Origin of the sequence: Desulfovibrio sp. (assembly GCF_019424165.1) — a bacterium.
In the GTDB taxonomy this organism is placed as follows: Bacteria; Desulfobacterota; Desulfovibrionia; order Desulfovibrionales; family Desulfovibrionaceae; genus Desulfovibrio.
Window position 1 is genome coordinate 50,041 of the sequence record NZ_JAHZAA010000002.1, and the last position, 57,671, is coordinate 107,711.

At 59.6% G+C, this 57,671-nt stretch carries 46 protein-coding genes, 1 tRNA gene and 1 pseudogene (1 of these 48 running past the window's edge); 28 read left to right on the plus strand and 20 right to left on the minus strand.

The features are described 5' to 3' along the window. Window positions 1-157: 157 nt before the first annotated feature. The gene (gene rfaD / locus QZ377_RS01345; protein WP_291438837.1) at window positions 158-1,129 is read right to left on the minus strand and encodes an ADP-glyceromanno-heptose 6-epimerase; all 972 of its coding nucleotides are present in this window, start codon (window positions 1,127-1,129) and stop codon (window positions 158-160) included. 151 nt (window positions 1,130-1,280) lie between these two features. Here rfaD and QZ377_RS01350 point away from each other — a divergent pair, with 151 nt between their 5' ends. The 8 genes from QZ377_RS01350 to QZ377_RS01385 all read left to right on the plus strand — a co-directional run bounded on the left by QZ377_RS01350 (window position 1,281) and on the right by QZ377_RS01385 (window position 6,865). Then, window positions 1,281-1,607, plus strand: a complete 327-nt coding sequence (locus tag QZ377_RS01350) for a hypothetical protein (protein ID WP_291438839.1) — start codon at window positions 1,281-1,283, stop codon at window positions 1,605-1,607. Further along, window positions 1,600-2,394, plus strand: coding sequence for an ABC transporter ATP-binding protein (locus QZ377_RS01355; RefSeq protein ID WP_291438841.1), 795 nt, complete (start codon window positions 1,600-1,602; stop codon window positions 2,392-2,394). The genes QZ377_RS01350 and QZ377_RS01355 overlap by 8 nt, the downstream gene beginning before the upstream one ends. Continuing rightward, window positions 2,391-3,554, plus strand: a complete 1,164-nt coding sequence (locus tag QZ377_RS01360; RefSeq protein ID WP_291438842.1) for a SufD family Fe-S cluster assembly protein — start codon at window positions 2,391-2,393, stop codon at window positions 3,552-3,554. The genes QZ377_RS01355 and QZ377_RS01360 overlap by 4 nt, the downstream gene beginning before the upstream one ends. A 126-nt stretch (window positions 3,555-3,680) precedes the next feature. Continuing rightward, a tRNA-Ile gene (locus QZ377_RS01365) sits at window positions 3,681-3,756 on the plus strand. A 282-nt stretch (window positions 3,757-4,038) separates the two neighbouring features. Next, window positions 4,039-4,596 (plus strand): phosphatase PAP2 family protein, encoded by a 558-nt coding sequence (locus QZ377_RS01370; RefSeq protein WP_291438844.1) that lies wholly within the window; start codon window positions 4,039-4,041, stop codon window positions 4,594-4,596. 100 nt (window positions 4,597-4,696) lie between these two features. Then, on the plus strand, window positions 4,697-5,053 hold the full coding sequence (locus tag QZ377_RS01375) for a helix-turn-helix domain-containing protein (RefSeq protein WP_291438846.1): 357 nt from the start codon (window positions 4,697-4,699) through the stop codon (window positions 5,051-5,053). A gap of 109 nt (window positions 5,054-5,162) precedes the next feature. After that, complete coding sequence (arsM, locus tag QZ377_RS01380; protein WP_291438848.1) at window positions 5,163-6,008, plus strand: arsenite methyltransferase; 846 nt, start codon at window positions 5,163-5,165, stop codon at window positions 6,006-6,008. Window positions 6,009-6,598: 590 nt separating this feature from the next. Continuing rightward, window positions 6,599-6,865 (plus strand): RNA-binding protein, encoded by a 267-nt coding sequence (locus tag QZ377_RS01385; RefSeq protein ID WP_291438850.1) that lies wholly within the window; start codon window positions 6,599-6,601, stop codon window positions 6,863-6,865. A 225-nt stretch (window positions 6,866-7,090) separates the two neighbouring features. Here the strand turns inward: QZ377_RS01385 and secF are convergent, their stop codons facing one another. The 3 genes from secF to yajC form a co-directional block, all read right to left on the minus strand. Then, window positions 7,091-8,194: a protein translocase subunit SecF gene (secF, locus tag QZ377_RS01390; protein WP_291438852.1), complete on the minus strand. Its 1,104-nt coding sequence runs from the start codon at window positions 8,192-8,194 to the stop codon at window positions 7,091-7,093. A gap of 17 nt (window positions 8,195-8,211) precedes the next feature. Next, window positions 8,212-9,792 (minus strand): protein translocase subunit SecD, encoded by a 1,581-nt coding sequence (gene secD / locus QZ377_RS01395; protein WP_291438854.1) that lies wholly within the window; start codon window positions 9,790-9,792, stop codon window positions 8,212-8,214. 269 nt (window positions 9,793-10,061) lie between these two features. After that, window positions 10,062-10,397: a preprotein translocase subunit YajC gene (gene yajC / locus QZ377_RS01400; protein ID WP_291438856.1), complete on the minus strand. Its 336-nt coding sequence runs from the start codon at window positions 10,395-10,397 to the stop codon at window positions 10,062-10,064. Window positions 10,398-10,755: 358 nt separating this feature from the next. Between yajC and QZ377_RS01405 the strand changes: the two genes are divergently transcribed. Both QZ377_RS01405 and QZ377_RS01410 read left to right on the plus strand, forming a co-directional pair. Beyond that, window positions 10,756-12,078, plus strand: coding sequence for an amidohydrolase (locus tag QZ377_RS01405; protein WP_291438857.1), 1,323 nt, complete (start codon window positions 10,756-10,758; stop codon window positions 12,076-12,078). Between the two features lie 199 nt (window positions 12,079-12,277). Further along, the gene (locus QZ377_RS01410; protein WP_291438860.1) at window positions 12,278-12,541 is read left to right on the plus strand and encodes a PxxKW family cysteine-rich protein; all 264 of its coding nucleotides are present in this window, start codon (window positions 12,278-12,280) and stop codon (window positions 12,539-12,541) included. 38 nt (window positions 12,542-12,579) lie between these two features. On the opposite strand, the gene QZ377_RS01415 is transcribed toward QZ377_RS01410, so the two are convergent. Further along, on the minus strand, window positions 12,580-12,723 hold the full coding sequence (locus tag QZ377_RS01415) for a hypothetical protein (protein WP_291438862.1): 144 nt from the start codon (window positions 12,721-12,723) through the stop codon (window positions 12,580-12,582). Between the two features lie 425 nt (window positions 12,724-13,148). Between QZ377_RS01415 and QZ377_RS01420 the strand changes: the two genes are divergently transcribed. From QZ377_RS01420 to dapA, 10 genes and pseudogenes are all read left to right on the plus strand, one after another. Then, window positions 13,149-14,390 carry a M20 family metallo-hydrolase gene (locus QZ377_RS01420; RefSeq protein ID WP_291438864.1) on the plus strand — a complete coding sequence of 414 codons (1,242 nt, stop codon included), beginning with the start codon at window positions 13,149-13,151 and terminating at the stop codon, window positions 14,388-14,390. Beyond that, window positions 14,383-16,371, plus strand: coding sequence for a tRNA uridine-5-carboxymethylaminomethyl(34) synthesis enzyme MnmG (mnmG, locus tag QZ377_RS01425; RefSeq protein ID WP_291438865.1), 1,989 nt, complete (start codon window positions 14,383-14,385; stop codon window positions 16,369-16,371). The genes QZ377_RS01420 and mnmG overlap by 8 nt, the downstream gene beginning before the upstream one ends. Window positions 16,372-16,491: 120 nt before the next feature. Continuing rightward, on the plus strand, window positions 16,492-17,424 hold the full coding sequence (locus QZ377_RS01430) for a hypothetical protein (RefSeq protein WP_291438866.1): 933 nt from the start codon (window positions 16,492-16,494) through the stop codon (window positions 17,422-17,424). Window positions 17,425-17,622: 198 nt separating this feature from the next. Beyond that, window positions 17,623-18,447: pseudogene (locus QZ377_RS01435) on the plus strand (hemolysin family protein); the annotation flags it as partial. Between the two features lie 302 nt (window positions 18,448-18,749). Continuing rightward, entirely contained in the window at window positions 18,750-20,408 is a 1,659-nt protein-coding gene (gene lnt, locus QZ377_RS01440) for an apolipoprotein N-acyltransferase (protein ID WP_291438867.1), read from the plus strand. Between the two features lie 99 nt (window positions 20,409-20,507). After that, window positions 20,508-21,621, plus strand: a protein-coding gene (gene prfB / locus QZ377_RS01445; RefSeq protein ID WP_291438869.1) for a peptide chain release factor 2 whose coding sequence is annotated in 2 segments (ribosomal slippage) — window positions 20,508-20,582 and window positions 20,584-21,621 — 1,113 coding nt in all. Because the reading frame shifts where the segments join, the coding sequence is not laid out codon by codon here. Beyond that, window positions 21,605-22,456 carry a GGDEF domain-containing protein gene (locus QZ377_RS01450; protein WP_291438871.1) on the plus strand — a complete coding sequence of 284 codons (852 nt, stop codon included), beginning with the start codon at window positions 21,605-21,607 and terminating at the stop codon, window positions 22,454-22,456. The genes prfB and QZ377_RS01450 overlap by 17 nt, the downstream gene beginning before the upstream one ends. Continuing rightward, window positions 22,456-23,268 carry a MinD/ParA family protein gene (locus QZ377_RS01455; RefSeq protein ID WP_291438873.1) on the plus strand — a complete coding sequence of 271 codons (813 nt, stop codon included), beginning with the start codon at window positions 22,456-22,458 and terminating at the stop codon, window positions 23,266-23,268. The genes QZ377_RS01450 and QZ377_RS01455 overlap by 1 nt, the downstream gene beginning before the upstream one ends. A gap of 230 nt (window positions 23,269-23,498) precedes the next feature. Then, window positions 23,499-23,774: an HU family DNA-binding protein gene (locus QZ377_RS01460; RefSeq protein ID WP_012625561.1), complete on the plus strand. Its 276-nt coding sequence runs from the start codon at window positions 23,499-23,501 to the stop codon at window positions 23,772-23,774. Window positions 23,775-23,889: 115 nt separating this feature from the next. Beyond that, window positions 23,890-24,768, plus strand: a complete 879-nt coding sequence (gene dapA, locus QZ377_RS01465; RefSeq protein ID WP_291438875.1) for a 4-hydroxy-tetrahydrodipicolinate synthase — start codon at window positions 23,890-23,892, stop codon at window positions 24,766-24,768. Window positions 24,769-25,099: 331 nt separating this feature from the next. Here the strand turns inward: dapA and QZ377_RS01470 are convergent, their stop codons facing one another. From QZ377_RS01470 to QZ377_RS01480, 3 genes are all read right to left on the minus strand, one after another. Further along, window positions 25,100-26,299, minus strand: a complete 1,200-nt coding sequence (locus QZ377_RS01470) for an iron-containing alcohol dehydrogenase (protein ID WP_291438876.1) — start codon at window positions 26,297-26,299, stop codon at window positions 25,100-25,102. Window positions 26,300-27,489: 1,190 nt separating this feature from the next. After that, complete coding sequence (locus QZ377_RS01475; protein WP_291438878.1) at window positions 27,490-30,534, minus strand: hypothetical protein; 3,045 nt, start codon at window positions 30,532-30,534, stop codon at window positions 27,490-27,492. Between the two features lie 303 nt (window positions 30,535-30,837). Continuing rightward, entirely contained in the window at window positions 30,838-32,229 is a 1,392-nt protein-coding gene (locus QZ377_RS01480) for a radical SAM protein (protein WP_291438880.1), read from the minus strand. Window positions 32,230-32,674: 445 nt separating this feature from the next. On the opposite strand from QZ377_RS01480, the gene QZ377_RS01485 reads away from it, so the two are divergent. Together QZ377_RS01485 and QZ377_RS01490 are read left to right on the plus strand one after the other, a co-directional pair. Further along, window positions 32,675-33,790 carry a BMP family ABC transporter substrate-binding protein gene (locus tag QZ377_RS01485; protein WP_291438882.1) on the plus strand — a complete coding sequence of 372 codons (1,116 nt, stop codon included), beginning with the start codon at window positions 32,675-32,677 and terminating at the stop codon, window positions 33,788-33,790. Between the two features lie 272 nt (window positions 33,791-34,062). Next, the gene (locus tag QZ377_RS01490; protein WP_291438884.1) at window positions 34,063-35,148 is read left to right on the plus strand and encodes an ABC transporter substrate-binding protein; all 1,086 of its coding nucleotides are present in this window, start codon (window positions 34,063-34,065) and stop codon (window positions 35,146-35,148) included. A 209-nt stretch (window positions 35,149-35,357) separates the two neighbouring features. Here QZ377_RS01490 and QZ377_RS01495 read toward each other — a convergent pair whose 3' ends face one another. The 4 genes from QZ377_RS01495 to QZ377_RS01510 form a co-directional block, all read right to left on the minus strand. Next, a complete protein-coding gene (locus tag QZ377_RS01495; protein ID WP_291438886.1) occupies window positions 35,358-36,293 on the minus strand; it encodes a bifunctional methionine sulfoxide reductase B/A protein in 936 nt (311 codons plus the stop codon). Between the two features lie 561 nt (window positions 36,294-36,854). Then, window positions 36,855-37,841, minus strand: coding sequence for a UDP-glucose 4-epimerase GalE (gene galE / locus QZ377_RS01500; RefSeq protein WP_291438888.1), 987 nt, complete (start codon window positions 37,839-37,841; stop codon window positions 36,855-36,857). Window positions 37,842-38,335: 494 nt separating this feature from the next. Then, the gene (locus QZ377_RS01505) at window positions 38,336-38,782 is read right to left on the minus strand and encodes a flavodoxin (protein WP_291438890.1); all 447 of its coding nucleotides are present in this window, start codon (window positions 38,780-38,782) and stop codon (window positions 38,336-38,338) included. Window positions 38,783-39,055: 273 nt separating this feature from the next. After that, complete coding sequence (locus QZ377_RS01510; RefSeq protein WP_291438892.1) at window positions 39,056-40,501, minus strand: radical SAM protein; 1,446 nt, start codon at window positions 40,499-40,501, stop codon at window positions 39,056-39,058. A gap of 86 nt (window positions 40,502-40,587) precedes the next feature. Here QZ377_RS01510 and QZ377_RS01515 point away from each other — a divergent pair, with 86 nt between their 5' ends. Beyond that, the gene (locus QZ377_RS01515; RefSeq protein ID WP_291438894.1) at window positions 40,588-41,067 is read left to right on the plus strand and encodes a hypothetical protein; all 480 of its coding nucleotides are present in this window, start codon (window positions 40,588-40,590) and stop codon (window positions 41,065-41,067) included. A 248-nt stretch (window positions 41,068-41,315) separates the two neighbouring features. Here QZ377_RS01515 and QZ377_RS01520 read toward each other — a convergent pair whose 3' ends face one another. Continuing rightward, window positions 41,316-42,326, minus strand: coding sequence for a glycosyltransferase (locus QZ377_RS01520; RefSeq protein ID WP_291438895.1), 1,011 nt, complete (start codon window positions 42,324-42,326; stop codon window positions 41,316-41,318). A 120-nt stretch (window positions 42,327-42,446) separates the two neighbouring features. Between QZ377_RS01520 and QZ377_RS01525 the strand changes: the two genes are divergently transcribed. The 5 genes from QZ377_RS01525 (at window position 42,447) to QZ377_RS01545 (ending at window position 48,905) form a co-directional block, all read left to right on the plus strand. Continuing rightward, the gene (locus QZ377_RS01525; protein ID WP_291438897.1) at window positions 42,447-45,644 is read left to right on the plus strand and encodes an AsmA-like C-terminal region-containing protein; all 3,198 of its coding nucleotides are present in this window, start codon (window positions 42,447-42,449) and stop codon (window positions 45,642-45,644) included. 148 nt (window positions 45,645-45,792) lie between these two features. Next, entirely contained in the window at window positions 45,793-46,464 is a 672-nt protein-coding gene (locus QZ377_RS01530) for an adenylate kinase (RefSeq protein WP_291438899.1), read from the plus strand. Window positions 46,465-46,797: 333 nt separating this feature from the next. After that, window positions 46,798-47,289 carry a dUTP diphosphatase gene (dut, locus tag QZ377_RS01535; protein ID WP_291439061.1) on the plus strand — a complete coding sequence of 164 codons (492 nt, stop codon included), beginning with the start codon at window positions 46,798-46,800 and terminating at the stop codon, window positions 47,287-47,289. Between the two features lie 64 nt (window positions 47,290-47,353). Continuing rightward, on the plus strand, window positions 47,354-48,559 hold the full coding sequence (locus tag QZ377_RS01540) for an aspartate aminotransferase family protein (protein ID WP_291438900.1): 1,206 nt from the start codon (window positions 47,354-47,356) through the stop codon (window positions 48,557-48,559). Between the two features lie 127 nt (window positions 48,560-48,686). Then, complete coding sequence (locus QZ377_RS01545; protein WP_291438902.1) at window positions 48,687-48,905, plus strand: TraR/DksA family transcriptional regulator; 219 nt, start codon at window positions 48,687-48,689, stop codon at window positions 48,903-48,905. 356 nt (window positions 48,906-49,261) lie between these two features. Here the strand turns inward: QZ377_RS01545 and QZ377_RS01550 are convergent, their stop codons facing one another. The 7 genes from QZ377_RS01550 to QZ377_RS01580 form a co-directional block, all read right to left on the minus strand. Next, entirely contained in the window at window positions 49,262-50,266 is a 1,005-nt protein-coding gene (locus tag QZ377_RS01550; protein ID WP_291438904.1) for an inorganic phosphate transporter, read from the minus strand. Continuing rightward, window positions 50,259-50,888, minus strand: coding sequence for a DUF47 family protein (locus QZ377_RS01555; RefSeq protein WP_291438906.1), 630 nt, complete (start codon window positions 50,886-50,888; stop codon window positions 50,259-50,261). Before QZ377_RS01555 ends, QZ377_RS01550 begins: the two co-directional genes overlap by 8 nt. Window positions 50,889-51,136: 248 nt before the next feature. Continuing rightward, window positions 51,137-52,453 carry a pseudouridine synthase gene (locus QZ377_RS01560; protein WP_291438908.1) on the minus strand — a complete coding sequence of 439 codons (1,317 nt, stop codon included), beginning with the start codon at window positions 52,451-52,453 and terminating at the stop codon, window positions 51,137-51,139. Beyond that, window positions 52,454-53,683: a GAK system CofD-like protein gene (locus QZ377_RS01565; protein ID WP_291438910.1), complete on the minus strand. Its 1,230-nt coding sequence runs from the start codon at window positions 53,681-53,683 to the stop codon at window positions 52,454-52,456. Then, entirely contained in the window at window positions 53,680-54,324 is a 645-nt protein-coding gene (locus tag QZ377_RS01570; protein ID WP_291438911.1) for a 3'-5' exonuclease, read from the minus strand. Before QZ377_RS01570 ends, QZ377_RS01565 begins: the two co-directional genes overlap by 4 nt. Window positions 54,325-54,339: 15 nt before the next feature. Next, on the minus strand, window positions 54,340-55,746 hold the full coding sequence (mnmE, locus tag QZ377_RS01575; protein WP_291438913.1) for a tRNA uridine-5-carboxymethylaminomethyl(34) synthesis GTPase MnmE: 1,407 nt from the start codon (window positions 55,744-55,746) through the stop codon (window positions 54,340-54,342). Between the two features lie 828 nt (window positions 55,747-56,574). Then, window positions 56,575-57,671, minus strand: partial view of a protein jag gene (locus tag QZ377_RS01580; protein WP_291438914.1) — the 3' portion only. It continues 271 nt past the right edge of the window; the window shows 1,097 of its 1,368 coding nt (coding positions 272-1,368); its start codon lies off the right edge, out of view; the stop codon is at window positions 56,575-56,577.

Sequence of the window (57,671 nt, forward strand, 5' to 3'; positions counted from 1 at the left end):
GAAACATCTCAGCGCATGCAGCGCACGCTCTTTACAGAAAGGCCGGCTCCCGGCAAGGGCATTCTTTATCGGCTGGGCCGGTAGCGCGCTCCTGGCCGCAAAGCACTGATGCTGACAGCCCGCAGCCCGAAAAAATCCGCACCTGACGATCACGGCCCTACAGATAGGGATCTTCTTTTTCCAGATACCCATTCACATAATCGGCCACGCCCTCTTCAAGCGGCGTAAAGGCAAGCGGACAATCCACTTGCCCGAGCCATGCCATATCTGCCTGTGTATAGTGCTGGTAGCGCCCCCGCAGGCTGTCGGGCATATCCACATATTCTATGTGGCAGGGCCGGTTCAGGGCCGCAAACACGGCTTGTGCCAGATCGTTGAAGCTGCGCGCGGTTCCTGTACCCACGTTGTGGATGCCACAGACATCGTCGCGCTCCAGCAGCCAGGCCATCAGGGCCGTGCAGTCCTTGACGTAAACAAAATCACGCTTCTGCTCCCCGTCCGCCACATCCGGGCGGTCGGACCTGAAGAGCCGCAGGCGCTCTTTTTCGCGTATCTGCCGGTGGGCCTTGGCCGCCACGCTCTGCATGTCGCCCTTGTGATATTCGTTGGGACCATAAACATTAAAAAATTTCAGGCTGGCTACTTCGGCCTGCAAGCCCTCGCGCAGCAGCCAGAGATCAAAAAGCTGCTTGGAGTAGCCGTACATGTTCAGAGGCCGCAGTCGCGGCACAAGCTGCTCGTCATCGCTGAAACCCAACGAACCGTCGCCATAGGTTGCGGCGGAACTGGCATTGATAAAACGAACGCCCTTGTCCAGCGCGTAACGGCACAGGTCGCGGCTGTAATGGAAGTTGTTTTCCATCAGAAAGTCCGCATCCTTTTCCGTGGTGGACGAACAGGCCCCAAGGTGTACCACGCCGCTGATTTTCCAGGGCAGGGCATCGCGCTGCACGAAATCGTAAAACTGGTCCCTGTGCATATAGTCCACGTAGCGCCGTTTGACGAGATTACGCCATTTGTCGCTCCGTGCCAGGTTGTCCACAATTATGACATCGTCAATGTTCATGCAGTTAAGCTGCCATAAAAGAGCGCTGCCCAAAAAGCCCGCGCCACCGGTAATCACGTACATGGACACCTCCATTACATCTTTGCGCATGGTAGCCAGTGCCGGCCGCAACCGCAAGAGCCGCCATGTATTTATCCTGTTCGCGCGCCCTGCCTCTGGACACGGGCAGCCAAGTTTGCCACTATGCGGCATCTGTAAAACCAAGGGGACTACCATGAAAGTGTGCATCGCCTACATGCACGGCAAACCGGTCATGCTTGAACTGCGCGATGGCATCGCCTATATCGATGACGAAGCCCAGCCCATCAAGAACCTTGACCCGGAAATGCTGCAAGACTTCAGCGAAAGCATCAGCGCCATACCCTACAGTGCGGATCAGGGATATGATGCCCTGGTCAATGCCAAAAGAGCGGCCTTTATCGTTGACCTTCTGGGCAGAGCCGTGGGGGACGAGTGCGTCTCCAGGCTGACCCATATTCTGGACCATGTACATTACGATGTGATGGAATATCTTGGTGAAACCGGAGACAATAATGCTTGAAATCCGTAACCTGCATGTGGAGGTCAAAGGCACTCCCGTGCTTAAAGGTATTGATCTGCACGTCAAGCCCGGCGAAACATTCATACTCTTCGGTCCCAACGGTTCCGGCAAAACAACCCTGCTCATGACCCTTATGGGTGTTTCGGGATATACCGTCACCCAGGGGCAGATCATCTTCAAGGGCAACGATATCACCCATGCGCCCATGTATGAGCGGGCGCGTCTCGGCATAGGCATGTCTTTTCAGCGGCCGCCCACCATCCACGGCCTGCCCACGGGCAAGCTGGTGGAGCTGTGCGGGCGCGGGCGCCCGATGGATGTGGAAGACATGGCCCGCAGGGTGCACTTTGACCAGTTTTTGAACCGCGATGTCAACGCGGGGTTTTCCGGCGGTGAGATAAAACGTTCAGAACTGCTGCAACTCATGGCCCAGCAGCCCGACCTTCTGCTTTTTGACGAGCCGGAATCCGGCGTGGACCTTGAAAACATGACGCTTGTGGGCAAAACCGTGCGCAGCCTGCTGGACGGCCTGCCCGACCGATGTTGCGCCACCCTGCGCCAACGCGAAAAAGCGCGCTCCACCAGCGGCCTTATCATCACCCATACCGGGCATATTCTTGAATACGTCAACGCCCACCGGGGTCAGGTCATGTATAACGGCAAACTCTGCTGTGAGGCCGGGCCGCGCGAAATTCTCGACCATATCGCCAATCACGGTTATCAGGAATGCCTGCGCTGCCTGGCCGGCGACATGTTTGGCAAAATTGCGGAGGCCCCCCTCAAATGAGCACAGTCAATCTTTCCCGGTACAGCTTCAGCGGCAGCGAAAGCGCCGCCCCCATAGAAAATCTCGCCAGCCTGCCCGCTGCGGACAAGGAGCGCCTTGTACACGCGGGTATTGACGTGAACGATCACGCGGTGAGCGGCGCATTCATGCAGCTCAACCATGCGGGGGTTCACTGCCATACAAGCCATGAAGGCCTTGACCTCATGGACATCCGCGAGGCCCTTAAAAAATTTGACGGCCTGCCCCAGTATTACTGGAAACTGCTTGATCCCGAAAAAGACGAATTCACCCGCCTCACGCGCGAGCATTGCAACGGCGGCTATTTTGTGCGCGCCCGCAAGGGAGCCAAAATCACCCAGCCCGTGCAGTCATGCATGTTCATCAAGGGCCACGGCGCGGGCCAGAGCATCCACAATATTGTGGTGGTGGAAGAAGGGGCTGAGCTGCACATTCTGGGCGGCTGCGCCACGGCTCACGATGCCAATGACACGGCCCATCTGGGCATTACCGAATATTATGTGGAAAAAGGCGGCAAGCTCACCTTTACAATGATCCATAACTGGGGAACAAGCACCACGGTTCGCCCCCGCTCTGCGGGTATTGTGGAAGCCGGGGGAGAGTTTCAGAACAACTACATTCTGCTCAAGCCCGTGGCTGACCTGCAGATGTACCCGACCATGAAACTTCAGGGCAACGGCGCCGTTGCGCGCTTCAATTCCGTCATTGTCACGCCCGAAGGCTCCCATGTGGACTGCGGCAACCGCATTGAACTCAATGCGCCCGATACGCGCGGTGAAATAGTTTCGCGCACCCTCACCACAGGCGGAACCGTAATCAACCGCGGCTTCATAGGCGCATCCGCCGCTCCCGCCAGGGGGCATCTGGAATGCAAGGGCCTTATCCTTGGCGGCGGGCGCATACACGCCATTCCTGAGCTGGACAGCAACCAGGACGGCGTGGAACTCTCGCACGAGGCTGCCGTGGGCAAAATAGCCCAGGAAGAAATAGAATACCTCATGGCCCGCGGCCTTGATGAAGATGAAGCCGCATCCACCATTGTGCGCGGCTTTCTTAATGTGGATATTATGGGTCTGCCCGACCAGTTGCAAAAAGCCATGGATGAACAGATCGCATTGCTGGAAACCGGCAACGCCATGTAAGACCACTGCGGCGCAAGCGGTTTCCGGGCCGCATGTGCCGTCATGCAAAAACAGCGGTCGAAAATGCCTGTACGGGCATCTCTGGCTTGACCACCAAACAACTTGCGGCTATAGTCCTCCTCCTTGGGGCCTATAGCTCAGTTGGTAGAGCCTCCGGCTCATAACCGGCCTGTCCCAGGTTCGAATCCTGGTGGGCCCACCAAGAAGATCAGTAAAGCCCGTCAAGCTACCCCCTTGACGGGCTTTGCCTTTGCAGGAACTTCGGGCTGCTGCGGCACGCGCAGCAATGCCCGCTCAAAACCCGGCTGCGCTTTCTGCCTGAAATGCCGCCAACGGCCTTCGCCCTTCCAGGCTGTCACAAGGCTGCTCTACAGGTCGGGTACTTCCCCTGGCAAACGGTCTCGCCGTGGGGCGTTCATATACCTTGGCGGTGCAATCTGCTCGGTTCAAACCCGCCACGCCCGGATCCAACCCGCAACAAAATATGCACAACACCCTTATGGAATCCTTAAATCATCAGCTTTTTCTGGCCCTCAACGCCGGGGACGCGGCATCGCCTTTCTGCCTATGGGCCGCGCGCATCCTGGCGGAATGGCCCATAGGCATTGCCGTTGTTCTTGCGCTCATAGCCCTGTTCACGCAAAAAACGCGCGGCGTGCTTGCAGGCCGCCTGCTGCTGACAATGGCACTGGCCATGGGTACAGCGTATTGCATCCGCAAGTTTCATTACAACCCCCGGCCTTTTGTCATGGGCCTTGGACGCATGCTTATCGAACATGCGCCGACATCTTCTTTTCCCAGTTTTCACGCCACGTTTGTGTTTTCACTGGCCCTACCGCTGCTTTTACAGCAGGGTACACGTCTTTTTTCTCTGGCAATCATACTGCTGGGGCTCATGACCGCCTGGGCAAGAATCTTTGCAGGCGTGCATTACCCGCTGGATATGGCGGGCGCTTTTGTGACGGCGTTCATGGCTGCCGTCGTGGCAGGCATGATTGTGCGCCCACGGCAGGCATTCCGGTCAGGGCGGCGGCTTCGCTGAGATATCGCAAAAGACAGCCTTGCAACATGCTCGCCCCATTAAAAAGCCGCGCTGATAAAAAAACATTGACACATTTCAATATAAGTTGAAATATCAATCCATGGAAACACCACAAGCCAGCAGCATTTTTGAAGCCCTCTCGTCAGAAGTTCGTCTGGACCTGTTCAGACTTCTCGTCAAATCCGCGCCCGATGGGCTTGTGGCCGGAGAAATTGCAAAAACCCTGCACGTGCCGGGAACCAACCTCTCCTTTCACCTCAAAGGGCTGCTGCATTCCGGCCTGATCAGCGTGGAAAAAGAGGGGCGTTTTTTGCGCTACCGGGCCAATATTCCCCTCATGCTCGACACTATCGCCTACCTGACTTCAGAGTGCTGCGCAAACCAGCCGGAACAATGCCGGCGCTACCGGGCGCAAAGCGCTGTTTCGCCTGCCGTGCTCCCGGGCTGGAACGACTAGGATTTTGCGCTGACGGCCGCGTGGTGGAAACGCCGTTTGTATCTGGAAGTGTATTTTTCATACAAACAATACAATAGTAATTGAATAATTGAAATGTCAGAGGTGCGGCATGAAGCCTGCAAACAAAGAAACAAACAGGCAAAGCATTACAGAAACCGTCCGTTCTGGCTATGCGGCCATCGCCTCCGGAACGCAGCGCTCCTGCTGTTCCGGCCGTCGAAGCGGACAGGCCGATCCCGCCCGGCTGGCAGAATCGCTCGGCTATGATGCAAAAACCCTTGCCCGCCTCCCCGAGGGGGCCAATATGGGACTTTCGTGCGGTAACCCTGTAGCCCTGGCAGCTCTGCGGGAAGGGCAAACCGTTCTTGACCTGGGCAGTGGCGGCGGTTTTGACGTTTTCCAAGCCGGGGAGCGCGTAAAAGCTTCCGGCCGGGCCATCGGCGTGGACATGACCCCAGAGATGCTCGCCAAAGCCCGAAAAAACATCGTGTCATACCGGCAAGTCACCGGGCTGGACAACGTGGAATTCCGGCTGGGAGAAATCGAACATCTACCGGTGGCAGACAATAGCGTGGACGTGGTTTTATCCAACTGTGTCATCAATCTTTCGCCGGACAAAGAGCAGGTCTGGCGAGAAATTTTTCGCGTACTGAAGCCGGGCGGCAAGGTGGCTGTTTCTGATCTGGCGTTGCTCAAGCCGCTGCCCGACAATATCCGCCACATGGCGTCCGCGCTGGTTGGCTGCGTTGCCGGGGCGGCACTGGTGGATACAAGCGCGGCCCTGCTGGAAAAAACCGGTTTTTCCGGGGCGACACTGACGCCCAGACCAAGCTATGTGCAAAGCATGCAGGACTGGAACGACCCCCTTTACGCCGAAATCGCCGCCAACCTCCCCAAGGGAGAAGACCTGGCGGACTATGTGGTGAGCCTTTCCATTGAAGCCGTCAAACCCTAACCTTCAGATTCCCGCCTGCACCGGCGGCAGGCGTACACCAATAGAGTCATGAGAGCCTGGCATGCTCCTGCCCGAACAGCCATGCTGCCCGGGCCGTGCGGCTACCAAGGTATTTTGCGCTGACGGCCTTTTATTTTTCACATGTTCTTGCGCGTCCCGCTACGCAACTATACTGTATATTACCCCACTGCACACAGCCAATGCCCCGCCGCTGCCGCGACGGGCGAGATAACACCGCAGGCACTCTTTGCCTGCGCCTTTTTTCATAGTAATAAACTAGGATATAACCACAGTATGCTGCACTGCCCACTGCCATGCCCGAGCAAAGAGAACTATGGGCATCGCCTGCCCACCATAAAGCGATCGGATACGGGGATGCAATAAAGCAGACTGTGCCATTTTTTTGCTATCACAAGGTATTATCCTTATGCTTTCGCCCGTTTTCCTACGTGTTTCACTTGACATGCTCAAATACCCTTCGTAGAGTCTGTCCACTTATTGGGTTCAGTATTTTTTTTGCCAGAGACTTTACACGGGTGTAAGGCTTCAAGCGGAAAGTCTGCACCCAGAACACAATACGGAGTCTCTAAATGGCTACTTCCATCTATGTCGGCAATCTGCCCTGGTCCGCTACCGAAGACACTGTGCGTGACCTTTTCTCCGCTCACGGTGATCCTATCTCCGTCAAACTGATCTCTGACCGCGAAACCGGCCGCGCCCGCGGCTTCGGCTTTGTGGAAATGGAAGACGACGAAGCCCAGAACGCCATCTCCGCCCTCAACGGCACGGACTTTGGCGGCCGCGCGCTTCGCGTCAACAAGGCCGAAGAACGCCGTCCCGCCCCCCGCCGCTGGTAGTCCGGCAGCAGGGCAGGACGTCTGCCTGATAGTAAAGGCCGCAAGCGATTGCGGCCTTTTTTATTGTGCACTGCTTTCCAGCGTGGATCCATTCCGGATGTTTTCAGGATGCGCAAAACGTATCGCGTTCTTTTCCCTGCCCCCGTTGAAATATGTTTATGCAAAAGGCCCCCGCATCAATGATGCGGGGGCCTGATATTATACGACTGCACTGTATGGCAACGGCTACACCACGCCGTGCTCTCCCGGCCGCTCGTATCTGTCTTTCTTCTGCACCAGGTTCACGTAAAAATCCGTATCGCCCAGAGCCAGCAACATGGCGGAAGACACATAGATGGACGAAGCCGTACCCACCACCACGCCAATGAGCATGGTCAGCGCAAAGTCATGAATGACGCCGCCGCCAAGCAGGTAAAGCGCAAGGGTGGACAAAAAGGTCGTGCCACTGGTCAGGATGGTGCGTGAAAGCGTCTGGTTGACGCTCTTGTTGATAAGATGGGCCATATCCAGATCCGGTGTGGCGCGCAGGTTTTCGCGCAGGCGGTCATAGATGATGATGGTGTCGTTGAGTGAAAAACCCACCAGGGTCATCAGGGCCGCCATGACGTTAAGGTCAATCTCCACATCCAGCAAAGACAATAGTCCCACGGTGATGGCCACGTCATGTATCAGCCCTACCACTGCCCCCAGGGCAAAGTTGAGCCGCAGCACAAAGCAGACAAGCACGGTTATGCACAGGGCCACCAGCACAAGCCAGCCCATGCCCAGCCCGGTAAGCCCCGCCAGATAGATGCCGCCCCACAAGGCTCCGGCCATGATTGCACCCGCCATCCAGCGCTGTTCGAACCGGCCGGAAATATAGACCGCAATCAGCAGAATGGCGTAATAAAGCGCGCTCAGGGCTTTGTTTGTCAGATCTGCGCCCACCTTGGGGCCGACAATTTCAAGACGCACGATTTCGGCGGCATTGCCGGGAAAAGTCGCTGCCAGCGCATCCACGACCGAGGTGCGTAGCTGCGTTGCATCGGCGTTTTCCGCACTGCTGAAGCGCAGCAGGTAGTCCCGCCCCCCCTCGCCAAAGCGCTGGGTACTGATGCCGGGCAGTGCCGGAATATCCAGGCCCTTTTTCAGGGCCTCGTCGGCAACGGGCTCCTGAAACTGCACCTGGACGATAACACCACCCGCAAAGTCGATGCCCATCTTGAGGCCGTTGCCCCAGATGGCCGAAACGATGCCTATAAGAATAAGGGCCACGGAAATGCCGTACACCCAGTAGCGCTTGCCAATGAAGTCGATATTGGTGTCGTGCTTGATAAAGGTAAAACTCATGACAGCCTCCCGGCGCGCTATATGCTCAGGCCCTTGGGACCGCAATGGCGCGCCCATTCTTCAAAAATGGCCCGCGAAACGAAGATGGCCGTAAACATGGAGGCAACAATGCCCAGCCCCAGGGTTACCGCAAAGCCTCGGATGGGGCCTGTGCCGAACTGGTACAGGATGACCGTAACAATAATGGAGGTCAGGTTGGCGTCCGTAATGGAGACCATGGCCCGGTCAAAACCCGCGCGCACTGCCGCCAGCGGCGTTAGCCCCAGCCGCAGCTCTTCGCGTATTCGTTCGTAGATGAGCACGTTGGCGTCCACCGCCATGCCGATGGTCAGCACAATGCCCGCAATGCCCGGCAGGGTCAGGGTCGCGCCGAACGCGCCCATGCCGGCCATAACGATAAGCATGGTGAAGCACAGCATGAGGTCGGCTATAAGACCGCTGACGCCGTAATAGAAGCCAATAAAAATGATCACGGCTGCTGCGCCCACCAGGGCCGCGCTGATGCCGCTGTCAATGGCTTCCTGCCCAAGGGAGGGGCCGACGCTGCGTTCTTCAAGCACTGAAACAGGCGCAGGCAGCGAACCGGCCCGCAGCACAATGGCCAGGTCCTGGGCCTCGGCGGTGGTGAAGTTGCCCGAGATGCTGGCCTTGCCCCCGCCGATACGCTCACGGATGACAGGGGCGGAATACACCTTGCCGTCCAGCACAATGGCCATGCGGCGCCCCACGCTTTCACCGGTGACGCGCTCAAAAATGCGCGCGCCGCGGGCGTTGAAGCTCATGGTCACATACGACTGGTTCATGTTGTCAAAGGCGGGGCGGGCATCGGCCACGTCCTCGCCGGTGAGCATGGCGTCCTTTTCAAGGGCAATACGGCCTTCGGCCGCCTGCTGCCCGGGATTTTTCTCAAGCATGGGCAGAACGATAACCCCGGGAGGCAACACGGCCTTGCCGGGGTCCACATCCTCGCGAACCAGATGAAATTCCAGGTGGGCCGTCTGGCCGATAATCTGCACAGCGCGGCGCGGGTCGGAAATGCCGGGCAACTGCACCTGAATGCGGTTACCGGCCTGCTTGCGTATGTCGGGCTCGGCCACGCCGAACTGGTCAATACGGTTGCGGATGGTGCGCAACGCCTGGTCAAGGGCCATGTCTTCAAGCCTCTTCACCTCGCCCGGGGTGAAGTGGGCCACATAGCGCAACTGGCCGCCTTCGCCCGTCTGGGGCTGCGCCACATTCAACTGGGGAAAATGACGGGCCAGAATCTCGCGCAGCTTGCTCTCGTTCTCAGCGCGGGGCAGAATGAATTCAAGGGTTGTGCCACCCACAAGGCGGGGGCGCAGCACAATGATTTTTTCATCCTGGGCCATACGGCGCAGGTCCTGCCCGGCCAGAGCCAGGGAGTTGCTCACGGCCTTGGCCACGTCCACGCCCAAAGTCAGGTGTATGCCCCCCTTAAGGTCAAGACCGAGATTGATCTTGCTGGACGGCAAAACGCGCTCCAGGGCAGGCCCGATAACGGGCACGCTCGGCAGCGCGTACACAAGAGAAACAAGAAATACCAACGAAGCCAAGATCAGGCGCCAGCGCAGACCCATCGTTCACCTTCCAGACAACAGATTTAAAGCACAGCATGCCCTGAGGGGGGCACTGCACGCCCGGAGCCTTGCAGGCCGTGGGCAGGGCGGACGCCCACAGCGGCGGAATGGTACACGGAACACGGCGACCGCGTTCAGTCAGAAAGGAAGGGCCGATGCCGCTTCCCGGTAAAAAACTGGTTCAGGCATGCCGGTTCAAGGGCAAAAGCCCCTGAGCCGGCCCGTATAAGGCCAGCTCACGGGCCGGACATGCCAAAAAACCTGGGCTGCTACTTGCTGTCGCCCCTGCCGGGCATCAAGCCGCCAATGGCGCCGCGCGTAACGCGCAGCTTGGCTTCGCCGCATTCAAGCAGCACCTGCTCGTCGTCAATTTCAAGGATGCGCCCGATAAGCCCGCTCGAAGTGAGAACGTGATCGCCCCGCTTCAGTTCGGAAAGCATGAGCTTGTGAGCTTTGGCCCTCTTCTGCTGCGGACGGATAAGCAGAAACCAGAAGATGACGAACATCACGATGAGGGGAAGAAACTGCATCAGCATGTCGGCGCCGCCGGCGGGAGCGCCGCCGGCCTGGGGCGTACCCATGGCGTAGGCTACGGATTCAAACAAAACGCACCTCCAAAGGTGTGGCTGAGTCATATGCCAGAGAACTTCACGCACACCGGAGGCGGCCCCCAAAGCCGTCCTTGTGCCGGTTTGCGCACAATACCAGCGCATTTCTATATACGCTGGCGTTCAATCTTGCAAGTCTTTCCGCCGCGTCCGGCGCGGTAAAACGCCCCGCAGCCGCAAGATGTTTTTTTCGCATGGGCCAGGCGCGCGCCATACAATGCCAAAAGCACCGCGTGCAGCGCCGTTCCGGCATATGCCGAGCCCGGGATAACACAACATGTCCACACAGGAACTTGCATCCCGCGGCTGACGGGGCTACAGGATATTTTTTCGCAAACGCCGCACAGGAGTTGCCATGCGCCCCTGCCAGACACTTGTTCACACCGCCCTTATTGTCACCCAGGATAAAGAACGCCGCATTCTTGAAAACGCCAGCATGGCCGTTACAGACGGCATTGTGGTCGACCTTGGCCCGCGGCATGAGATGACCGCCCGCTGGCAGCCGCGCCACGAGGCCGATTTCGGCCGGTGCCTGCTGTTGCCGGGTCTTGTCAATGCCCATACGCATTCTGCCATGACCTTTCTGCGCGGCATGGCCGACGACATGCCCCTTATGGACTGGCTCAACAAGCGCATCTTTCCGGTAGAGCAAAAGCTCACGCCCGAAATTGTGCGCCTGGGCAGCCTTATGGGGTATGCGGAAATGCTGCGCACCGGCACAACGGCCTGCGTGGATATGTATATTTTTGAAAAAGAGGCCATGGCCGCCGCGGATCAGGCCGGGCTGCGCTGCCTTGGGGGCGAGGTGATCTTCGCCTTTCCTTCCGCCGCCTTTTCCGGCCCGGAGGCTGCCCTTGAGGAAACCCGCGCCCTGGCGCAAAAATACGCGGAGCATCCCAGGCTGGGAATAGCCGTCAACCCGCACAGCGTTTACACCACCACGCCGGAAATACTCGCTGCCTGCCGCGACCTTGCCCGCGAACTGGCCTTGCCGCTTCACATGCATCTGGCCGAAACAACCGAAGAAACACAGCTATGCCTGCATGCGCACGGCAAAAGGCCCGTGGCTTACTGCCGCAGCCTTGATCTGCTGGGTGGCCCCTGCACGCTGGCCCATGTGGTGGACGTCACCCCGGACGAACTGGACTTTCTGGCCCAAAGCGGCACGGTGGCGGCCCATAATGTTTCCTCAAACATGAAGCTTGCCTCCGGCGCATGCCCTGTACCCGCCATGCTTGAACGGGGCATGGCCGTGGCCATGGGAACAGACGGGGCCGCCAGCAATAACCGGCTCAACATGTTTACTGAAATGGGTCGCGCCGCCCTGCTGCATAAGCTTACCGGAATGGATCCCACCCTTCTGCCCGCCCAGACCGTGCTGGATATGGCCACCCTTGGCGGAGCGGCCGCCATGCATGACAGCCGCCTGGGCAGCCTGGCCGTGGGCAAGGCTGCGGACTGCGTGGCCCTGGACCTTGCGGCTCCCAACATGCAGCCCCTGTACCATGCCGTCTCACACCTTGTTTACGCTGCCACCGGCATGGAAACACGCATGACTATGGTTGCCGGAGAAATTGTTTATGAGGATGGAAAATTTACCCGTTTTGACTATGACGCCCTGTGCCGCGAAATGACCTCCATTCGCGACTTTGTACGCCGCCATGCCGGTTTGGCCTGACCCGCCAGCGCGGGGCGGCAGGGTAGCAGTTCCGGCCAGGGGGCATGGGCATATCCGCCCTGGCCGCCGCTGCCGGGAAATTCTCGCCTCGCACCTCTTGACAGCGGCTTGCGTTCGGCTATATTTCTCCATTCCGAACCGGCGGCCCTGTGCCGCCGCTATTTCGCAATACGGCGCTTCGGCGCATGGAGGTTTTGCTATGACCGCTCTGGAAAACGCCACCAAGACCGACGAAGGTGTGGTACTCAACGGCTTTGTTCTTGCCCCGGTGGTGGAACAGTGTGCCGGCTGTGAACGCGTGCGCGAATTTGAAGAGGAGCAGTTCTGCTCCAGCTACCCCGTTCCCGCTAAAAAGTGGGTCGGCGGCCGCTGCAACTTCGCCACTCATATGAAGGCCCAGTCCGCTTCCGGCTCCAAGGTCAACCCCCTTAAGGCGTCCAAACGCGCCGCCAAGGGCCGCTAGAGCACCCACGCGAGTCGGGCGAATGCTCCGCAGGGGCTTTACACAAGCTCTTGTTGCGAGACAGATGCGGACTTTTTCGTTCCTCTGCACAGAGCAGTTTTTACGTTAAAATTGCTCTGGCGACTTGTGGGCAGACTGACCACCAGGGCTACGCGCGGTTTGGCCGCGCGGCTGAACGCCATAGTGGACGCCGAAGCAACCTTTGGGAATACAGATTCGCAAGGCTGCGCTGCTCTAGCTGGATGTAAAAGACGTCGGATTTTCGGCTTTTGTTCCGTTGCGGGTCAACCCGCGCGGCACAGGCCGTTTTTCCGTTTCTTCAGCCGTGCGGCTGCCGCATCCGGGCCATGCTTCCCCAAGGGGCTGCGCAAGCAGCCTCTTGGTTTTTCTTTTCTGTGCCGCCGCGCGGCCCGCTGAGGTCGCCCACGCCACAAGGGACAAAGCCCGCATCGCGATTGCAGACACTGCGGTTCGCATCACAGCCGTTTTTACGGAATCCGCACAGGCAAACAGAAGGTCTGGCCGCAACCGCCGTCGGACGGCCACGACAGCATGAAAAAACATTGCGGCTGCACGGATTCAGTGCGAAACTGGGCAAGAGGAAAATATGCATAAGGATATGGATGCCCTTTTACACGGTCTTGCCGAACGCGAAGACCGTGTGGTGACGCTGCAAAGCGCGCTTACAGCCTGTCCGGCTCTGGGGCCGGATAACGGCGGTGACGGCGAGCAGGCCAAGGCCGCCATTATTACCGCATGGCTCAAGGCCTGCGGCATAAAGGACCTTCTGCATGTGGACGCCCCGGACGTACGCGTTCCTTCAGGTACGCGGCCCAATCTTGTTGCCCGCATCCCCGGCAAAACAAAACGTACGCTCTGGCTCTTCGGCCACATGGACGTTGTCCCCCCCGGCGATCTTTCTGCCTGGCAATCCGACCCGTGGCAGGTACGGCGCGAGGGCGACATGCTTTATGGCCGTGGAGTGGAGGACAACCAGCAGGCCATAACAAGCATGCTGCTGCTGACCGAAGAACTGCAACAGCGTCACATCACGCCGGAACTGAGCCTTGGCCTTGTTTTTATGGCCGATGAAGAAACGGGCAGCGCGTACGGCCTGGAACACGTCCTCACAGCCAAGCCCGGACTTTTCAGCAAAGACGACCTGTATATTGTGCCTGACGCCGGCTCACGACGGGGCGACGTCATCGAGGTGGCCGAAAAGGGGCAGCTCTGGCTCAAGGTCCGCACCATCGGCGTGCAATGCCATGCCTCAACCCCGCACAAGGGGCGCAACGCGTTTCTGGCCGGGGCGGATATGGCTCTCGCCTGCCATCACGGCCTGAACGCCGCCTTTGCTGCTGCCGACCCGCTTTTCAATCCCCCCACTTCCACCTTTGTACCTGGCAAGCATGAGGCCAATGTGCCCAACATCAATACCGTGCCGGGCGATGACGTCTTCTATGTGGACTGCCGCCTTTTACCGCAGGTGGACCCGCAGGCGGTGCTGGACAGGACGCGCGCGCTGGCGGACGAAGTGGAAGAACGCCACGGCGTGCGCATAGAAGTCAGCGTGGTGCAGCGGCAGGCCGCCTCGGGCGTGGATGAAAACAGCCCGGTTGTGACGGCCCTCAAGGCTGCTGTGGGCGAAGTATATGGCGTTGAAGGCAGAGCCGTGGGCATTGGCGGGGCTACCGTGGCCGCGCAACTGCGCCAGCGTGGTCTTGCCGCCGCCGTATGGAGCTGCGTTGAAAACACCTGCCACCAGCCCAACGAGCGAGCTTCCATCACCGCCGCCATTAAAGATGCCCAGGTATTCACCCACATACTCATGAATTCCGCCCATGTCTGATTCATACAACACAAGCGTATTTGACTGCATCGTGGCCGGAGGCGGCCATGCCGGCTGCGAAGCCGCCGTGGCCCTTGCCCGCCTGGGACACAGCGTACTGCTCATCAGCGGCAACCTTGACCGCCTGGGCTACCTTTCCTGCAATCCCGCCATCGGCGGCCTTGCCAAGGGCCATATGGCGCGCGAAATCGACGCCCTGGGCGGCATGATGGGCCTGTGGGCCGATGCGGCGGGCATACAGTTTCGCATGCTGAACATGAGCAAAGGCCCCGCGGTGCGGGCCACCCGCGCGCAGATGGACCGCCTTGTCTATCAGCGCGTGGTGCAGCAGACGCTCTATTCCACCCCCGGGCTGCGCATCTGGCAGGATTCGGTCATCGAAATCACTGCGGGCGACAGCCGCGCCACAGGTGTGCGCACGGCACAGGGCCTTGAATTTTCCGCCCGCCATGTGCTGCTGACCACGGGAACATTCCTTGACGGCCGCATCCATATGGGGCTGACCAGCATTCCCGGCGGCCGCCTTGGCGATGCGCCCGCGCTGGGCCTTTCCGACAGCCTGCGCGCCCTGGGTTTTGAGCTGGGCCGCCTCAAGACAGGCACAACCCCGCGCCTGCTGAAGTCGTCCATCAATTATGCCGTGCTGGAAGAGCAAAAAGGCGATGATCCGGCCCCGGCATTCAGTTTTCACGGTCCCGGCCCGGTCTTGCCCCAGGTTTCGTGCCATGTGACCTGGACCAATGAGCAGGCGCACGAATGCATCCGCAGCGGCTTTGACCGCTCGCCCATGTTCACTGGCGTCATCAAGGGAACGGGCGCGCGCTACTGCCCCTCCATTGAAGACAAGATCGCCCGCTTTCCCGACAGGGAACGGCACCAGATATTCCTTGAGCCCGAAGGCCTGGACAGCGCCGAAGTTTATGCCAACGGCATTTCCACCAGCCTGCCTCTGGATGTGCAGATAGCCATGATCCACGCTGTCCCCGGCCTGGAAAACGCCGTCATGCTGCGCCCGGGCTACGCCATTGAATATGATTTTTCCGATCCCGTGCAGCTTATGCCCACCCTTGAAAGCAAGGCTGTTCCCGGCCTGTGGCTGGCCGGGCAGATCAACGGCACTTCCGGCTACGAAGAGGCGGCGGCCCAGGGCCTGTGGGCGGCGCTGAACATTTCGTGCCGCCTGCGTGAAATGCCGCCTTTTCTGCTGGGCCGCGACGAAGCCTATATGGCTGTTCTGGTGGACGACCTGGTAACCTCGGGAACCCAGGAGCCTTACCGCATGTTCACCTCACGCGCCGAACACCGCCTGCTGCTGCGCGAAGACAATGCCGATACGCGCCTGACGCCCCGAGGACGGGAGCTGGGTCTGGTCAGTGATGGCCACTGGGCTGTATTCTGCCGCAAGCAGGAGGCCGCAAGCCGCCTGCGTTCGGGCCTTGAGCAAAAGCGCATCCCTGCCGTAAAGCGCGGTTCCCTCGCGGACGGGCCTGCAACAGACGCGCTTGAACATGAAAAAAATACCGTGACACACTGTACGGCCGCTACAGGCAAGGCCGCCGCCGATCTGCCCGTAGGGCGCACACTGGCCGAGGCCCTGCGCAGACCCGAACTGGACCTGCACGGCCTTGCGGCGCTTTTGCGCTCCTGCGCCTGTGAAGACACGGCCGCCACCGCGAAATTTCTTGAGCACGAGATGGCGCTGGCCGGAACAGGCGTGTGCGAAAGCGTGCAGACAGAGATCAAGTACGCGGGATATCTGACCCGTCAGCGCGAACTGGTCGCGCGCGCGGCAAAGCTTGAGTCCACAGCCTTGCCCCCGGATTTGGATTATGCCACAGTAGCAGGGTTGTCCCGTGAAGTGACGGAAAAGCTCGACCGTGTCAGGCCCCTGAGCCTTGGCCAGGCCGGGCGCATTTCAGGAGTCACCCCGGCGGCAGTGGCCTGCCTGGAAATACACTTGCACAAACTGGGACTGCTCTGATGTCGTCAGGGCGGCACAACAGACACACAGCAGGCCCGAGCCAAAAATCATTCTTCCTCCGGCCGGACCGGAGGGGCCGCAAGGCTCCTCACGGCACAGCGAAACGTATTCGGTGAGTTTATGACAGGCAAACAACTTCTCCTGGTCTTCGCCGTGGTGCTGATCATTTTCTGCACGATCGTCGTCATCGTTCAGGCGCGCGTACAGAAGCAGCGGCAAGAGGCCCGGCGCAAGTCCATCATCCGAAAACTGCTTGAAACGGCGCAGGAACAGAACGAGATTTTTGATATCAACGTGCTGGACAAGGCGTCCACCCACAAAGGCCTTGCCGCCCTGCTGCAAACCATTTCCCCCACGGTTCTTGGCCTGGAGGTTCTGGGCTTTATTTCGCAGGAACTGACGGGCATGCCCGTGGAAATCTATTTTCGGGCCACCCTGCCCGAGGGCGCGAGCTTTTACAAATTTCGCTCAACCATCGTGTCCGTTGAAGCCGGTCGGGAAAAATCCCGGCTGCATCTGGCTTCTCCCGAAGACCTTGATGCCGGGCAAAAACGCCTTTTCATCCGCATCAAACCGCCCAAAGAAAAAGTACGCGTTATCGGCGTGTGGGAGCTGGATGCCAACAGGCCCATGCCCCGCACCACGGCCGAGATAAACCGCCCGCTTCTGCACTATCGTCGCGGCATGGAAAAAGAATCGGTGCAGGTGGAAAATATCTCGGCCACAGGCATGGCCCTGCGCTTTCCCATGGAAGATCTGGATGTCAAGCCGGTTGACCTGGACAAAGGTTCACAGTTACTTTGTCTTATAATTTACGGCATGGGCAAGGAAGAAAAAATCGTTACTTTCTGGTGCACCTGCAATGTGCTCCACGCCCGTGTACACGAGGGATCCAATCCGGCCCTTGTGCTTGGCACAGAATTTACCAACTGGGCCGTGCTGGAACAGGGCAAGTCCGACATTCACTGGTTCCACAGCCCGCAAGCACGCGGGGTGTCGCCCATAACCCAGTGGGTCATGTATATGGATATGGAGCAGCGCAAGCTGCTTTAACCGTCGATCCCAGAGCGGCTGCCCTTGGAAATTTTTGCAGGGCTGCAAAGCACGGCCGCGCCCGGGACGAAATTTGCCGACACGGACAAAACGCGGCACAACCGCCAAAGCATCCGCAGGCGCGGTATGCCGCGAGGCGAACATGGCCCACGGGCCGCATAGTGCGGCCCGGTCCCATTCCCAACCAAGGAGACTACATTGGACGGTGGTTCGGAAGGTCATAGTACCATCTGGTCGCGCCTGAGCAGACTGTTCGGGCACGATGATCAGGAATCTCTGGAAAAAGCCATTCTTGAAGCGCGCGCCGATGGCGAAGTGGAACCCGATGAGGAATCCATGCTGCTCGGCATTTTGCGGTTCAACGACCTCCAGGTGCAGGACACCATGATTCCACGCACCGATATCGACTGCGTGCCTCATGACATGCCCATGGCAGAGGTGGCAGCCATCATTGTCCGCTCCGGGCACTCACGCATTCCCGTCTACAAGGAAACCCGCGACAATATCGTGGGCATCCTGCATGCCAAGGACCTGTTGCGCAGCATGCTTGACGGCGAGGGCAAAGTGTCATCACTGGCCGACCTCATCCGTGAGCCATTCTTTGTACCCGAAACAAAATCCATCCGCACCCTGCTTCAGGAATTCCGCGCGCGCAAGCAGCACATAGCCATTGCCCTGGACGAGTACGGCGGAACATCGGGCCTCATTACCATTGAGGACGTGCTGGAAGAAATCGTGGGGGACATTGAAGACGAGCACGATACCCCGCGCGAAGAAGACATCCGCCCCATAGGCGACAATACTTACGAGCTCACCGGCCGCGCGCTGCTTGAAGACCTTGAAGATATGGGCGTGGATATTGACTCGGACGAGGTAGACACCATCGGCGGCTACCTCAGTATGGAAGCAGGCCACGTACCCGGCCCCGGCGAAAGTTTCACCCTGCGCGGCTGGACGTTTACCGTGCTTGAAGCCGACCGGAAACTGATTGTGCGTCTGCGGATGGAACCGGCCGACAGCGCTGCCCACCGGCAGAACGGGGAACAAGAGCCTGCACAAGCTCCGGCGTCAAATGCAGCGCCGGACGCGGCACAGAACCCGGAACAGGACGAAACACCTGACGATCATGCCGTGGCCCCGCGCTATGAAACGCTGCCGGGCAGCCTTGGCGCTGCCGCCACCGCCGCTGCCACCGTGAGCGTGGATGATGCAGCGGCCTCCCCCGAAGCCGCTGCGCAAGCCGCCGAAGAAATCCTGCGCAGCACGCCGCCCCCGGCGGCCGAAACAGGAGAAGATGCGCCCCGCCCTACGGAGCCTCCACGGGCATGACCCGTTTTTCCACGGCTGCATCCCGGCCAATGGGTCGCATCTTGCCTGTGGCCCTTGCGGGGGCCATAGGTCTGTGGCTTGGCTTTCCCAACGACCTTGCAGGCATACCGCCTCTGGTTTTGCTGTGGCCGCTGGCCCTGGCCTGGTTGGGGCTGCACGCCGGTTCACGCGGCGCGGCCATGCGTTACGGCTGGCTCACAAGCCTGGCCGGCAGCACAGCCGCCCTTTACTGGCTCAGCCTGCCTGTACACAATGTGGGCGGTCTGCCCTGGCTGCTGGCTGTTCCCTGCGCTCTGTTCATTGCGGCCTGCATTTCCAGTGCCGGAGGCTTTTTCTCAATGGCGGCGCATCTGCTGCGCCACCGTGCGCCCTGGCTATGGGCCGTGATGCTGGGTCTGTTGTGGTACGTGCTTGAAGCTGTGTACGCACTGGTACTGGGCTTTCCCTGGCTGGAACTTTCGGGCGCTCTGGCGGCATGGCCCCTGCTGGTTCAGGGAGCTGACGCCATCGGGTCCTATGCACTTGCCGGGTTGTGGACCACCACGGCGCTGTGGTGCGGGCTTGCCTTGCTGCCGCATCCGGTGCGCTCCACCCCCGCGGCGGGGGAAAACACAGCGGGAGGCGGCAAGACGGCCCATACCCGCCGCATAACGTGGCGGCCCGCATGCCTGGTATCAGGCCTGCTCATGGCTGTCCTGCTGCTCGGCTACGGAGCGCTGCGCATGCACCGCCAGCCGCTTACCAGCGATCCCGGCGGCCCGCAAAGCGTGCTGGCCCTGTTTGTCGAAGGTAATGTGGACCAGAACCAGAAGTGGCTGCCCGCCTTCCAGCGGCAGACCGTTGACCTGTATCTGAAACTTACCTACGACGCACTGGCGCAAAAACCTGAAGAAAGGCCCCTGATCATCTGGCCGGAAACGGCCCTGCCTTTCTTTTTCGAAACCAACCAGTTGCACTCGCCACGGGTACGGCAACTGCCTGCGATCACGGGCTGCCCCCTGCTTGTGGGCGCGCCCGGCGTGGAGCGCCTGCCGGGCAAGAAAGAACCGGCTGTCTTTAACCGCGCCTTTCTGCTCACGCCGCCCGCCGGCGAGGCGGTCGCCCATTATGACAAGGAACATCTGGTTCCCTTTGGCGAATACCTGCCGGAATGGCTCAACTGGGGCTTTCTGGAAGCGCTGCTGCAAGGCGTGGGGGTGTATGAAACCGGCACGGCCATCGCGCCCCTGCGCTACGGCAATCTTGCCCTGGGCATGCTCATTTGCTATGAAGGTATATTTCCCTGGCTGGCTCAGGCCCGCGTACAGGACGGAGCCAACATTCTGGTGGATATCAGCAATGACGGCTGGTTCGGCGCAACTCCCGCAGCGCGGCAGCATCTTTACCTTACGGTTCTGCGCGCTCTTGAACAAAACCGCTGGATTCTGCGTGGCACCAATACCGGCATTTCTGTCGTGATTGACAGCCGGGGCCGCCTGGTCATGCGCGGCGAACAGTTCAGGGAGCAGGCCATCTGGGGCCGTGCCGCCCTTGAAAGCAGACCGAGCCTGTACCACCGCCTGTGGCCCTGGCCCCTGCCCGCAGCCGCGGCACTGCTGACCGGCCTGGTTTTATGGGGTCCCGGCGGCTGTCTTCGCCGCCGCGCCCGCGTCTGACAAAGGTCACGCGCCTTTTCATTTTTGTTATACACCGTGCAGCCGTAGACCGGCTTTTCCGGCAAAAGCGCCGGGCCACCTTCAACCCATATATCAGCCATGTTGCAACTTACCGACCTTCGCGCCGCCTGCCCACCCCTTGCCCAACGTTTTGCCTCCCTCTGGGGGCGTCTTTGACGTGGCGGCCAGCGAAAAACGGTTGCAGGCCATTGAAACAGAAATTTCACGTCCCGGCGCATGGGACAAACCCGAAGCGCTCACGCCCCTGCTTCAGGAAAAACGCCGCCTCGAAGATGAGGTGGCCCGCCTGAGCAAGCTCAAAACCTGCCACGACGACATGAATGAGTGGCTGGCTCTGGCAGCGGAAAGTGAAGATCCTGAAGCGCTGGAATCCCTGGCGCAACAGCAGAAGGATCTGGCTGCCCTGCTGGACGAAACAGAGCTTGTGATGCTGCTTTCCGCCGAAGAAGACAGCCAGGACGCCATACTTGAGATCCATCCCGGCGCGGGCGGCACAGAGTCTCAGGACTGGGCAGAAATGCTGCTGCGCATGTATACCCGCTGGGCCGCCGATCATGATTACAAGGTTGAAGAACTCGACTTTCTGCCCGGTGACGAGGCTGGTATAAAAAGCGTCACCCTGCGCGTGGGCGGGCCGCACGCTTTCGGTTTTCTCAAAAGCGAGCGCGGCATCCACCGCCTCATCCGCATTTCGCCCTTCGACTCGTCCGGCCGCAGGCACACCTCTTTTGCTTCGGTGGATGTTATCCCCGATGCCGGTGACGACATTGAACTGGACCTCAAGGATGCTGACCTGCGGGTGGATATTTTCCGCTCCAGCGGCCCCGGCGGCCAGAGCGTCAACACCACAAGCTCTGCCGTGCGCATAACCCATATTCCCACGGGCGTATCTGCCCAGTGCCAGAACGAAAAGTCGCAGCACCACAACAAGGAAACGGCCCTGCGTGTCCTGCGCGCCCGCCTCTACAACATGGAACTTGAAAAACGCGATGCCGCGCGCCAGGCCCAATACGCCGGTAAGGATGCCATCGCTTTCGGCAGCCAGATACGCACCTACACCCTTCAGCCCTATCGCCTGGTCAAGGATCACCGCACCGGCACAGAAGTAGGGGATGTGGATGCGGTTCTGGACGGGCAGATTGACGTCTTCCAGCACGACTACCTTTTGCACCGCCATGAGCAGCAACGCTGAGTTTGAAGCCCTGGCGCGCGAAATGCTGGCCCTGAGCCAGACCAGCGCCCCCGATGCGGATATTCCGCGCAAAGCCGACGGCCCGGGCCGGAGCGGAGTGCTGGTGGCCCGCCTTTTGCCGGACTTCAGCCTGGAGCGCTGGCGGCATTTTTGCCGCGATCACGCCAAAGGGCGCTGGTATGTATGGCCTGCGGGTCCCGATACGCCGCCGGATCTCGCCCATATGGACGCCTGCGGAGGCTCCCCGTCCGCCGATGATGCCCTTGTTGCCGGGCTTCTGCTGGAACAGATCCGGCGCGAAATGCTGCGCGGCGCACGTTCCGGCAGCGAACTCAGCCTCATATGCGCCGCCCTGCCCCAGCGGGATGCAACGGCCGCGCAGCACGAGTCGGGCATGACCGACCTGATGGATACGGCTCTGGCCGCCAGCCTGCGGGAACACAGCGAAGCCTGCGACAGCCTGGGCCACCTGGCCTGCGGCAGCTACGCCCTGCTGCTTCCCGGTGTGGGGGCGCTCAGAGCGCGTCTGCTGGCCAATGCCATACAAAAAACATTTCTGCAGCAAGCCGTGCAGCGTTGCGGCGCAACAGCCACAGCACCGGGTACAGCACCGCCCGCCTGCGCACTCGGCATCGCCTGTGCCGAGTCCGGCGCGGCTATTACCGCCGAAGCCCTGCTGGCAAAGGCGCGCAGCGCCCTGCAAGATGCGTTGCTGCAAACACAGCAGCAACATTCCGGCCGGATCTGCCTTGCAGACAGCGCCAGCCTGGAAGAGCGCGCAAGTCTGGTACATTCCAGCGAAAAACGCTTTCTTTTTTTCGGGAGAAACAACTGATGGCAAATAAAACCCTGAGCGTGGCCCTGCTGAGCGGCAAGGGCGGAGTCGGCAAGACCAATATAACGCTCAATATGGCCTGCGCCCTGTACCAGATGGGTTTTAAAAACCTGCTGATGGACTGTGATCTGGGCCTCGCCAACCTTGATGTTCTGCTGGGTATCACTCCTGAGGGAAACCTGCAGAACACCCTGCTTGGCGAAGCCAATATAAGTGATGTGCTGTATCACGTTGAGGCACAGGGCTTTGACGTGCTGCCCGCCGCCTCCGGCGTGCCGGAGCTTACCGAGCTTCAGCCCGGCATGCGCAACATGCTGCTGGATCGCCTTGAGCCGGAGCTGGACAAGTACGACTTTGTTTTTATGGATGTGGGCGCGGGCATTTCCGGCACGGTGCAGACCTTCGCCGCCCTGGCGGCCATGCGCATTGTTGTCATCACTCCCGAGCCGACATCGCTCACAGACAGTTACGCCCTCATCAAGGTTCTCAATGCCCGTTACGGGCTGCAGGACTTTATGGTGATAGTCAACCAGGTGGCTTCTGCCAGCGAGGCCAAAGCCGCGTTTGACAAGCTGCACGGAGCCTGTCGCCATTTTCTGCATATCGAACCGGTACTGCTCGGGCACATCCGCGATGACAAAAAAGTTCCCGAAGCCGTGTGCCGCCAGCAGCCGCTTATGCGCATCGCCCCCGGCAGCCCCGCGGCCCAGGACATTCAAAACCTGGCAGCGCGTCTGCAAAGGCTGCGCCTTGGCATGGCCGACTGGCTGGCTCCCAGAAAGGTGCTGCAGTCCATATCCGCAAAAGAATGAGGATGACGGCCTAAAAACCTCGCGGACTGTTTACCTTGTTGCATAAAAGGTATAGAGATGAATTAATACTAGATGCCTATCGTTAGCCCTTGGGCATTCAGGCAGAAAAGCACTTTGACAGCGCGAGGCGACACGGCAAAATCGCCAGCAATATCTTAAAGATAGTGGACGAGCAACGCTGTTTCAGGCAGAATGTCTTTGCGGGCAACAAACGCAGTCACGGAGGCGTGATGAACAAGAGCGAACTTATCAAGGCGCTGGCCGACGAAACCAACATTCCCTTTGATGATGCGTCAATGGTGGTCAACACCTTTTTTGATGCCATGAAACAATCCCTTCTTGCCGGTGAACGTATCGAAATACGCGGTTTCGGCAGCTTCAAGATCAAAGAGTACGAAGGCTACGCGGGCCGCAACCCTAAAACCGGTGAAAGCGTCACCGTGGCCTCGAAACGTCTGCCCTTCTTCCGCGCTGGCAAGGAACTGAAAGAATTCATCAATCAATAGGCATCGTTGCATAACGCGGCCTTGCCGCCACTTGAGCCGAACCGCGTGAAGGCCTGCCTTCAGTTCTCGGTGCTCGGCCATCCATGGGCGCGCAGGGCGCGCCAAGGAGTTTGTCATGCTGTTTTCAGGTGCACTGACAGCGCTAGTCACCCCATTCAAGGATGAGGCTCTGGACGAGGAAGCCTACAGGAATTTTATTGAATTCCAGATTACGGAAGGCATCCACGGTCTGGTACCCTGCGGCACCACCGGTGAATCCGCCACGCTCAGCCACGAAGAGCATGAAAGGGTCATTGAAATCTGCATTGATCAGGCCAAGGGCCGCGTACCCGTGCTGGCAGGGGCCGGATCCAACAACACGGCAGAGGCCGTGCGCCTGACCCGCTTCGCCCAGAAAGCCGGGGCAGACGGCGCCCTGCTCATCACCCCCTACTACAACAAACCCACGCAGGAAGGCCTGTACCGCCACTACAAAGCCATAGCCGAAGCCGTAGAAATGCCCCTTGTGCCTTACAACGTGCCTGGCCGCACGGGCTGCAACCTGCTGCCCGAGACCCTGGCCCGCCTGGCCAAAGAATTTTCGCACATTGTGGGCGTCAAGGAAGCCACCGGTGACATGGCCCAGGGCAGCAAAACCCTGTCGAGCTGTCCCGCGGGCTTCAGCGTGCTTTCTGGCGACGACTTCACCGCCCTGCCTCTCATGGCCCTGGGTGGCAAAGGGGTCATTTCCGTTACGTCCAATATCGTGCCGGGGCGCATGGCTGCCATGTGCAATGCATTCAACAAGGGCGACGTGGCCGAAGCCGCGCGCATCCATCACGAGCTTTTCCCTCTGCACGAAGCCATGTTCTTTGAAAGCAACCCCATCCCGGCCAAAACGGCCCTGAACCTTATGGGCAAAATGGAAGCCGGTTTGCGCCTGCCGCTTTGCCCAATGAGCGCGGCAGCCAAAGAAAAACTCGCAGGCGTGCTGCGCAGCTTACAGCTTATTTAAGACGCGAGCAGGCCACTCATCTGAAACTGCCCTGCCGGTGCGTAAGCGACGCATGTCACGCGGGCGGCGCAAACAGCCCCTGTTCGCCAGGCAGGCGGGATGAAGCCGGCAGGACCGTGTGTTTGCGCGCAAGCGCCGCAGTGAAGGCCGTACCGCCTCGCGAATGTGTCCGCTCAAAATCAGCCTGCCTGATTACCGCGCTCTGGCGCCCGCAACAGCAGGCCGCTGCAAAAGTTCAAAACTTGCCACACAAAAGGGCCGCCCATACTGGGCGGCCCTTTTGCGTTTTCTGCGGCCTCGTCGAGCGAGGCCGCAAGGCACTGTCAAAAACCTACATGGCAGACTTGTAAATGGCAGCCACAGCGGCATCAGTCATGGTGCGCGGGTTGGTAAGGCCGCAAGCATCTTTCTGGGCATTGCCGGTCATAGTAGGAATGTCCGCTTCTTTCACATCCTTGCCGTATTTTTTGCCAAGAGCTTTCAGCCCCTCGGGAATGCCCACATCAGAAGACAGGGTATTGATGGCGGCGATGGCCTTTTTAGAGGCTTCATCGGCGCTCAGGCCGTCGGTGATTTCACCGAGCAGGCGGGCAATGCGGCCGAAGCGGCGACGGGTCGCCATACGGTTATACTCGCACACGTGGGGCAGCAGAATGGCGTTGCACTCACCATGCGGCAGGTCATAAAAGCCGCCCAGCTGGTGCGCCATGGCATGTACGTGACCAAGGCTCGCATTATTGAAGGCCATACCGGCCAGATACTGGGCGTAACACATGCCTTCGCGGGCTTCTTTGTCCTGCCCGTTGGCCACGGCTCGGCGCAGGTAGCGGTTGATAAATTCCATAGCCTTTTCAGCGCAGGCATCTGTCATGGGCGTGGCGGCCGTAGACACATACGCCTCTACAGCGTGGGTCAGGGCGTCCATACCTGTGGCGGCGGTAAGAGCCGGGGGCATGCCCATCATGAGCAGGGGATCGTCAATAGCCACGCCGGGCGTACAGCGCCAGTCAACAATAGCCATTTTCACTTTGCGCGAGGTGTCGGTAATGATGCAGAAGCGGGTCATTTCTGAAGCGGTACCGGCAGTAGTATTGACGGCCACGTAGGGCGGAAAGGGCTTGGCGGATTTGTCCACGCCTTCATAATCATGAATTTTTCCGCCGTTGCCGGCAAGAAAACCCACGCCCTTGCCGCAGTCATGAGAGCTGCCGCCGCCAAGGGTGATGAGGCTGTCGCACTTTTCTTTCTTGTACATCTCGAAGGCCGCATCCACGTTATGGTCTGTGGGGTTGGGTACGGTCTGGTCGTAAATGGCGTACTGCATCTTGGCGGCATCAAGAATGCCGGTAATCTGCTTGAGGATACCAGCCTTGACGATACCCTGGTCCGTAACAATCAACGGCTTCACGCCACCGATATTTTTGAGACGGGAGGGAATTTCCTTGGAACACCCTTCGCCCACAAGAGTAACATTGGGAATGAAGAAGGAGGTCACCTGCCCCATGTGCATGCTCTTAAGCTCCGTACTCATATGCGACTCCTAGCGTTATGCGGACACAATCGCGCTACATGTACCACTATTGTACCGCAGTGATAAGGAAATAACCTTACAAAAAAGAGTACAGCATCAAAAAATTCAATGCAAGCATCTTGAAGCACGATGTAAAAGTAATTTGTATAGTTATTTTACGCCATAGTACATGTTATTTTTTACACAACTCAACATAGATAGTTCATTTTTGCACAATACTGCATTGGTTGATTGTTCACCCAAAAACTGAAAAGCGTGACCATAGGCCGGATCATGAATATCGGAAGCATGATTTCACGCTGCTGCCGCCTGAAGACAACAGATATATGTACGCTCAGACCATGCTCGCAAGACGCTGTCCCGCAGTTGAAAGAAGCCCATCGGGCGTGAAGGTTCACACCCAAGCGGCCGCAAAGCTGCTCAGCCGAATGTTTTTTGTCTTTGAAGCATGCGCAACGCGCCCAAAGCGCCTGTTCAAGTATTCAACACCGCCAATCCACATAACAGGCAGCACAGCCGCTGCCCACGAAATATCAAGCAACATTAGGGCATCTAACGCCTGAAGCATTTCTGGATTTATACCTGTACCTCTTACGAAACAACACATCGGCAAGGCATTTCTACTACCCATTGCCCGGCTTCCGGCGCATCTTGCTGATGTCATTGCGCGGCGCGGAGGGCGATTACCGGACTAATCAAGCAAGATAACGGGCAAAGCAAGGAAGCCACGTAGCAGACGCTCAAAGCAGGACATTCCTGTCGCCATAAAAAAGCCCGTGCCCATCCAGCCGCCTCCTTGAGGACGACCAGAACAGACACGGGCCTTTGACACGGCACAGCGCCCAAAAAATATGCAGAAAAGCCGTCAGGGCAGTTTTACGTTACAACTGCCCTGACGGCTGTACAAACAGATGCCCACCACGAAGGTGCAGTACGGTTTCAGCGTTCCCAAAGGCTACGGTAAAAAGACTGTAGCGCGGTTCACCGGCGGGCAAACACCGCAACGAGGCTCTTGCAGCCTTTTTGAAAACACCTCTTCTCAAGGATCAAATGCCAGAGCAACTTCATTTTGAAGCTGCGCCGACGGCGGCACGAGCAGGCGTCCGCTATGCAGGCACAAGTGCAGTTTACCTGACTGCTGCGGGCCGTAACGGGCGAGCCTTACACGCTGGGAACTATCTTCCCCGGCATTAGTCCGCCCTCGGCGCTGCCGACCTTTTTTGCGTCCTGTCCACACGGGCCATGCCCGGTTCACGCATCTTGCCGGGGCGGCACATACGGCTCAGGCGGCGCAGGTACGCCTTGCGCTTATCCAGAAAGAACGCCAGCGGGCGCGAAAAGTTGCGTCCCAGAAGCCCATCAACCAGAAGCTGGCTTATCTCCCGCTCACGTGTCAGCACCAACTGCGAGCGTGCCAGCACATTGCGGTCAGCCTCGGGCATGGCCCGTGTGATCTGACGGAAGGCGTCCTGCGCCCTGGGCTGGTAAAACCATATATACATGAGGTCCAGCGCATTGACGATGAACGCGCGCTCCAGCTCCTTGCCCTTGACGCCGCCACTGCCCTGAAGGCCACCGGGCCGCGCCAGCTTGATCAGCGCGTCTTCATGCGGAAAGAGCAGTTCAAGCCGCGTATAGCAGTCAAAGAGATTATTGAGCTTACTTCTGTAGTCCCACCGCCGGATGCGCAGGTTTACCTGGCTGTCGGCGTACCCTTCAATAAGCGCTGCCACCGAATCCGAAGACATCTTTGAAATCACGGCGGCGCTGGGAACAAGATAGATTTCCGGGCTGGCTACCCCCCATGCGAAAAGGCCGTAATACAGCAGCGAGTTGTACAGGGAAGAGACCGGAATGGCCAACACACTGCGAAAAAGGTTGCCGATGGCCGCCTCTTTGGGAAAACCGCGAAATACGTTGTGCGCGCAGATATAAAATCCGTTGATGATGCTCAGAACGGTAAAAACCGTCCACGGGCTTTGGGCCACGGTTATGTTGAAGGTCCTGTCCAGCAGCCACACACGCACCATAACTTCAAGCAACAGAACAGAAATACCCGTATACATGAGCGAATCGCACAAACGGTTAACGCTGACCTGATCCCGCCAGTGGATAAGGGTATCGCGCGTGGCCCCTTTGGCGGCCAGCACCATCTGCACAACGTTGCGCACCCCCGTAATGCCGAACCAGATAAATGTGCCGCCCCAGGCAAGAAGCCACCAGTCCTGCGTATACAGAAAAGAAAAGAAGGCCGGTACAAAACCCAGCAAGACCTTGAGCCAGTTGCAGAATGAACTGTTCAAATAGGCCGCCCCGGGCTTTGAAGAGCTGACCTCGTCCTTCTTGCCCAGCAGGTTGTTGCCCAGTGCGGCGCTGAGACCGCCGAGATTCATGATATTGCCCTGACTGCAAACGTGAAAGTCCTCGCTGGCGGTTTTCCACGCCTTGCGGCACTCAAGCCCAAGATGGCCGCAACCGGGCAACCAGCGCAGACACCTGGCCGCGCGCTGCCAGATTGAGGGGTTGCGTGGCTTGGTATAGCTGAACACCTCTTCCACCGGTGAGCAGATAGGAATTTCAAACAACTGCCGCCCCCTGTACCGACGGGCCGGGCGGCCTTTTCTGGGCAGCGTGTCCTTGATGGCAAAGCCCATACCGTAGGTAATACGGCTTGCGGAACTTGTTCCCAGGCGCGACCCCAGGGGCTTGTGGCGGTAGTGTTCCCACAATTTCGGCACGTTATGCAAAATATCGCGAAACTTGGCGGCCCGTTCTTCATCCACGGTGCGCATGCGACGCACCATCTGCCGGATGATCTGCTTCACACGCGGGCCGAGACCCTCGTTGAGCGCCTGCTGCAATTCACTGATGGGCTTGAGGTTGGCCTGCTGCCGCTCCATCCAGCTTTTCATGTTAAAGATTTCCAGATGGGTAATGTTGCCTCTGGAATCCCACAGGAGTTCGGCCACGTCTTCCACGCTCAGGCCAGAGGTGCACAGCACCAGTCGATAACCCGGCGTAAGCTCCACAAGCTCCCGCGTAAGTTCCAGTATGGAAAGCCGCATGAGGTGCGGCATTTCCTCTTGTGGGGGCGGACAGTCCAGATCGGGCAGTTCGGGGTGCAGCGCAGCCGACAGCCATTCCTCGGCGATATGCTCCGGCCCCATAGTTTCAAGCACCGCCAGCTCGGCCCGGGCAGTGGCATCGTCACGCTCGGCAAGCCTTGCGGCCCGCTGCCGCAACGAAGGTTGAACATGGCGGTGCAGCGCTTCGGCCAGATGCAGGCTGCTGGCTTGGCCTCGGCCCACCATGCGAAGAAATTCCTCGCCTGACAGTTCGGGAACTTCCACTTCCCAGGCGGCTTCCATCTTGGCGCGCTGGTGTTCGTTCCAGAGCGCAAGGCAGTTGAGCACCCGGTCACGCCGCCAGCGCAGCACCTCGCGGCCCCGCTTCATCATTTCAGCCATCTTGGGGCTGTGCAGAAATTCCAGAAAATCTTCATTGGAGCTGAAGCCGCGCGGTATCCAGAACAGGCTTACAAAACGCCCGTAAAACGGAACCTGAAACTCCAGGCCGATGCGCACGTCAATGCCCGTTATTTCAGCCGCACGTAAAATTTCGCGCGCGGCATCGGGCTGTACCCAATATTCGTAGGCCACGGTCAAGGAGCGCAACCCCTTGATCCACGCATCCATTATAAGATGCGTGGGGCTTTTGCGCCCTTTGGTGTTGGCATCATACACATGGTCGTCAAAGGCTATCTGGTTCCAGGCCTCGGGCATTTCCGGCAAGTGATAGCGGGCCAGCATGCGGCGCACAATGCGCGGTGTTCCCTGTACAGTGCGGCGAAAGTCGTGAGCCAGCTTTAACTGTTCCATAGGATTGTCATGCGCGCGCACAATACTCTTCATGATCTGCATGAGTACCCGTGCAGTATTGCGCCGCAATGACGAATGCGCACTGTTCAAAACTTCATCATACAGCGTCTGTAAAGCAAGCAGCCTGTCTCTGGCCTGTGTGCGCCCAGCCTGAAGATTGCGCAACAGGTTGATGACGGCATAGGCCATACGCGAAACAGGCGATGCCACCAGTTCCTTGATGCCGTGCGGGTGCAGGCTGGGGTCAAAAAGGCTGGTATCCGAATGATTGTTATCGGATTCCAGAATGCGATTGACAAGGACAAGGATCTCTCTGTCCTGCTTGTCAAAATAAATACCACGCCATACGAAACTCACGCCACACGCTCCTTTAAAACCATTGCAGCGCAACAGTTAAAATAAACCTTTTACAACACTTACCCCGACCCTGCGTTCACGTCAAATATCCCGGTCTTGTGGTGAAACACAGGCAGCCCCCTGCACCGGTAAACAGCAAAAAGTACATGAAAAACTGCCGCTGCCGCGGCAAGGCCCAATGACACAAATGGCATCAGGCCCCATGCAAAGCGTCCAGCCGTAAACGGCTGGACGCTTCGGCCAAAGGGCCAGGGCTGCTGCACGGCAGCCCGCGGTAATCACAATGCCTGCGACGAGATGCCGTCAGATGAACTCGTCCATACAGCCCGCACGCACCTTTTTGAGCAGGCGGTCCGCAGCGCCGCGTTCGTGAATGGGCATCCTGTCCAGCTTTTCCTTCAAAAGGCGTTCACCCATCATGCGGGTATAGGGCGTGGCATAGTGCAGCAGAAATTCCATAAACGACGCCGCCGAATTTGGCCCGCACTGCCCCTTGATGCCGCATTCGCGCACCATGGAAACGAACTCTTCGCCCCTGCGGCCCAAGCGTGGACAGGCCGCGCAAAAGGACGGCAGATGCCGCGCTTCTTCAAGCAGAAAACGCACGACCTCATCCACATGGCAGTCTTCACCACAGGGGAAAGGAACCTGCTGGCCTGAAGCCGTAAACCAGCCGTCGTAGGGATTTGCCACGCTGCCCGTGAGCAGTTGCGAGCCACCGGCGTTACAGCCGTCGCGCCAGAGACCGGACGGCTCCCTGGTGGTCAGGATAAGGCCGGCATAGGGCAGAGCCAGCCGCGCAAGGGCCACACAGCGCAGGTAGTCCGCATCGCTTACCGGATAAGGAGCCTCCATCAGGCTGCCGGGCGCGGGACGCATGCGGTGCAGGCTTACGGTACGACAGCCCATGCCGTACACCCGCTCCAGATGGGCCGCATGCTGGATGAGGGCCAGCAGGTCAAACCGCCAAGGGCCGAGCCCCAGCAGAAGCCCCATGCCCACATCGGGTACTCCCGCCGCAAAAGCGGTGTCAGGGGCTTCAAGGCGCTTGATGTAGTCGCTTTTGGGACCGGACACGTGCGCCGCGCGATAGCTGGCCTCATGATAGGTATCCTGATAGATGAGGACTGTTCCCACATAGGCGTCGAGCAACGTTTCGTACTGGGCGCTTTCAAGCGGCCCGACATTGACGTTGACGCTGTGGATTTCGCCCACGCCGTCAAATACGGTGTACAGAATACTGATGGCCTCGGCCAGATACTCCACATCGGCATTGGGCAATTGCCCGCTGACCAGAAAAATACGCTTATGCCCCTGGCGGATAAGACGCAGGGCCGCTTCGCGCATTTCCGGCGATGTCATGTACTTGCGCTCTATCTGTTCATTTCCCTTCCGGTTGGCGCAATACAGGCACTCACTGCCGCAATGGTTGGAAAGGTGCAGCGGCGCGGAAAGAACCATGCGGTCGCCGTAAATCCGCTGTTTGACTTCATCGGCAACAGCCAGAATGCGCTCATTTTCCACGGGGTCGTCAACCCGCATAAGAGCCACAATCTCATCTGCTTCCAGCGGAACCATCTGCATGGACTTGTCAAGAATATCACGAAGCTCAATGGCGTCCGGGGCATCCTGACGATCCAGGGCGCGCTCAATGGCAGACACACTAAACCACCGGGGCAACGATTCCACAGACATGCTTGTCAACCTCGCACAAGTTAAGAACTATGTAAAAATACAGAGCTATCTTGCCTTTCAAAATACTCATTCAAATTCGGTAATTCGATTGTCCATTATTTCACATATCTCGTCAAGTACAGGAACCACAAATCCATGAGTAATTTTGCGCGCTGCCGGGGCAGCCGCCATCCATCCTAAAAATGTCGCCATGCACTACCGCATCAAGTGCCGCAACGCACGCCATCCGCGTAAGACATGCACTACAGGAGCGAAAAGATACCATTTACCGCTTCCGTAAAGCCCTGTCGCACATCCGCCCACATACGGCCCGGCTGCCGCACGATACCCTGCTCGCCCCACGCCCTGCCGCCGCACATACGCATGACGTACTTGCGAACCTGGCAGCGTGGACGTATGCTGTAGCGGTAGACCTCATTCAATCCAGACCTTTCCAGGATTCCCCATGCGTCATCGCCAAGCCAGTCTCCCTGCACACGCCCTGCCCACAACGGCATTTTTTCGCCTGCTCCTGCTTTTTACCGTTTGCATCCTCCTGGCGGGAAAAGCCACGCCCGCCTCTTCAGCCCAACCTGCCCCGGCCACGGCCGAAAACCCCTTGCGTGTGGCCCTGCTGCTGGAGCATCCCGGCGGTGACAACGGCTGGAACGATGCATTGCTGCACGGCCTTGAGCGCGCGCGCCGCGACCTGCCGGTACAGACAGATGTGCTTGTGGCGCCGCCACAAGCCGACACAGCCGCGCTGCAAACTTTTTTTCAAAATGCCGCAACAAGCCATGACATGGTTCTTGTGGCCTCAGACCGCCTGCACGAAAGCCTGCGCAACAACGCCGCCAACTTCCGGCGCACCATGTTTGGCTGCATTGACGCAGGTATACGCGCACCCAACATCATGTGCATTACCTTTGCCGATGAGCAGGCGGCATACCTCGCCGGAGCGGCCGCGGCCATGCTCACCACGCAAACCGCCCTGCCCGGCATCAATGCCGACAGAACCATCGGCTGGCTTTCGGGCGAGGATGTGCCCGCCATGCGCTCACTGCTCAATGGCTTTGTAGAAGGCGCCCGCCTGGTGGACCCGGAGGTGCGCGTCATCAACAAGATTACCGGCTCCTTTACCGATGCCGAATCCGGACGCCAGGCGGCCCGCCAGTTGCTGGACCAGGGGGCGGATGTGCTGGTGCTGGCCTGCGGCGCAGGCAACGGGCCAGCCATGGATGAAGCCGCCGCCCACGGAGCTTATGTGGTGGGGCTGGACAACAACCAGGACAACAGGCTGCCCGGCCGGGTGCTCACCTCTATCGTCAAAAAAGCCGACACCGCGGTATATGACCTGGTGGCAGCGGCCGCTTCAGGCAACTTCAAGGGCAAGGAAATTCTGATACGCGACCTGCAAAACGGTGGCGTGGATATTACAGACATGGCCCCCTTCAAAGCTGCGGCAGGCAAAAATATTCCCGCAGGGCTGGAGCGCCGCCTGCGTGAATTGCGCGGCGAATTGATACATGGAGGCATCCGGCTTAAATCATTAAGAGAAAAAACACTCTGCGACTGTCTGTAACCGCTTGCGGCAGCAGAGCATGCGCAGCCACGGCCGCAGAATGCACAACGCGACCGGGCGCATGCGCGAGCTTACATATCCGGCACGCACGGCGCCCCAGGCGCGGCAGATGGTCAGGCCACGTTCATCTATCGGTTTTTACATTGCCGAAGAAATAAAAAACAGATAAACATATTCAAAGTCTATGAACAGCACCCACAGGCCGGGATCCACAAGCCGGGCCGTAATACAATTTCTGTTTTTCGCCCCTTTCGGACTTCAGGAGAAAAGGTATGCGTAATATAAAAAAATGCATTTCTCTGGCTGTCGCAGTGCTCATGCTGCTGCACCTGGCGGCATCCGGAGCCGCGGCCTCGCGCCTGGTGCGCATACCCACCGCCTGGATGGACGAATTTGAAACCTTTCTTATCTGGTATGCCAAAGATAAAGGGTGGGACAGAGAAGCCGGGCTGGACATAGAAATCAGACAGTATGATTCCGGTGAAGAAATACTTGATGCCCAGCCCACAGGGGCATGGGTTTACGCCGGTATGGGAACGGTTCCGGCCGTTATGGGCAACCTGCGCAACAACGTTGTCGCCATTGCCACAGGTGCGGACGAATCCGCTGCCAACGGCGTTGTGGTGCATGCCGACAGCCCCATAGCGGCCGTCAAGGGCTGGAACAAGGAGTATCCCGAAGTTCTCGGCAGCCCGGATACCGTACGCGGCAAGACTTTTCTGGTTTCAGACATGAGTTCCGCACACTACGCGCTTTCATCCTGGCTGCGCGTACTGGGCCTTCAGGACAGTGACGTCATCATAAGAGACATGATGCAGGGCCTTGTGGTCGCCAGTTTTGAAAATCATATCGGCGACGGCGTGGCCCTGTGGGCGCCGCAACTGTTTCTGGCCCTGAACAAGAACGGCGCTCTTGCCGCAACCCTTGAAGGCTGCGGCAAATACAGCCCAACCTATATTGTGGCCGACACGGCCTATGCCAATGAACACCCCGAAATCACGGTAAAATTTCTTACAGTTTACTTCAGGGCCGTTGACGAATACCAGAGCAAAAATCCCGAAAACTTTCTTCAGGATTATCGCCGCTTTTATCTGGAATGGGCCGGAAAGGATTTTGACGATGAACTCATGCTGCGCGACATGAAAAGTCACAAGGTCTTCAACCTGGCCGAGCAGCAGGCGGATTTTGATGCCGTTGCCGGGCGCAGCGAAGCGCAGAAAAAGCTGGAAACCATCGCCCGCTTTTTCGCCGAGCAGGGCCACCTGGGCAAGGACGAGGCGCTGTACACCGGTACTGCCTCCTATGCCACAGACAAATATATCAAGCTTGTGCCGCCCAACCTGAAGCTGAAAAAATAGGGCAATCCCGTTTTTGGAACTGCCCGGATCATGTTCTGCAGGAAAACAGATTTTTCAAAGTTTTTTATGGCGCTCGCCACGGCACATCATAGCGCCGGTACAATACGCTTACACCCCGCAGCCCTCAGCGCATTGTAAAAATAAAATGTCTCTGGCAACAGTTCCGACAAACAGCACGGCGGTCCGCACAGCGGACCGCCGTGCTGCTTTTACTTCCGCAACGTGCCACCGCCGCCCCCGGCGGGTATGTCAAAGCGCGGTACGGACATGTGGCAGCGGCCTCGCCCCGTACGCTCTGCAAAGCGCTGATGATACTCTTCGGCCATGTAAAACGGGCCGGCCGGTTCAAGCCGTGTCACCACATCATATCCCAGTTCATGCAGGCGGTTCACAAGGCTGCGCGCCACGGCTTTCTGCTCCGCATCCAGAAAAAATACGGCCGAGCGATACTGGTCGCCCACGTCCGGCCCCTGGCGATCCAGTTGCGTGGGATCGTGGATTTCAAAAAAACGGCGCAGGATCTGCTCGTAACTGACCACAGACGGGTCAAAACTCACGCGCACGGCCTCGGCATGCCCTGTATTGCCGCCGCACACGTCATCATAGGTCGGGTCCGGCGTACGGCCCCCGGTATACCCGGAGACAGCATCGCACACGCCCGGCATCTTTCTGAAGGCATCTTCCACTCCCCAAAAACACCCCCCGGCCACAATGGCTGTGGCCGTACAGCCCTGCGTGCCGGACCGGGCCAGCGCCTGCGCCTCTTCCGGGCTGCCTGCCGGATAAAAGGCCATGGACAGCGAGTTGACACAGTGCCGGGTATTTTTGGCGGTAAAACCCTCGCCCTCAAAAACATGCCCCAGATGCCCGCCGCAGTTTGCGCAGACAATTTCCACCCTTCTGCCGTCCGCATCAGGTTGGCGGCGCACCGCGCCGGGCAGTTCATTATCAAAGCTGGGCCAGCCGCAGCCGGACTCAAATTTGTCGCGCGAACTGTAAAGAGGCGCACCACACTGGCGGCACACGTAGGTTCCGGCTTCCCGCTTGTTCGTATACTGCCCGGAATACGGGGCTTCCGTGGCTTTACGTAAAATAATATCCGCTTCCGGCCCGGAAAGGGGCGGCATGGGAAAAGATGGTTTCATGACAGTCTCCGGTAAAGCCGCATCACCTGGTCCGGCAGCGGCGCAATCCGCTGCGGCCGGAACAAAAGCGCCGCAGAGCAGCCAGGCGACCAGCATCAAAAAAAAGACATGGTGGCGCATAATTGCCTCTCTGTTCTCTCTGTAAATAAGACCTCTGCGTTTGCGGTCAATGTCTTGCCGCCCCCGGCAGCATGCCGGGCCGGGCCGCATGGGGGGATATTCTTTACAGTTGCTCTGGAGAAGTCCCCCCGCGACCGCGCGGCCAGGCCCCGTCCCACCCGTCCATATGCTCAGGCTCACCCGCCATTCAAAGCCTGCATGGCGATGACATTGCGCCGGACAGCCTGAATACGCGCCCACTCTGGGCAGCGGCACATAACAGCAGTCCAGGCAAAGCCCGTTCGTTCATGGCATTGCGCGGCGCGGAGGGCTATCACCGGGCGAAGCGTGGAAGCTCCCGCAACATACGCTGCGCAGGCGGCAAAAACGAAGAGCAAAAAAAGCGCCCGCCCAAAAACAGGGCGGGCGCATACTTGCTACATGCATGTCAGGTTGCGATCCTCAAGCGGAAAAGCCGTCAGGGTGGTTTTTATGCCACTCCCAGGCAGAAGCAATGATGTCATCAATGCCCGCTCTGGCTTCCCAACCCAGCAGTTCCCTGGCGCGGTCGGCCGAAGCCACCAGCCGGGCCGGATCACCATAACGGCGGGTGGCCATGGTCACGCCGATGTCGTACCCTGTCACCCGGCAGGCTGCGGCCACCATTTCACGCACGCTGAAGCCCTTGCCATTGCCAAGATTGCACACCTCGCTGCCGCCGCCCGCACGCAGATAGTCAAGGGCGCGCATGTGCGCATCCGCCAGATCCATTACGCCGATATAATCACGGATACACGTACCGTCGGGCGTGGGATAGTCATTGCCGAAAATGGTTACGGTTTCGCGCCTGCCCAGCGGAACCTGCAGGATGAGCGGGATGAGGTGGCTTTCCGGCCTGTGGTCTTCGCCAATAATGCCACCGGGCCAGGCTCCTCCCACGTTGAAGTAGCGCAGGCTCACAAAGCGTATGCCGTGAGCCTTGCCCACCCAGTGCATCATGCGCTCCATAATGAGCTTGCTTTCGCCATAGGGATTGGTGGGGCTGAGGGGCGCATCTTCGCTGATGGGTACATTTTCCTGTTCGCCGTAAACAGCCGCCGATGAAGAAAAAACGATCTTGTCCACATGGTTGCGCACCATAGATTCAAGCAGGCTTTGCATGCCGTGGACATTATTGTGAAAATATTTCAGCGGCTGTTCCATGCTCTCGCCCACCAGCGAGCTGGCGGCAAAGTGCAGCACGGCATCCACGCGGTGCTCGGAAAAGATCCTGTCCAGCAGTTCGCCCTGGCGAATATCACCTTCATACAGGCTAACGCCGTCAGGCAATGAAGCGCGGTGGCCGGTAAAAAAATTGTCTATGACAACAACTTCCTCACCGCGCGCCAACAGGGAACGCACATTGTGGGAACCGATATATCCGGCTCCGCCGCAAACCAGAATGGGCATTGGCATGTCTCTTTTGTTGAAAGCTGTCCGGCGCGGATTCCACGCCAACAAGGTTTCGCTTTTTGCACAACAATTGCCGTCATGGCAAGCCCCGCCATAACCGGAGTATTTTCAACCCTGAACATGCTCCGTCGGCTGCCGGAACGGATGCCCGCCATGCAGGTCCGGCGCATGCGCCCGCCATCCACATCGGGACACCGTGGCGGAACACCGGAAAGGGACTTTGCAAAAGAACAAAATCCATCTGCTCTGAACCCATGTTGCCACGACTTGAGCCACGATGCCAGCACGGAATAATATTTTTTTACGGAACAAGGCCCGGAACCTCACAGAAAGTTCCGGGCCTTGCGAAGGGCCGTCTGCCGTACGGCCCCGTCTTCGGGACATCCGAAGATTCTTCGCGGCAGGCTTTTGCCTGGTCTGACCGCGCCTGTTGTTCCGCCCGCCGCACTCTGCCGCGTGAACGGCCGGATTGCGGTCAGGCCTGACGGAGTCTACAGCTTCTTGATCACGTCTTCAGCAAAGGCGCTCACGGCATCGGGGTCGCTGGAGGCGTCGCCCTCTATCTTGAGGCCTTCGCAGATAACTTCCGCGCCCAGGTCCCTGGCCTTTTCTTCAATGGCGGGAACCGCGCCGCAGTAATGTTCATATTCCATATCACCCGAAGCAAAGGCGGCCAGCTTCTTGCCCTTGAGGCCCATGCTTTCCATTTCGTCAAACAGGGGGGCAAAATCATCCTGCAGTTCCAGATCTTCCATGCCCCAGGCCGAGCAGCCCATGAGCACGGCGTCATAACCATCAGCCAGATTGTCGGCCGACGCCTCGGCAGCGTTCAGCAGGGTTACTTCATGCCCGCCGGCCGCTACAAGTTCTTCCAGCTTTTGCGCGATGCTTTCCGTATTGCCGGTGCTGGAACCAAAGAGAATTAAAACCTTGCTCATGATACGCTCCTTCCGGCTGTGGCCGGACAATTATAAAATGAAATTCATTTTCAAATGACATAAATACCTTCCACTCCCATGTCAAGACCATGCAGCCGAAAATACAAACTTTTCCCTTGAAAACACACTTTCGGGCCGGTCTGTGCCGCGCGCAGGAACCATAAGCGATCTCAACGCCTGAAAGCAAGGAAGACGCCGGGCAGCCAGCGTCTTCACTATAGAATCATGTGCGCACAGTTCTGTGACTGTGCTCACAAAAAAACAAAAATGCACTCAGGAGTTTTCGTCTGCAACAGATGCGTCTGCGGCGCTGTCCCCGTTGCTGTCCGCACTTTCACCGGGTGCCAGCGCCCCTTCTTTGGCACGGGGCGCGGGCATGCTCCAGTCACCGGGCGCAGGGGCCTCAAGTTCGGCCCTGTCGCCCACATACGGATTAAAATAGCCGTAGCGCAGCCAGGGGCAAAGCTTTTTCAGCCGCTTCATGAACTGGGTCAGCCCCATGCTGGGCGAAAATTCGAGCCGTCCGCCGCCGGAGCTTTGGCCCTCGTTCATGAGTCTGAAGTACCATTCGGGATCAATGTTGAGGTTGCGCCACTGTATCATGCTCACACCGTTCTCGCCCACCATCCGCGCCAGAGCGTCAAGCTCTTCTTCCGTATCGGTGACGCCGGGAAAAAACAGCAGGTTCAGGGCTACAAAAACCCCGCGGCTTCTGGCGGCGCGTATGGATTCCTTCACATCGTCCAGACAGTAGTCCACCGGGCGGTAATAGCGCTCATACAGAACAGGGCGGGCGCTGTTAAGGCTGACCCGCATGCTGGTCAGCCCGGCTTCTGCCAGGCGGGCCACAACCTGCGGCCGCGAAGCATTGGTGTTGCAGTTGACGGTTCCCGCGCCGCCCCCGGAACGGAAGAGGCGTATGCTTTCTTCCAGCAGGTCCGCATTCATGAGCGGGTCGCCTTCGCATCCCTGGCCGAAGGAATAGATGGGCGCGCGGCTTTCACGCCCGGCATGGATGTGCATGACCTCGGCCACTTCCCTCGGGTCCGGCGTGAAGGCCAGCCGGCACTGCGGGGTCACGGCCACAGGAGAATCCTTTTCCTGGGCCGAAATACAGCCCACACAGCGGGCGTTACAGGCGCGGGAGGTGGGCAGGGGGGCCTCGTAACGGCCAAGGGCAAAGTTGCGGGCCGCCGGGCAGTCATAACGGGCCACGCAGTTATCCAGAATATGCCGGACAAGGCGGTTGCCGGGATAGTCCCGCAACAGCCTGCGTGCGCCCTGCTCTATGCGGTGACGGGGAATACGGCTGAAGATCTGGCGCTGGTCGGTATCAACCCTGCGCGCGCAGACATAAAAACGGCCTCGTGCAAAGCCCACTGCCCCATAGGCAAACAGCGGCAGCAAAGGCGCGTCGGGGCCGCTGGTATAGGCGGGATGCGCCGAAATGGTGTGCGCCGGGGCGGCAAAAGCCGCCACGGCAAGCTGGGCCTCGCCCTCGGGCTGGACTATCTCGCCGCTGTCCGGGTCAAGCCCCACGGCCTGGCGCCCCGGCAGCAGAAAGAATTCACTTTCTTCCGGCAGGGGCATAAGTTCATCCGGCCGCGGCAACCCCCATTGCGCGCCACGGCGGCAGACCATGAGCAGGCGCTCGTCATCATAGATATTCCCCTGCTCATCCGCCATAACCAGATGCGGCTCAATGTGTTGGGTAGCCATAAAAGCTCCTTGCCCCGGCGCGGGCGAACGTATATAACGGCCCTACGCGGCCGGGGATTCCCGGCCCGTACTTTTGGAGGCCTTTCATGTTTTCCATAATGCTTTTCATCTTTTTGTGTTTTTTCGGCATTCTCGCCGTGCTTGTCTACATGTTGCGCGGCCAGGAACGGCTGGTAACACAGTTGCGCGACGAGCATGCGCAGTTGCGGGTGCTGTTGCGCGCCATGGAATCGCGCCTGGATCATCTGGACGGAACCAGACCCGCTGACGCAGAGCCGGACGACCGCCCTCTGGCGGATCAGCCCCACTCGCAGGCTGCCCCCACAAAAAACGTTCGTGGCGCAGACCCGCTGGAAAATTTTTCAGGCCAGACGCGAGCCGCCAGACTCACACCTGCGCATGAAGGCCGCGTTGCTGATACTGCCGATGATCCGCTGCTGCACCTGAGCTTCGACCCGCCCGCAGCCCATGCCCCCGGCCGCTCCGCCGCCGGAGCCGCTGCCGTGGATCCGGCCCTTGACCTGCACTTTGACCCGCTGGATATGCCGCAGGGCGCAAGGCGCTGAGTTTCGTCACGCATCGCCGGGCCACCACATCACAGCGCCGCGCAGACTGCCAGCCGGACTGCGGGGAGCTTGCCCTTGCCACAAAACACTGGCAACAGCATGTGCCGACGGCACACCGGTCAGCCGCGCCTTGACAGGCCCGGGACGGAAAACATCCTGCTGCGATCATCCGGTGTAAAGCGTGCTGGGCTGGCGCGCTGGCGAAAGCCAGATCAGGCACGCGCGCGGCCCGCCTGCCGGCCGCCCTTTCAATCAAGGCCGAAGCGGCCCCCGGCTGCGACCAGGTAGGCCTGCCGAATGGCCGCATCGACGCATTCCTCGGCCCAGTGCAGATAGAGCAGCCTGAGGGATTTCTCAAGCACAGCCCCGGCCCTTTCCCGGCGACGCGCCACAAGGGCTTCGTGTCCGTGCGTCCATACATCGCACAGGCCGTCGGTAAATGCCTGCGCCCTGTGCCGGGCGCGGTGTCGTGCATTGACCTCGGCCAGCCCAGCCGCCCTGATATGGGCCGCGACATCGGGATGTTCAAGCAGAAATCTGATGCGAAACTCGGCATCGCCCACGTCGCCGGGGGCATAGCCCACAAGATGCTCACCGTCTACAAAAAGGTCGGCCAGGCCGTGCCCCACACGGGGCGTCACCAGGCAGCCCCCGCAGCCGAGAGCCTCAAAAACCCTGAAGTTCAGATCCCCGTGTTCGCAGTGGTTCAGCAACACGCGCCCCTGGGGAAAAAGCTGCCTGTAGTTGCCCCGGACAACGTGCAAGCCGGAAAGCCTCTCCCCAAGGCGACGCAAAAAATCCGCGCGCCGGGGCATGGCTGGCGAAACGGTGCCCACAAAAAGACAGTCCCACAAGTACCGGGCATCAGGATCGGGCTGATCCCGCTCATGGGCAAAAGGCGGCGACCACCACACACGCTCCTGCTCTAAAAAGGGGCCGGAAAAACGCGCAAGATGGTCGCGCAACGACACAAGGCATATGTCAAAGGCCTGGGCGTAAAAGGGCTGCCAGCTATGGATATGCGAGTCAACGCTGTAATGGACCGTCAGGCAGGGAAAATTCTCAACCCCGAGCACAAAGGGCGGCTGGCTTTTGTCAGCCACAACCAGTACATCCGGCACAAAACCCGCAAGGCGCACCAGATCATGCCAGCCGAATACGCAACCGCCACCAAAATTGTGCAGAGTCACATCCTGCCAGCCGCAGGCGCGCAATTCCGCGCCGAAAAAGGGGCTGCCCAGCCACAAAAGTTTTTGCATGATCCCCCGGCAGTTGTCAAAAAAGCCTTTTGCATGCCGACAGTTGCCAACAGTGCCAAGATACAATAGGTTTGAAACCTAGCCTTGACGCCCTGCGGCGTCAAGATACGAGACTGCAACATGTTTCTGAATGCCCGTCGCCTACGCCTTTTCGCGCGCATATTTCTGGCGCTTTTCCTCCTGCTGTCGGCGTTGACGGCGGGGGCCTTTTACCTGTTGCAGCGCAACCCCCAGGCCCTTGCCGGGCATTTTATCAAGGAACTGAGCGACCGCACCGGCCTGCACATCACCGTGGATGCCGTCAATGTGGCTCTTTTGCCCGTTCCCGCGCTGGCCGTAAGTACGCTGACCGTCACGGGTGCAAACTGGCAGTTTACCACCGCCTACGCCACCCTCAGACCCGATTTCGCCGCTCTTGTGCAGGGCCGTCTGGAACCCCGCAACATATCCTTGCTGCGTCCCCGCGTCAGCGGCACTGTTGCTGTTCCTCTCAGCCCGGATATGGACATCAAGGCCCTGCTGGGCAGCGGCGGCCCGCAGGGCGACCTTTTGTCCGGCCGCTGCCGCCTGTCTGTACAGCAAGGGGACGTACGCATTCAGGGCGCGGAAAACTCCAGCCTTGCCATTGAGGGCATGCAGTGCGATCTGGAGGCAAAACCCGGCGACAGCATAAGCGGCAACATCGGCTGGGCATCAGCCGCCCTTGTGCCGCCCGACGGCCAGCCGATACTTCTGGACAGCCTGTATCTTGACGGCAAAGGCAGCCTTGAAAATCTGCTCGCGCAGCCGCGCCTTACCGCCAGCGGGGTGCTGCGCGCGCCCCAGTGGCTGCCCGAGATGAAATTTTCCCTCAAGCTTTCTCCAGCCAGCGTTCTTCCCGGCAAGCAGGGGCTTGACCTTACTGCCGACCTTGAAGGCAGCGTCAGCAAGGACGACACCGCCCTGCCCTTCCGCTTTATGGGCGGCGCGAGTTGGCGGCAGGCCGATCCGCACAGGGTGGGCCTGGAAAAGCTGCGCCTGACGTTCGGCCCTGATGATGCCAGCTTTAACGGCGCGCTGACCATAAACGAAAACAGCGCGCCGTCCCTGGCGGGGCGCCTGCAACTGCACCGCGCAAGCCTCACCCGCTGGCTGGGTTTTGCCCGCAATCTGGCCCCCGGGCTGCAAATTGCCCTGGACGAACTCAGCGATGGGCTGCTGGTTTTTGACCTGGACGCAGCGGGCCTGCGTGTGCCGCATATTGAAGTGACGGCGGCGGGCAGCCGCTTTACGGGCAGCGGCGGCGTGGCGGACTGGAGCAAGCCCGAAGTGGCGCTGGACCTCGTCTCTGACAACGTGAATCTTGGCCGCGCAATCCCCGAAGCCGTGGGCGACCTGCCCGCGGAGCCGCAGTTCGGCCACGGACCGTTTACGCCCATACCCGGCGCCCCCCTCATGCCCGGCGAAATCGGCGTGGACTACAACATACGGCTGGCCGCCAAAAAGGTGGCGTACGGCAGCATTGTCATTGATGATGCGCTGGTGGTCATCCGCCAGGGCCTGCTGGATGCCAAAACCCGCCTTGAAGACACCCTGCTGCTGGTGGAAGGCAAGCTGTACGGGGGCAGCGTCAAAGGCGAGACCATCCTTGGCGGCGACAAAAGCACCCCCTATTCCATACGCCTGCGCGCCCGCGATGTGAACGGCGCGGCCCTGGCCAATGACCTCAAGGTCATGCCTGTGGGCAGCGGTCGCTTGCGGGCGGATGTGGACGTCATGAGCCAGGGCCGTGAACTGGATGTTTTTCTGGGCAAGCTGCGCGGCAGCGTGACCGCCCGCGCTGAAAACGGTTTTTTACGACCGCCGCCGCGCATCAGCGGAGGCAAAAAATCCTCTTTGGCTTTCTCGCTTCTGGATGTCGGGCTCAAGGTGCGCACCGCGGCCTGGGACGGCGAACGCCTCGGCCTTGAAGGCCAATGGACAGCCGCGCTGGCCGCGCAGGGGCTGGACGCCTCCACCGACATCAACGGCAGGTTGTGGTTCAGCGGTGATGGAGCGGATGGCGGGCAGATGGACTTTACCAGCCTGCCCGGTTCCTTTTCCCTGCGCATGGATGCGGAACGCTCCCTCAAGCCGGACGGCCTGCACGTGCAGGCTTCGGGCCGCTTCAGCGGCCAATCCAGCCGTAATGAACTTTCCGTATCCGAAGCCCACATCAATGTTCTCGGTGTGGAGGCGCACGGGCAGGCCAGCCTTGCTTCCGGCAAGGACGGCCCCTTCTGGCAGGGCAAACTTTCTGCCTACAGCCCGGATATTGCCCGTACCCTGCGCATGGCTGGCATGGGCAGAATAAGCATGCCCCCGTCGTTGAACCGTATAGAGATGGAAGCCCGCTTCAGAGGAACCCCCGATACCCTCGCCCTGCGCGAAATCCGCGCCAAGGCCGACCAGAGCGTCATCACCGGAACCCTGAATGTCGACTGGCGCGAGCAGCCCGCCCTGAACTTCAAGCTCAACGCCGACCAGATCAACCTTGACCGCTACATGAGCACTGCTCCCGCCAGCAAAGGCAAGGCAGGCAGCAAGGAATGGGATTTCCGCTTCATGCGGGCCTTTCGCGCACAAGGCGAAATGAGCATAACCAGGTTAACGGCCATGCGCTTTACGGTGCAGAACCTGCGCACCCGCTACAAGCTGGAAAATGGACGGCTCACGTCCGACTCCATAACCGGCCAGTTTTACGGCGCGCCCATCATAAGCAAGGGAACCATTACCTTCAACAAGGGCCTCAGTTTCAGCAACACCCTGACGATCAACAACTTTGACCTTACCGAAGCCAGCAACGCCCGGGGCGGCAGCGCAGCACTCAGGGGCAAAGGCTCTGTCCACTCTGAAATCCACGCCAGCCTCACCGGTCCCGACCAGCTCCCCGCCCTGCTCAACGGCAAATGGCGGGTCGAGGTGCTCAACGGCTCGTTCCAGCACAGAACCCCGGAAGGCAAGCTCAAGGGCAAACCCACCCCCATTACCGCATCCGGCGCGTCAGGCAGCATCACCAACGGCGTAGCGCGAAGTAGTGATTTTTATCTCAAAGGGACTGGCCTTCAGGTTAATGGCGGCGGCTGGATAGACTTTAACAGCGAAACACTGGACTGCAACTTTAACGTCAGCATGAAGAACGTGCCGGACTTTCCCCTGCGCCTTTACGGCAGCCTGGACAACACCAAAACATCCATCGGCGCGGGTACGCTTATCCTGAACACGCTTGGCGATATTACCAAGGGTTTTGTGGACGTGCTCGGCGGCATCGTTGAAGGAACCTGGAAACTTTTTCGCTGATAGATTACAAGATTTCACAACGCAAAACACAGGCATTTTGTCGACCATTCTTCCTGCCTCCCGTTGACAGGAGCGGCTTTAGAGTCTAGATTGGCGATGTGTTCTTTTTTGCACAATCAAAATTGCGGTTCCGCCAAGGAGAGTGACGGTGAATATTCTGATTTTCGGCCCCAACGGCAGCGGCAAAGGCACTCAAGGCGATCTTATCAAGCAGAAGTACAATCTCGCCCACATCGAATCCGGCGCCATCTTCCGTGAACACATCGGCGGCGGCACAGAACTGGGCAAGAAAGCCAAGGCCTATATTGACCGCGGCGACCTTGTGCCCGACGAAATCACCATTCCTATGGTTCTTGAAACCCTGAAAACCAAAGGCCAGCACGGCTGGCTGCTTGATGGTTTTCCCCGCAATATGGTGCAGGCCGAAAAACTGTGGGAAGCCCTGCAGAAAGAAGGCATGCGCCTTGACTATGTGGTAGAAATCCTGCTGCCCCGCGAAACGGCCAAAAACCGCATCATGGGCCGCCGCCTGTGCAAAAACAACAATAACCACCCCAACAATATTTTCATTGAGGCCATCAAGCCCGATGGCGATGTCTGTCGCGTCTGTGGCGGCGCCCTTTCCAGCCGGTCCGATGACCAGGACGAAACCGCCATCAACAAGCGCCACGATATTTACTACAGCACCACCGATGGAACCCTGGCCGCCGCCTATTTCTTCAAAAAGCTGGCTGATCAGGGCAAGACAAAATACATTGAGCTTAACGGCGAAGGCAGCATCGAATCCATCAAGGAAACCCTGCTGTCCAGGCTGGCCTAACGTCTTTGCCGGCACGGGCTGCAAACTGCTTTCACTGAAACGCAGCCTGAGCAGAACCCGCCCCAATGACCGCAGAAAAAAAGATTCCCGCATGTTTGCGGGAATCTTTTTTCCACAACGTAAATCCGGCATGAAGAGGCCGTTGCGCGGCGCGGCACAACGCTGCTGCCGCGCCAACAGTTTTTACCACAGCCTGCCCGCCACGCGGCTTCCAGCAGGACCGGCCGGACCGCTACTCTTGCCCCCGGCGGCAAGCTGCGCTACTACTCGCCAATGAACAATACACACGACAATACATTTGCCCAAAGCGCTTCCGGCCTGCTGGATGAAGTGATGGGCATGCCGAACGCGCGCGCCGCCGCCGTGGCCCTGGCCTTTGTGCGCCCCGGCGCACGGGAACTTTACGCCCGTGACAGCGAAGATTTTCTTGCTCCGGCCACCAGCCGGTCTGCCGGTTTCGACCTGCGCGCCTGCCTGGACACGGCCGAGGCGGTCATTGCCCCGGGGCAGCGCCTCAAGGTCGGCACAGGCATTGCCGTGCAGCCGCAAGCGGCAGACGTGGCGGGTTTTGTTTATTCCCGCAGCGGTCTTGGAGCGCGCGACGGCCTGACCGTGGCCCAGGGCGTAGGGGTCATTGACCCCGACTATACCGGAGAAATACTGGTGGTTCTTCTGAACACCTCCGGGCAGGAACGCCGCATCGCCAATGGCGAGCGCGTGGCCCAGCTCATCTTTCAGCCCTTTGTACGCCCCCGCTGGCGTGAGGTGGCGGAACTGACCCCCACCGGGCGAGGTTCCGGCGGCTTCGGGCACACAGGGCGCTAACAGCGCCGCGCCCCTGCGGCGCGTCCAAAACAACCATCTGTTTATCGAGAAAAGGAGTCCGTCCATGTCACAAGCCTTTGCTGCCGTCAAAGCCGGGGAAGAAAGCCTGCTCTGCCGTTCTTACAGCCGCTATCCTGTGGCCGTGGTCCGAGGCAAGGGCGCGCGATTGTGGGATGTGGACGGCAAGGAATATGTCGACCTGTTGGCGGGCATTGCTGTTACGACCCTCGGCCACTGCAACGATGAAGTAAACGCCGCTCTGGCCGCACAGGCGGAAAAGCTCTGGCATGTGAGCAATCTCTTCTATCAGGAAGAACAGCTTGAGCTGGCGCGCCTGCTTTTATCCACCAGCCATCACAACAAGGCTTTTTTCTGTAACTCCGGGGCCGAGGCCAACGAGGCATGCATCAAGCTGGCCCGCCGCTATATGCGCAAGGTCAGGCAGCGCGATGCCTATGAAATCATCACCCTGCACGGCTGCTTCCACGGGCGCACACTGGGCGCACTTGCCGCCACAGGACGCGAAAACCTCAGCGACGGCTTCACTCCCCTGCCCGAAGGGTTCAGGCAGGTTCCGGCCAACGACATGGACGCCATGAGCGCGGCCATCACCCCGGCCACTGCCGCGGTTCTGGTGGAAGTGGTGCAGGGCGAAGGCGGCATTGTGCCGTTGCCCGGTGACTATCTGCGGCAGCTTGAGGCCCTGTGCCGCCAACGCGACGTGCTCTTCATGTGCGATGAGGTCCAGGCAGGACTTGGCCGCACCGGCACTTTCTGGGCCTTCCAGAACCACGGCCTGACGCCTGACGCCATCAGCGTTGCCAAGGCTCTGGCCAACGGCCTGCCCATGGGGGCCATGCTGGCTACAGACGAGGTTGCCGCAGGTTTTGAGGCGGGCAGCCATGCCACCACATTCGGCGGTGGCGCTCTGACCTCCGGCGTGGCCACCAAGGTGATTGAAATTCTGCTGCGTGACAAGCTGACCGAACGCGCCGCCCAACTGGGTGAACACATGAAGCGCGCCCTTGCGGCCATGCAGGAACGCCTGCCCGGCAAAATTGCCGAAGTGCGAGGCCTGGGCCTTATGCTGGGCATTGAGCTTGCCGTGGACGGCAAGGCCGTGTGGGACGAACTGCTGCGCCGGGGCTATATCTGCAACCTGAGCCACGGCACGACCCTGCGCCTTCTGCCGCCCCTGAACATCGACCAGGCAGACCTGGATGGCTTTCTGGATACGCTTGAAGACATCCTGCGGAATTTTACCGCCTGAAAAGCGCCACAGGGGCTTTACAGACAGGTCATTGTAGACTAAATAAGCTGCGTTGAATTTCAGGTACGACTATTACGGCAACCCCGCTTCGGCGGGGTTGCCGCTTACTTTGCCAAGGAGAAAGCATATGGACGTTTTTGACCAAGCTACGGAACTGGAGCGTCTGGACCGTGAGTCGGCCCTTATGCGGGCCCGCGCCGCCATTGACCGGGGAGGACCGGAAATCATCGACGGTGTGGCCTGCTGCCGCGACTGCGGCGACCCCATCCCCCAGAAACGCCTCGAAGCCCTGCCGGGCGTTGGCTTGTGCCGCGCCTGCCAGGAAGAACGCGAAAGCGGCAACTAGGCCGCTCCCTCCCCTACATACAGGCGGGGCGCAAGCCTGCGCCGCTGTATTTCCGGCTGCCACCGGGTCTTGACGCTTGTCCGCTGCTCCAAACAGCCACCAGCGGCACCGCGCATGAGGCTTCGTCGTTACGCGCGTGCGGCGTCATGATCGGCGTCATGCGGCGTTCGGTACGCGTTCACCAGCCAGCCAACGGCATGCCTGTCTACGGCGATTCCGCCATGCCTCTGTCTGCCCCCATGTGGGGGGCCATGCTCTGCCCGCGAAAAAACGTACTCTTGCAGCAAAAAAAGCGAGCGCGGCCCCCTAGGCAGGGCCGCGCTCGCAGCAGATTTTTTACCCGGCACTTGCCGGCGCTAATTCCAGATAAAATGCAGCAGCCAGTAAGAGATAAAGCCGATGCTGCCAGCGGCGGGCAGAGTAAGCACCCAGGCAGTGACCAGGCTTCCGGCCACATTCCAGCGCACCGCCGAAAGACGCTTGGTGGAACCAACGCCAAAAATGCACGCGGAAATGGTATGGGTGGTACTCACGGGAGCGCCCAGCATGGAAGCCCCCGTAATGACCAGCGCCGCCGAAGTTTCAGCGGCAAAGCCGTGCACCGGCTCCAGCTTGAAAATACGGTGTCCCATCGTTTTCACGATCTTCCAGCCGCCCACGGCAGTTCCCAGGGCCATGGCCCCGGCGCAGGACAGCTTGACCCACAGCGGCACTTCCACGGCATCAATCTTGCCGAAAATAAGCAGGGCCAGGGTAATAATACCCATGGTTTTCTGGGCATCGTTGAGGCCGTGGCTGATGGCCATAAAGGCTGCGGACACAAGCTGCAACCGGCGGAAAAGCCCATTGACCTTACGCCGGTGCATGCGGGCGCAGGACCAGAAAATGATCCACATAATCAGGTAGCCCACCAGAAAACCCGCCAGGGGCGAGGCTAGCAGCGGGACCAACACCTTGTCCACAATGCCCCCGCCGTTGAGCGCGCCAAAGCCGGCATCGGCCACTGCCGCGCCGATCAGCCCGCCAATAAGGGCATGGGAAGAGGAAGAGGGTATGCCGAAATACCAGGTTATGCAGTTCCAGCTTATGGCCCCCACAAGAGCGGCCAGTACAAGCACATGACTGCCCTCTACCACATGGGGCAACACAATGCCGCTGCCCAGCGTCTTGGCTACTTCCGTTCCAAGCAGGGCGCCGCCCAGATTCAGCAGGGCGGCGGCTCCCACGGCAAAACGAGGCGTGACCACTTTGGTGGATACCACTGTGGCGATGGCGTTGGCACAGTCGTGCGCGCCGTTGGTAAAGTCGAATATCAGGGCCACCAGCACGATGAGCGCCAGCAGCACAGGAATATCAAACATTTTTCAGCACCGCTTCCTCGATGGTTTCCGCCAGCGCATTGACCTGTTCAAGCAGAATGCTCATGCGCTCATACGCCTGACTCCATTTGAGCGTCCGCATGATCTGCGGCACGGTGAGCTCCTGCTGTTCGTCAAACAGTTCCGCCAGTCCCACGGCCAGCAGCATGTCGCACTCGCCCCGCAAAATGCGGAAAGCGCGGGTTTTATGACAATCGCGGCGGTGTGCCAGCCCTTCAAGCATAAGACGGCTCAGGTCCAGCATGGCGCTGATGGTGCGGGCCATTTGCAAAGCGGGAAACCGTATGCCGGTGAATTCGAAAATATGCAGGCGGGTGCTGAGACTGTGCAGGCAGTCCATGCATTCTTCCTGCTCCTGATTGATGCGAAGGATATCTTCACGATCAATGGGGGTGATGAACGTTTGCGAAAGATCGCGGATTATCTGACTGTGCAGAACATCCGCCTCTTCTTCAAGAAAAGCGATTTCTTTATGCACGCGGTCCATATTGGCCACGTCTTCAAGCATTTCAACCAGCAGCCCCGACATGCGGCGCAGCAGTTCGTTCTGCTCCTCCAGCATGGCGAAAAACGGTGCGGATTTGGGCAACAACGCAGGGAACATCCTCGCTCCTTGGGCGGTATCAGCTTACGTGGGTCCTTTCCACGCGCCATACCGGTTGACGTTCCGGCGGTCGCCCACCCATGTGGGCCGCCGTCTCTCTACCCGGCAAATGTATACTCACAGAGGGGATGTGCCAAGACTTCCTGGCCCGGACAAATAAAAGTTTTATTTTCTGTAAATATATCGTCTTTAATTTCAATATATTGGATGTGTTATTTTTGCAGAAAAAAAACTGTTTGAGCACTCAACTACCATGCTCGCGAAGGCTCTTCGCCGAGCAAAACTCCGGCCAGCCAGTCCCTCGCGGCCTTCATGCAGCCCTCAGGCAAAGGCCAGGGTGGATCGTCCGTCACTGCCGCGCCGGGCAGGCGCAGGCCGCCATGATGCAAAAAAAATCCTGCGGCATCACACAAGGGAGAAAAAACAGGAGGAATTGGCATATTGCCCTTCGCGGTATTGCCGCAGGCGAGCGCCGAAGCCAGGTCTACGGCAGGGCCGTCACCGGCCGCCACAGGCTCTTCCGGCTCCGCATACAGGTTGTCTCCCCACAGGGCATGTCCCATACCCGCCGCGTGCGCGCGGATCTGATGGCGCGCGCCCCTGCGTATGCGGCAGGCCGCCAGCGTAAGCCCCCCGGCCGGAACCGGCAGCCCACCCGCTTCCGCCTTCACAACAGAACCATCCGCTTCCGGCTCCACGCCTTGTGCAGGCCCAAACAGTGCGTGCAGGGCCTGTACAGATGCATCGCCGGGCTTCCAGACATGCAGGGGCCAAAATTCCGTCCAGCGCGTGTGGTGCGCGAGTGCGGGCAGCACGCGGCTCTTGCGCCTTCCGCTTACGTCCAGTTGCTGCCGCGCCACGGCAGGCCCGGAAAGCACCCCCGAAAGCAGGGCTACATAGCGTTTTTCGCACAGCCCCGCCGCTTCTGCCGCACGAAACGCTTCAGCGGCAGCAGCCGAGAGTGCCGCGCACAAAAGCCCCGAAGTGCCGAAATCCAGCCGTTGCAACAAGGCGAGCCGTGCCGGATCGAAATCATTGCCGCTGCTGCTTTTTTCAGCCCACAGGGCAGCAAGAGCAGGGGCCAGGGCCTCCACGCTCATGCCGCAAGCACCCGCCAGCGCAGCACTGTGCATACGCGCGGGCTTGCTGAAAAAACAGTATTCGCCCTGCCTGCCGAGCATGCGCAGCCCGCTGGCGGCAGCCGCAGAGCCGGAAGAAAACGCCGTGCAGGAAAGCTCACTGCCCAAGGCCGCCGGGGCGTTTCGTGCCTCCATGCCGTGCAGGCGCACCACATCCCCCTGGCGCATGCGGCGCGAGGCGCTTGCGGCACGGCCGTTTACCGATACGCCGCCATTTTCAATACAACGCCTGCGCCCGCGCAGGCCCATATGCGGCAAAAGGTATTCCAGAGCCTGATCAAGCCGCAAGCCTGCATGCTGATGGTCCACGCAAAATTCCTGCGCGGGCGCGGCAACGGGGCCGCCAGCGGCTGTGTCCGGTGATGTGTCGTCCTGTCCCTTGCCGTCCTGCCGGTTCGCGCAAAGAGTTTTGTGCGCGGGCTTCATTCATATCTCCGCGGCATTGCCGGACAAAAGCTCAAGAAGGGCGCGCGCTGTCAGCTCCGGATCATGATGCTGCGGATCGTTCTCATACACCAGGGGGCGGTCGATCAGGCGCACGCCCATCTCTTCCACGGCACGTCGCACCTCGGAGCCAAAGCCGCCCTCATAGCGTCCGTGGCGCGAATCCACCAGCACATAATGAAGAAGCCGTCCGGTGGTCGCCTCGGGGGCGTCTTCGCGCAGATGCCGCAAAATCATGGCTGCCTGCCCGGCAATGCCAAGGCCAAACAGCTCGGCATCACCGCCTGAATTGGGAATAAATATCTTGGGGCATTGGGCATCGGCCACCGTGCGCCCCACTCCCTGAGGCAGGAGGTTTGCAAGCACGCTGGTATAGAAGCTGCCCATCGGATAGCATATGGCCCCCGCCGAACCAAGGTATACGCTGGATGCCGGGGCCAGCGGCGGGCGGCAGGCGGTGGCGGCAAGCTGGGAGTAGTCGCTGGTATCCAGCCTTTCCGGCTCATGTACCGTAAGAAAAAGCCGCTTCACGGGCCGGGGAAGATTTCTGAACCGGTGCTGGCCCACAAGAATCGAACCGTCATCCAGCTCAGCCGCCAGATGCAGGCTTTCGTTCACAATGGGGCGCACCACACCCCGCGTTTGCAGCAAACGGCTGAAAAAGGCCAGAACCGGCCCGAAATCACGTTTATGATGCAGGTAGCCGCCCGCCAGCACAAGATTGCCGAAACAGGCCCGGTACGGGTCAAAGTCCGGTGGCATGCGCTGCAGAAAAAAATTCAGATGCAAGCGCAGGGCATCGGCAAACACATCCGGCATACCTGCCCATACGGGATGCCCGGCCCGGCCCATTTCCACAAGCTGCCGCCGCAGGCCATCGGCAGGGTCTTTGCCCCCAGCCGCGCCATCTTTGTCTGCCGCCGGCAACTCCTCGTGCGAAGGCAGACGCCCAGCGCAGAAATCCAGCACGGATGCGGGTACCACATTGTTGTCGGCAAGCGCCAGCAGACGATTGCGGATATCGCCCATGGCGGGCATGGCAAAAGCCTGGCGCAATGCCGCTGAACTGCCGCCGGAATCGAATGTGGTCACCAGATGAACAGAGTTGTGGGTATGCCTGGTCAGTTCGCGACTCAGGGCGCGCAAGGCGGTGCCGCCGGTAAAAAAGGTCAGGCGCGGCCCCAGGGCCGGAAAGGCCGAAAGGCCGCTCACGCACCGCCCCCGCAGGTTACGGCAGGCCAACCGGCAGGCCTGGCAGCAGGAATAAGACCAAGCTCGCACATGCGGATAAAGATAAGGCGGCCTATCCAGGCATCGGTGGCGGCATAGGCGATCTGCCTGGCGCTAAGCTCGGGCAGGCTCCAGTTTGAGCACTGGGACCCCTTGGAAACACGCCAGCCGAAAAAATTGGCCGCCAGCGTGCGCAGCCCCTGGCTGGGCAGCTTGTGCGCGCGAGCGACGCCGCCGAGATCCACCAGGCCCGCAGGCTCAAAGTCGTGCAGTTTTGCCAGGTCGCGCATGTCATCCCGAATGCCCACGCCCGCCTTGACCTGCACGGGATTGGCGAGCAGGTCTGCCAGGTGCGGGCCGAAGGGCAGCCAGGACAACTGGATAAGATAAACAGCCTGGGCCGTTGCCAGCTGGATGAGCGCAGGCGAATTGCGCCTGCCCTTGCGGAAGGACGGACGTGTTTCGGTATCAAAGCCCAGAATACTTTCCTCACGCAACAGGGGCAGCGCAGCCTGCCAGTCAGCCTCGCTGCGTACCACATGCACCGGCCCCTCGTAATGACACAGGGGCAAGGTGTTTATCTCTTCGCTGCTCAGGCGGCGGCGTAGAACGTCCATATCCATAAATTGGTTACCAAACTATTTGCCGATACAAAATTGAGAAAAAACCCTGTCCAGCACCTCAGCGGGGCTGCTCAGGCCTGTTACCTCCGCCAGATGAGCGGCAGCCACGTCCAGGCGCACGGCGCAACAGTCATACGGCCGCCCGGCATCCACATCTTCCCGCAGGGCCGCCAGTTCGGCCAGAGCCGCTTCCAGCGCCATGCTTTGCCGCGCATTGGGCGCAAGCCCCTCTTCTGCGGCAGCTCCTCCGCTGCCGGCCAGCAGCAGGGCGCGCAAGCTTTCGGCCATGTCCTCCACCTGTGTATCGGAAAAAGCGCTTGTTGTGCAACAGGTTTGCCCCTGAATCCAGCGAGGCGGAAAAACCGAAGGCGTACACAGGTCGCATTTGTTCCATACAACCAGCACAGGCGTATCACCGGCAAGCTCAAGAACTTCTCTGGCAGCGGGGTCAGGGCAGGTTTCGGCAGCGGCTCCGGCTTCTCCCAAAGCACCGCCGTCAAGCACCAGAACAACAGCGTCGGCTTCGGCCAGTTTTTGCCTGCTGCGCTCAACACCCATCTCTTCAATGCTTTCCGCAGCCTTGCGCAAGCCTGCCGTATCTGTCAGACGCACGGGCAGGCCGCCAAGATCGCAAGCTTCTTCAAGAAAATCCCGCGTTGTGCCGGGAATATCAGTAACCAGAGCGCGGTTGCGTCCAAGCAGCGCGTTCATGAGGCTCGACTTGCCCGCATTGACCGCCCCGGCCAGCACAACCACAGCACCCTGCTGCATTACCCGCGCCCTGCGGCTGCCCTGAAGCAGGTGACGCAAGGCCGCAGCCACTTTTTCCACAGCCGCGCTGAACGTGGGCGCATCCATACCTTCCACTTCATCATCGGGAAAATCCACGGCCACGCAGACCTGCATGCGCAGATCTTCAAGCTCACGCCGCAACGTCTCTGTCCGGCGGGCCAGCAGGCCGTCCAGGCGGTTCAGGCCGTAACGCAGGGCTTCGCGCGAAGGCGCGGCAATAAGCTCGGCCACGGCTTCAGCCTGGCTCAGGTCTATACGGCCATTGATAAAGGCCCGGCGCGAAAATTCGCCATGCTGCGCCTGGCGCGCTCCGAGGCGCAAGGCAGCCTCAAGCACTGACTGCACAATGAATGGACCGCCATGACAATGTATTTCAGCCACATCTTCGCCGGTAAAACTGCGTGGGCCGGGCATAAAGACGGCCAGCACGTCATCCAGATTTTCCCCGTTCCAGTCCACAACGCGCCCCCTGTGCAGAAACCAGGGGCGAAAGTTTTCAAACTTCGGCGACATGGGCAAAAACATGCGCGCAAGTGTCTGCTTGGCTTCGGGGCCGGAAATACGCACAATGCCGACCCCGCCGGATCCGGGGGGCGTGGCTATGGCTGCTATGGTATCGTTGGTGCTCATGATGTCTACTGCCCGCTGGCTGCCGGGCGCGCCCCGTCGTAGTGCGGCGTGAAAGTTCAGAAAATGCGGCTCCGCCTTTCGCGCGCGGCGAAGAAAGTGAAAACCGCAATAACTCGGCGTACAGAAATACTTTTTACGGCAAATTCCGGGGCAGCATACCCGGTACTGCCTTCGCAGTCCATACGAAAGCACTTTGCCGACCGGCCCGCGCGCCGGAACAAACTCGTAATAAACCAGAAACAGGCGCGAAATCGAATCCAACAGGTCTGGAAGGCAGACGCGCGGCTGCCTTCACCCTGCCTGTCTGTACCGGGGAATGCCTAGCGCACGCCGCTGCACGCGCACGCGCACGCCTCGCCTGCACGGCAAACGTAACAAAACAGCCGTATGCCCTCAAGAATGCAGCGGATGCTTGAACGCAATGCCCCGTGGCTGCCTGGAGACAGTGCTGCTTTACATCCGCGGACTGACCGCGCGGGCAGACGGCAAAAAGACTGCGCTTCAAGCCATATGCCGTTGCCGCAGGCTTGCGGATGAAGTTCCCACCGCAGCGAGTCTGCGCTGTGAAACGCTGAAGCAGCATTGTAAAAAACTGAAAATACGGATTGTCAAAGACAACACGCTCCGGCAGGCTCGAGCGTGTAAAACGCAGACCATTCTGTGCAGGCAGCGCGAACCGCAAGCAGTAAAACACAAGCAGTTTTTCAGGATACTGACGTGGGGTATTTGTCATGGCGGGCTGCACAGGCAGCGCCCGCGTCAAAAACGCTACGGCGCGGACTTTTGACTGATCCGCGCCGTACTGTAACGTGTTGCCAGAGCAATACGTTAATTTTTTTCGGTCTTTCTGCGCAGTATGACGACCCGCTTCAAGGGGCCGTCGCCCGTGCTGCGCGTCTGCACGTCGGTAGCGTCCTGAAGACAGACATGCACAATACGGCGGTGATAGGAAGACAGGGGCCGCGTGGAATAGGAGCGGCCGCTCTGGCGCACCTTGTCGGCCAGGGCAAGGGCCATCTCGCGCAGCCGTTCATCCTGACGCCGGCGGTATTCACCGGCATCAAGCTGCACGCGCACAGCGGCATTCATGCCTCGCGACACAATACGCGAAATCATGTACTGGAGCGAGGCCAGAGTCTGGCCTTCGCGGCCGATGAGCAGACCGGAATCTTCTTCACTTTCAATGCCCACCTGCACCCTGCCGCCGACCACAGCCACTTCAAGCTGTACGGCTTCGCCCACTATGGGGCGTACCAGGCTGCGCACGGTTTCGTGCACGAGGGCTATAAGCCGCTCCTGATCAAGCTGCTCCAGGGGGGTAACGGGCAGCCCTTCAGCCGCTTCTTCAAAATCGTCGTCCAGCATATCCGCAGCGCCGGGGCGAGCCTGGCGTGAAGCGTCACGCCCGCCTTCTTTCACCGCGCTGCGGTTTTCACGAGTGTCGCGGCCCTCACGGGGTTCGTTCCTGCGGCCGCGGCCTTCGCCGCGCCTGCCGTTTTCCGCATGCCCGTTCTGACCACGCCCGGAAGCCCTGTCGGACCTTTCGCCGTTCTTGCCAGCGCCAGCAGGCTTTTCTACAGGCTTTTCACCATTGCAGGCGCTGCTCTCGTCACCGGACTTTGCCGTCCCGTTTTTACGCGCGCCCTTGCCGTCATTACGGGGAGCACTTTTTTCGGTGCACCGCCCGGTATTTTTTTCATGCTTTTTTTCGGGCTTCTGGCTGGCATTTCCGGCGGGGCGTTCTGCGTCACGAGGGCTTTCGCCCCGCGTGACAGCGGCGTCCGCGGTGCCTTCAGTCCCTGCTGTCGCTTCTTCCTGACCGCCCTTGCGGCCACGGGCACGGTCATGACGTTTTTCCTGCCGGGGCGCAGAAGACGGAGACTCTTCACGCTGACGCGACGTCCGGGCCTTGCCGTCCGCACCTG

Bases quoted from the DNA above. Each gene is read 5' to 3' on its own strand.
- QZ377_RS01480 (WP_291438880.1), bottom strand. From the start codon at position 32,229: ATGTCTGTGGAATCGTTGCCCCGGTGGTTTAGTGTGTCTGCCATTGAG.
- QZ377_RS01545 (WP_291438902.1), top strand. From the start codon at position 48,687: ATGGACGTTTTTGACCAAGCTACGGAACTGGAGCGTCTGGACCGTGAG.
- QZ377_RS01515 (WP_291438894.1), top strand. From the start codon at position 40,588: ATGTTTTCCATAATGCTTTTCATCTTTTTGTGTTTTTTCGGCATTCTC.
- secD (WP_291438854.1), bottom strand. From the start codon at position 9,792: ATGGGTCTGCGCTGGCGCCTGATCTTGGCTTCGTTGGTATTTCTTGTT.
- QZ377_RS01375 (WP_291438846.1), top strand. From the start codon at position 4,697: ATGGAAACACCACAAGCCAGCAGCATTTTTGAAGCCCTCTCGTCAGAA.
- QZ377_RS01525 (WP_291438897.1), top strand. From the start codon at position 42,447: ATGTTTCTGAATGCCCGTCGCCTACGCCTTTTCGCGCGCATATTTCTG.
- QZ377_RS01495 (WP_291438886.1), bottom strand. From the start codon at position 36,293: ATGAAACCATCTTTTCCCATGCCGCCCCTTTCCGGGCCGGAAGCGGAT.
- mnmG (WP_291438865.1), top strand. From the start codon at position 14,383: ATGTCTGATTCATACAACACAAGCGTATTTGACTGCATCGTGGCCGGA.
- QZ377_RS01505 (WP_291438890.1), bottom strand. From the start codon at position 38,782: ATGAGCAAGGTTTTAATTCTCTTTGGTTCCAGCACCGGCAATACGGAA.
- QZ377_RS01540 (WP_291438900.1), top strand. From the start codon at position 47,354: ATGTCACAAGCCTTTGCTGCCGTCAAAGCCGGGGAAGAAAGCCTGCTC.
- QZ377_RS01415 (WP_291438862.1), bottom strand. From the start codon at position 12,723: ATGGCGTTCAGCCGCGCGGCCAAACCGCGCGTAGCCCTGGTGGTCAGT.
- secF (WP_291438852.1), bottom strand. From the start codon at position 8,194: ATGAGTTTTACCTTTATCAAGCACGACACCAATATCGACTTCATTGGC.
- QZ377_RS01455 (WP_291438873.1), top strand. From the start codon at position 22,456: ATGGCAAATAAAACCCTGAGCGTGGCCCTGCTGAGCGGCAAGGGCGGA.
- QZ377_RS01370 (WP_291438844.1), top strand. From the start codon at position 4,039: ATGCACAACACCCTTATGGAATCCTTAAATCATCAGCTTTTTCTGGCC.
- QZ377_RS01460 (WP_012625561.1), top strand. From the start codon at position 23,499: ATGAACAAGAGCGAACTTATCAAGGCGCTGGCCGACGAAACCAACATT.
- dapA (WP_291438875.1), top strand. From the start codon at position 23,890: ATGCTGTTTTCAGGTGCACTGACAGCGCTAGTCACCCCATTCAAGGAT.
- QZ377_RS01360 (WP_291438842.1), top strand. From the start codon at position 2,391: ATGAGCACAGTCAATCTTTCCCGGTACAGCTTCAGCGGCAGCGAAAGC.
- QZ377_RS01550 (WP_291438904.1), bottom strand. From the start codon at position 50,266: ATGTTTGATATTCCTGTGCTGCTGGCGCTCATCGTGCTGGTGGCCCTG.
- galE (WP_291438888.1), bottom strand. From the start codon at position 37,841: ATGCCCATTCTGGTTTGCGGCGGAGCCGGATATATCGGTTCCCACAAT.
- lnt (WP_291438867.1), top strand. From the start codon at position 18,750: ATGACCCGTTTTTCCACGGCTGCATCCCGGCCAATGGGTCGCATCTTG.
- QZ377_RS01520 (WP_291438895.1), bottom strand. From the start codon at position 42,326: ATGCAAAAACTTTTGTGGCTGGGCAGCCCCTTTTTCGGCGCGGAATTG.
- QZ377_RS01430 (WP_291438866.1), top strand. From the start codon at position 16,492: ATGACAGGCAAACAACTTCTCCTGGTCTTCGCCGTGGTGCTGATCATT.
- arsM (WP_291438848.1), top strand. From the start codon at position 5,163: ATGAAGCCTGCAAACAAAGAAACAAACAGGCAAAGCATTACAGAAACC.
- QZ377_RS01490 (WP_291438884.1), top strand. From the start codon at position 34,063: ATGCGTAATATAAAAAAATGCATTTCTCTGGCTGTCGCAGTGCTCATG.
- QZ377_RS01485 (WP_291438882.1), top strand. From the start codon at position 32,675: ATGCGTCATCGCCAAGCCAGTCTCCCTGCACACGCCCTGCCCACAACG.
- rfaD (WP_291438837.1), bottom strand. From the start codon at position 1,129: ATGTACGTGATTACCGGTGGCGCGGGCTTTTTGGGCAGCGCTCTTTTA.
- QZ377_RS01405 (WP_291438857.1), top strand. From the start codon at position 10,756: ATGCGCCCCTGCCAGACACTTGTTCACACCGCCCTTATTGTCACCCAG.
- QZ377_RS01450 (WP_291438871.1), top strand. From the start codon at position 21,605: ATGAGCAGCAACGCTGAGTTTGAAGCCCTGGCGCGCGAAATGCTGGCC.
- QZ377_RS01350 (WP_291438839.1), top strand. From the start codon at position 1,281: ATGAAAGTGTGCATCGCCTACATGCACGGCAAACCGGTCATGCTTGAA.
- QZ377_RS01570 (WP_291438911.1), bottom strand. From the start codon at position 54,324: ATGGATATGGACGTTCTACGCCGCCGCCTGAGCAGCGAAGAGATAAAC.
- QZ377_RS01560 (WP_291438908.1), bottom strand. From the start codon at position 52,453: ATGAAGCCCGCGCACAAAACTCTTTGCGCGAACCGGCAGGACGGCAAG.
- QZ377_RS01420 (WP_291438864.1), top strand. From the start codon at position 13,149: ATGCATAAGGATATGGATGCCCTTTTACACGGTCTTGCCGAACGCGAA.
- dut (WP_291439061.1), top strand. From the start codon at position 46,798: ATGGGCATGCCGAACGCGCGCGCCGCCGCCGTGGCCCTGGCCTTTGTG.
- QZ377_RS01410 (WP_291438860.1), top strand. From the start codon at position 12,278: ATGACCGCTCTGGAAAACGCCACCAAGACCGACGAAGGTGTGGTACTC.
- QZ377_RS01555 (WP_291438906.1), bottom strand. From the start codon at position 50,888: ATGTTCCCTGCGTTGTTGCCCAAATCCGCACCGTTTTTCGCCATGCTG.
- QZ377_RS01355 (WP_291438841.1), top strand. From the start codon at position 1,600: ATGCTTGAAATCCGTAACCTGCATGTGGAGGTCAAAGGCACTCCCGTG.
- QZ377_RS01470 (WP_291438876.1), bottom strand. From the start codon at position 26,299: ATGAGTACGGAGCTTAAGAGCATGCACATGGGGCAGGTGACCTCCTTC.
- mnmE (WP_291438913.1), bottom strand. From the start codon at position 55,746: ATGAGCACCAACGATACCATAGCAGCCATAGCCACGCCCCCCGGATCC.
- QZ377_RS01385 (WP_291438850.1), top strand. From the start codon at position 6,599: ATGGCTACTTCCATCTATGTCGGCAATCTGCCCTGGTCCGCTACCGAA.
- QZ377_RS01510 (WP_291438892.1), bottom strand. From the start codon at position 40,501: ATGGCTACCCAACACATTGAGCCGCATCTGGTTATGGCGGATGAGCAG.